General features: G+C 62.4%; 45 protein-coding genes (1 of these 45 cut by a window edge). 23 read left to right on the plus strand and 22 right to left on the minus strand.

Going from position 1 to position 54,482, the window contains the following annotated elements; genetic code table 11:
- A protein-coding gene (locus tag NTD88_RS28415) for a bifunctional 4-hydroxy-2-oxoglutarate aldolase/2-dehydro-3-deoxy-phosphogluconate aldolase (protein ID WP_095154252.1) crosses the window boundary here: on the plus strand, window positions 1–75 show its 3' portion. It extends 603 nt beyond the left edge of the window; the window shows 75 of its 678 coding nt (coding positions 604–678); its start codon lies beyond the left edge, outside the window; its stop codon occupies window positions 73–75.
- A gap of 83 nt (window positions 76–158) precedes the next feature.
- Here NTD88_RS28415 and NTD88_RS28420 read toward each other — a convergent pair whose 3' ends face one another.
- From NTD88_RS28420 to xseA, 8 genes are all read right to left on the minus strand, one after another.
- Complete coding sequence (locus NTD88_RS28420; RefSeq protein WP_095154251.1) at window positions 159–518, minus strand: DUF6384 family protein; 360 nt, start codon at window positions 516–518, stop codon at window positions 159–161.
- A gap of 93 nt (window positions 519–611) precedes the next feature.
- Window positions 612–1,943 carry a hypothetical protein gene (locus tag NTD88_RS28425; protein ID WP_262191783.1) on the minus strand — a complete coding sequence of 444 codons (1,332 nt, stop codon included), beginning with the start codon at window positions 1,941–1,943 and terminating at the stop codon, window positions 612–614.
- 153 nt (window positions 1,944–2,096) lie between these two features.
- Complete coding sequence (locus tag NTD88_RS28430) at window positions 2,097–2,501, minus strand: DUF6384 family protein (RefSeq protein WP_095154249.1); 405 nt, start codon at window positions 2,499–2,501, stop codon at window positions 2,097–2,099.
- On the minus strand, window positions 2,498–3,640 hold the full coding sequence (locus tag NTD88_RS28435; protein ID WP_262155055.1) for a merozoite surface protein 3b: 1,143 nt from the start codon (window positions 3,638–3,640) through the stop codon (window positions 2,498–2,500). The genes NTD88_RS28430 and NTD88_RS28435 overlap by 4 nt, the downstream gene beginning before the upstream one ends.
- A 9-nt stretch (window positions 3,641–3,649) precedes the next feature.
- Entirely contained in the window at window positions 3,650–4,990 is a 1,341-nt protein-coding gene (locus tag NTD88_RS28440) for a hypothetical protein (protein ID WP_262155056.1), read from the minus strand.
- A gap of 226 nt (window positions 4,991–5,216) precedes the next feature.
- On the minus strand, window positions 5,217–6,890 hold the full coding sequence (leuA, locus tag NTD88_RS28445) for a 2-isopropylmalate synthase (protein ID WP_095154246.1): 1,674 nt from the start codon (window positions 6,888–6,890) through the stop codon (window positions 5,217–5,219).
- A 324-nt stretch (window positions 6,891–7,214) separates the two neighbouring features.
- Window positions 7,215–8,039, minus strand: coding sequence for a peptidoglycan DD-metalloendopeptidase family protein (locus NTD88_RS28450; RefSeq protein WP_262155057.1), 825 nt, complete (start codon window positions 8,037–8,039; stop codon window positions 7,215–7,217).
- A 4-nt stretch (window positions 8,040–8,043) separates the two neighbouring features.
- A complete protein-coding gene (gene xseA / locus NTD88_RS28455) occupies window positions 8,044–9,423 on the minus strand; it encodes an exodeoxyribonuclease VII large subunit (protein ID WP_262155058.1) in 1,380 nt (459 codons plus the stop codon).
- A gap of 429 nt (window positions 9,424–9,852) precedes the next feature.
- Between xseA and NTD88_RS28460 the strand changes: the two genes are divergently transcribed.
- The 8 genes from NTD88_RS28460 to NTD88_RS28495 are packed head-to-tail and all read left to right on the plus strand — an operon-like array spanning window position 9,853 to window position 20,175.
- Window positions 9,853–11,028, plus strand: a complete 1,176-nt coding sequence (locus tag NTD88_RS28460) for a hypothetical protein (RefSeq protein ID WP_262155059.1) — start codon at window positions 9,853–9,855, stop codon at window positions 11,026–11,028.
- A 28-nt stretch (window positions 11,029–11,056) separates the two neighbouring features.
- Window positions 11,057–11,416, plus strand: a complete 360-nt coding sequence (locus NTD88_RS28465) for an iron-sulfur cluster assembly scaffold protein (protein WP_095154242.1) — start codon at window positions 11,057–11,059, stop codon at window positions 11,414–11,416.
- 11 nt (window positions 11,417–11,427) lie between these two features.
- Entirely contained in the window at window positions 11,428–12,618 is a 1,191-nt protein-coding gene (locus NTD88_RS28470; RefSeq protein WP_262155060.1) for a cysteine desulfurase family protein, read from the plus strand.
- Complete coding sequence (locus NTD88_RS28475; RefSeq protein WP_262155061.1) at window positions 12,615–14,390, plus strand: fatty acyl-AMP ligase; 1,776 nt, start codon at window positions 12,615–12,617, stop codon at window positions 14,388–14,390. Before NTD88_RS28470 ends, NTD88_RS28475 begins: the two co-directional genes overlap by 4 nt.
- Complete coding sequence (locus NTD88_RS28480; protein WP_095154239.1) at window positions 14,387–14,731, plus strand: acyl carrier protein; 345 nt, start codon at window positions 14,387–14,389, stop codon at window positions 14,729–14,731. Before NTD88_RS28475 ends, NTD88_RS28480 begins: the two co-directional genes overlap by 4 nt.
- Complete coding sequence (locus tag NTD88_RS28485) at window positions 14,732–15,781, plus strand: flavin-containing monooxygenase (RefSeq protein ID WP_262191784.1); 1,050 nt, start codon at window positions 14,732–14,734, stop codon at window positions 15,779–15,781.
- Window positions 15,782–15,810: 29 nt separating this feature from the next.
- Complete coding sequence (locus NTD88_RS28490; RefSeq protein WP_262153470.1) at window positions 15,811–18,957, plus strand: outer membrane lipoprotein-sorting protein; 3,147 nt, start codon at window positions 15,811–15,813, stop codon at window positions 18,955–18,957.
- 3 nt (window positions 18,958–18,960) lie between these two features.
- Entirely contained in the window at window positions 18,961–20,175 is a 1,215-nt protein-coding gene (locus NTD88_RS28495) for a DUF1302 family protein (protein ID WP_262153469.1), read from the plus strand.
- Window positions 20,176–20,654: 479 nt separating this feature from the next.
- Here NTD88_RS28495 and NTD88_RS28505 read toward each other — a convergent pair whose 3' ends face one another.
- The 3 genes from NTD88_RS28505 to NTD88_RS28515 all read right to left on the minus strand — a co-directional run bounded on the left by NTD88_RS28505 (window position 20,655) and on the right by NTD88_RS28515 (window position 22,728).
- Entirely contained in the window at window positions 20,655–20,849 is a 195-nt protein-coding gene (locus NTD88_RS28505) for a PAAR domain-containing protein (RefSeq protein WP_095154231.1), read from the minus strand.
- Between the two features lie 162 nt (window positions 20,850–21,011).
- Entirely contained in the window at window positions 21,012–21,788 is a 777-nt protein-coding gene (locus NTD88_RS28510; RefSeq protein ID WP_262153467.1) for a transglutaminase-like domain-containing protein, read from the minus strand.
- Window positions 21,789–21,828: 40 nt separating this feature from the next.
- A complete protein-coding gene (locus NTD88_RS28515) occupies window positions 21,829–22,728 on the minus strand; it encodes a LysR family transcriptional regulator (RefSeq protein WP_262153466.1) in 900 nt (299 codons plus the stop codon).
- A gap of 102 nt (window positions 22,729–22,830) precedes the next feature.
- On the opposite strand from NTD88_RS28515, the gene NTD88_RS28520 reads away from it, so the two are divergent.
- From NTD88_RS28520 to guaA, 4 genes are all read left to right on the plus strand, one after another.
- Complete coding sequence (locus tag NTD88_RS28520) at window positions 22,831–23,613, plus strand: sulfite exporter TauE/SafE family protein (RefSeq protein ID WP_262153465.1); 783 nt, start codon at window positions 22,831–22,833, stop codon at window positions 23,611–23,613.
- An 18-nt stretch (window positions 23,614–23,631) separates the two neighbouring features.
- On the plus strand, window positions 23,632–24,189 hold the full coding sequence (locus NTD88_RS28525) for a sugar ABC transporter ATPase (RefSeq protein ID WP_095154227.1): 558 nt from the start codon (window positions 23,632–23,634) through the stop codon (window positions 24,187–24,189).
- 85 nt (window positions 24,190–24,274) lie between these two features.
- Window positions 24,275–25,744 (plus strand): IMP dehydrogenase, encoded by a 1,470-nt coding sequence (gene guaB / locus NTD88_RS28530; RefSeq protein WP_095154226.1) that lies wholly within the window; start codon window positions 24,275–24,277, stop codon window positions 25,742–25,744.
- An 80-nt stretch (window positions 25,745–25,824) separates the two neighbouring features.
- The gene (gene guaA / locus NTD88_RS28535; RefSeq protein WP_095154225.1) at window positions 25,825–27,402 is read left to right on the plus strand and encodes a glutamine-hydrolyzing GMP synthase; all 1,578 of its coding nucleotides are present in this window, start codon (window positions 25,825–25,827) and stop codon (window positions 27,400–27,402) included.
- A 136-nt stretch (window positions 27,403–27,538) separates the two neighbouring features.
- Here the strand turns inward: guaA and NTD88_RS28540 are convergent, their stop codons facing one another.
- A complete protein-coding gene (locus tag NTD88_RS28540; protein WP_262128724.1) occupies window positions 27,539–27,847 on the minus strand; it encodes a hypothetical protein in 309 nt (102 codons plus the stop codon).
- Between the two features lie 104 nt (window positions 27,848–27,951).
- Window positions 27,952–28,260 carry a hypothetical protein gene (locus NTD88_RS28545; protein WP_410017316.1) on the minus strand — a complete coding sequence of 103 codons (309 nt, stop codon included), beginning with the start codon at window positions 28,258–28,260 and terminating at the stop codon, window positions 27,952–27,954.
- A 388-nt stretch (window positions 28,261–28,648) separates the two neighbouring features.
- On the opposite strand from NTD88_RS28545, the gene NTD88_RS28550 reads away from it, so the two are divergent.
- Entirely contained in the window at window positions 28,649–28,828 is a 180-nt protein-coding gene (locus NTD88_RS28550; RefSeq protein WP_262153464.1) for a hypothetical protein, read from the plus strand.
- A 255-nt stretch (window positions 28,829–29,083) separates the two neighbouring features.
- Here NTD88_RS28550 and NTD88_RS28555 read toward each other — a convergent pair whose 3' ends face one another.
- Genes NTD88_RS28555 through NTD88_RS28570 form a run of 4 tightly spaced genes read right to left on the minus strand, consistent with a single transcriptional unit; the run spans window position 29,084 to window position 34,484 of the window.
- Window positions 29,084–30,565: a hypothetical protein gene (locus NTD88_RS28555; RefSeq protein WP_262153463.1), complete on the minus strand. Its 1,482-nt coding sequence runs from the start codon at window positions 30,563–30,565 to the stop codon at window positions 29,084–29,086.
- A gap of 59 nt (window positions 30,566–30,624) precedes the next feature.
- Complete coding sequence (locus NTD88_RS28560) at window positions 30,625–31,677, minus strand: peptidoglycan-binding protein (RefSeq protein ID WP_262153462.1); 1,053 nt, start codon at window positions 31,675–31,677, stop codon at window positions 30,625–30,627.
- Window positions 31,667–32,242, minus strand: a complete 576-nt coding sequence (locus NTD88_RS28565; RefSeq protein ID WP_262128728.1) for a hypothetical protein — start codon at window positions 32,240–32,242, stop codon at window positions 31,667–31,669. Before NTD88_RS28565 ends, NTD88_RS28560 begins: the two co-directional genes overlap by 11 nt.
- 1 nt (window position 32,243) lies before the next feature.
- Window positions 32,244–34,484 carry a GNAT family N-acetyltransferase gene (locus NTD88_RS28570; protein WP_262153461.1) on the minus strand — a complete coding sequence of 747 codons (2,241 nt, stop codon included), beginning with the start codon at window positions 34,482–34,484 and terminating at the stop codon, window positions 32,244–32,246.
- A gap of 383 nt (window positions 34,485–34,867) precedes the next feature.
- Here NTD88_RS28570 and NTD88_RS28575 point away from each other — a divergent pair, with 383 nt between their 5' ends.
- On the plus strand, window positions 34,868–36,718 hold the full coding sequence (locus NTD88_RS28575) for an amidohydrolase (RefSeq protein WP_262153460.1): 1,851 nt from the start codon (window positions 34,868–34,870) through the stop codon (window positions 36,716–36,718).
- A 102-nt stretch (window positions 36,719–36,820) separates the two neighbouring features.
- Here the strand turns inward: NTD88_RS28575 and NTD88_RS28580 are convergent, their stop codons facing one another.
- The 4 genes from NTD88_RS28580 to NTD88_RS28595 form a co-directional block, all read right to left on the minus strand.
- Window positions 36,821–37,723: a LysR family transcriptional regulator gene (locus tag NTD88_RS28580; protein WP_262128731.1), complete on the minus strand. Its 903-nt coding sequence runs from the start codon at window positions 37,721–37,723 to the stop codon at window positions 36,821–36,823.
- A 115-nt stretch (window positions 37,724–37,838) separates the two neighbouring features.
- Window positions 37,839–38,303 carry a DUF1348 family protein gene (locus tag NTD88_RS28585; protein ID WP_262153459.1) on the minus strand — a complete coding sequence of 155 codons (465 nt, stop codon included), beginning with the start codon at window positions 38,301–38,303 and terminating at the stop codon, window positions 37,839–37,841.
- A 27-nt stretch (window positions 38,304–38,330) separates the two neighbouring features.
- Entirely contained in the window at window positions 38,331–40,376 is a 2,046-nt protein-coding gene (locus tag NTD88_RS28590; protein ID WP_262153458.1) for a pyridoxamine 5'-phosphate oxidase family protein, read from the minus strand.
- A 34-nt stretch (window positions 40,377–40,410) separates the two neighbouring features.
- Window positions 40,411–41,022 carry a glutathione S-transferase family protein gene (locus NTD88_RS28595; protein ID WP_262153457.1) on the minus strand — a complete coding sequence of 204 codons (612 nt, stop codon included), beginning with the start codon at window positions 41,020–41,022 and terminating at the stop codon, window positions 40,411–40,413.
- 216 nt (window positions 41,023–41,238) lie between these two features.
- Here NTD88_RS28595 and NTD88_RS28600 point away from each other — a divergent pair, with 216 nt between their 5' ends.
- The 6 genes from NTD88_RS28600 (at window position 41,239) to tadA (ending at window position 48,560) form a co-directional block, all read left to right on the plus strand.
- Window positions 41,239–41,934: a response regulator transcription factor gene (locus NTD88_RS28600; RefSeq protein WP_262153456.1), complete on the plus strand. Its 696-nt coding sequence runs from the start codon at window positions 41,239–41,241 to the stop codon at window positions 41,932–41,934.
- Window positions 41,934–43,280: a sensor histidine kinase gene (locus NTD88_RS28605; protein ID WP_262153455.1), complete on the plus strand. Its 1,347-nt coding sequence runs from the start codon at window positions 41,934–41,936 to the stop codon at window positions 43,278–43,280. Before NTD88_RS28600 ends, NTD88_RS28605 begins: the two co-directional genes overlap by 1 nt.
- 76 nt (window positions 43,281–43,356) lie before the next feature.
- On the plus strand, window positions 43,357–45,585 hold the full coding sequence (locus tag NTD88_RS28610) for a TonB-dependent siderophore receptor (RefSeq protein WP_262153454.1): 2,229 nt from the start codon (window positions 43,357–43,359) through the stop codon (window positions 45,583–45,585).
- A 64-nt stretch (window positions 45,586–45,649) separates the two neighbouring features.
- A complete protein-coding gene (locus NTD88_RS28615; protein WP_262153453.1) occupies window positions 45,650–46,540 on the plus strand; it encodes an alpha/beta hydrolase in 891 nt (296 codons plus the stop codon).
- A 158-nt stretch (window positions 46,541–46,698) separates the two neighbouring features.
- Complete coding sequence (locus NTD88_RS28620) at window positions 46,699–48,081, plus strand: multicopper oxidase family protein (RefSeq protein WP_262153452.1); 1,383 nt, start codon at window positions 46,699–46,701, stop codon at window positions 48,079–48,081.
- Entirely contained in the window at window positions 48,081–48,560 is a 480-nt protein-coding gene (tadA, locus tag NTD88_RS28625; protein ID WP_262153451.1) for a tRNA adenosine(34) deaminase TadA, read from the plus strand. The genes NTD88_RS28620 and tadA overlap by 1 nt, the downstream gene beginning before the upstream one ends.
- Here tadA and mltF read toward each other — a convergent pair.
- Window positions 48,557–50,017: a membrane-bound lytic murein transglycosylase MltF gene (gene mltF, locus NTD88_RS28630; protein WP_095154210.1), complete on the minus strand. Its 1,461-nt coding sequence runs from the start codon at window positions 50,015–50,017 to the stop codon at window positions 48,557–48,559. The genes tadA and mltF overlap by 4 nt on opposite strands.
- Window positions 50,018–50,263: 246 nt before the next feature.
- On the opposite strand from mltF, the gene purL reads away from it, so the two are divergent.
- Window positions 50,264–54,163, plus strand: coding sequence for a phosphoribosylformylglycinamidine synthase (purL, locus tag NTD88_RS28635; RefSeq protein WP_262153450.1), 3,900 nt, complete (start codon window positions 50,264–50,266; stop codon window positions 54,161–54,163).
- A gap of 3 nt (window positions 54,164–54,166) precedes the next feature.
- Window positions 54,167–54,478, plus strand: a complete 312-nt coding sequence (locus tag NTD88_RS28640) for a YqfO family protein (protein ID WP_095154208.1) — start codon at window positions 54,167–54,169, stop codon at window positions 54,476–54,478.
- The last annotated feature ends 4 nt before the right edge of the window (window positions 54,479–54,482 follow it).

Genomic DNA, 54,482 nt, shown 5'->3' on the forward strand with positions numbered 1-54,482 from the left:
GGCTGGATCAAGAACGGCGACTGGGCCGCAGTGGAGAAGTGCAGCGCCGAGGCGATGGCGCTGCTGAACGAATAACCATTACGTTGTGTGTTTTTCGGCTTTTTGGGGCGCTTGGTCGGCGCCCCTTTTTTTTATGGGGCTGGAGCACAGCAATCGCCTTAGCGGAAAAAGCTCTTGAGCGAGTGGTACATCCACATTATGAAAAAGAGCAGGGCTAGCCAGTCCAGGCATCTGTGCAAGGTTGAGCTGGTGATCATGAAGGCCAGTTTCTTCGCGGGCGCAGTCAGCGTTGGCGACTCGAAGGTCAGTCGTTGCTTGAAGTATTCCGACACGCCCTGTTCGATCAACTCGTCATTGCATTCGACGCCTTGGCTCTTGTAATACGTCCGAATCCGCTCCGCGACTTCCGCCTCGCGCTTGGCCAGGTCGAGGTGCTCCTCGATTTCCATGCGGCGGTGGCGCAAGTCATCGACGAGCGCCATGGCCCCCATCTGTTCGGCAAGCCGCCCGCCGCTCATTGCCCGGCCTTGGTCAGCAGCGTCCGCACCGGCGCTTTCTGGACGGACTTGGGCATGTTGAGGCCGATGGTGTGCAAGCCGGTGACGGCATGTTCAAGGTATTGGCTCATGGCGTATCCCTGCTGAGGTTGATGTGTGGGCATCGTCGAAAGGCTGGCTTCGATTCTTGAACAGATCGATCAGGTCGTGCTGTTCCAGATTGCGTTTCATGTAGCTTGAGATCAGTTGTGGAATGTCCAGCGACGGCGGGTAGTCCTCGAAGCGTTCGTCGCTATACAGGCAGGCGCAGGGACCTGCGATCGGGGTCATCGTGTGGCAGGCACAATCGCACCGGGCAGGACACTGGAAGTCGCGCATCCGCAGCCCATGCAGCGCATATTGCAGTTCGCGGGCACGGGCATATTGCTCGCCGGCCTTGCGTGTACTGCGCCTCAGGTCCTCTAGTGCGCTGCTCAGCGCCTGCAGTTCTTGCGCGTGCTTGTTGAAGAGTTGCGCTTCGGCCGGGGCCCGGGGCACCAGGCCCTGGATGAATGTCCCCAGGTCGGAGCTCCCGGCCTGGTCGACTATCAGGCTGGCGGCCTTGTGCAGGGCTTCGTCCTGCAGGTCGAGAAGTGGGCGCAAGGTTTGATGGACAATGTTCGCCTTCGACTTGGCGGCGATGATCTGCTTGGCGAGCAGGGTGCGTTTGAACGCCGAAGGGTCGTCTGTCACCGGGCTCAATGCTTCTCTCCACCCCGCCTGCCGGCGTTGCTCAAGCGTGGCGATCCGTTGGGCTTGAACATCGCGGTCGGCCTCGACAGTGCGCGGCATTTCCCTGAGCAACAGTTCATTGCGTTGGTTCTGGGTGAAGTTGATCTTTTTCATCAGCCACGCCACGAGCTTTTGGTGTAGCCAACTGCCTTTGTACCGTTCGATATCGTGCGTGTACTCACGCAGGTAGCTGTAAAAACGGTCGGCCTCATACGCCGGCAGTTTGCTGTCGCGCTCCTCGATCAGGCGCGGAAGGGCCGCTTCCAGGCGCTTGTGGGTGGCGCGCGAGAGTTCCAGCTCTTTGAACAGCGTTATGTAATCAGGGCTGAAGCGATGTTCGCGCCACAATGCGCGCAGCTTGATTTCCCGTTCGGCGACCACGCTCCGGTAGTCCGTGAGCAACGGCAGGATGTCTTCCTCGGCGCGCTCCAGGCGCAGCCACTCGCGGGCCAGCAATTGTTCGCGGTCGCGCAGTAATTGACGAACCTGTTGCTCGCTGGAATTGCTGTGGTAGAAGCGGACCTGGGGCCGTCCGTTCAGCGCGCAGATGACGTCCTGCTTGAGCAGCAGGTCGTTCATGGTGAGCCTCGAAAGTGCTCGTCGCCGTTCGTTGAGAATCAGTTCGTGCTGGCGCGAATTATCTTCGACCAGCGCAAGGAGGGTGCCGGGTGTCATGCGAGAGGAGTGCTCATCAGTGTCCTTTCTTGATGGGGTGCTGCCGGTTCAGTCCCGGTGGGGCCGCGCAACAAGCATCGAACGCAGAATACTGAGATATTCCTCCGGCTGCACCCATAAAAAAGTCGCCTGCAAGGCGCTGTTGGCGGGTGTTTAGTGCTGAGTCGTCTGTGTTTGAGCTTCCTGATAAGCCTTGGAAAACCCGCGGCTGAAGCCGCTGCAGAACGACGTCCCAAACAGAATGGCGAACGCCAGCATGAAAATCAGCCACAGGCGGAACGCATTGCTGATGATGAGCCGGCCGAAAAACCTCTCCCTGACGTTCATGGGCTTCGCTTCGAACACCAGCCGATGCTGGAAGAATTCCCGCACGCCCTCGTTCACCAGTTCGTCATCGCACTCGATGCCCTGGCTCTTGTAATAGGCCCGGATACGCTCCGCGACTTCCGCCTCGCGCTTGGCCAGATCAAGGTGTTCCTCGATCTCCATGCGGCGGTGGCGCAGGTCGTCGACGAGGGCCATGGCCCCCATCTGTTCGGAAAGACGCCCGTTGCTCATTGCGCCGCCTTGGTCAGCAGTTCGGCAAAGGCGCGCTTGGCGTCTTCGACGGCGCTGGCGATGTCCTGCGCGGCCTTGGTGGACTCGGTGCGGTAGGTATCGGTCAGGGTTTTCATATCGTTCTGGAACGCCAGGGTGGCTTGGGCCAGGGCGCGCACGGAGTCTACGCGGATGGTCGAACCGTAACTGGCTTTCAGTGCATCGTTGAGTTGCTGCTGGGTGTTGCTGCCGAGGGCCTCCAGGCCTTTGCTGATGCCGTCGGTGGTGGCGTTGAGGGTGTGCGTCGCTTCCGCCATGCCCTGGTTGGCCGAGAACGACACCGCCAGGCTGGTGAGGACGATCTCGTTGGTGGAGAAGAACGACACCATGCGCTGGTATTGGCGCTCTTTCACCACATGCACCTGGCTGATGCGGGCGAAGACCATTTCCGCCGTGTTGTAGCCGACCCGCAGGTCGTCGGCGATGTCCTTGATGATCTGGTAGCGCTTGTCTTCGTTCTGCAGTTCACGCACGGCCAGGTCGCGTTTCAGTTCCAGCGCGGAGCGTTCCGCCCCGGCCAGTTCGCCGGCAGCTGTCACGGTGGTGTTTGCGTCGTCCAGTTCGCGGCTGCGTTGTGCCAGGGCCTCGGTGGCCACGGCCAGCACTTCCTGGGCGTTGACCTCGGCGGTCTTCATCGCCAGGCGGAAATCCATGTAGGACTCCAGAATCGCGTTTTCCCGCACGATCTGTTCATTGGCCAGTTTGCAGGCCTGTAGGTAATGCTTGCGGATGTCTTCGAAACGGCTGGGGATCGAGCCGCGACGCACGTTCATCCAGGTCAGCTTGAGGCGCTCCACGGTGTCGAGGCGGCCGTCTTCCATCCACAAGGCCATGGCGGCGGCGTCTTCGCGGATCGAGGTGAAGCTGTTGGTGATGTTCATGAAGCGGGTGGACACGTCCATGCCCTGGATCTGGTCGCGGACCATGCTGTTGAAGCTGGTGGACTGCTGCAGCACGGCGGCGATGGCGGTGACTTTCTCGTTGTCGTACTGCGCGACCTTGTCCAGCAACGCCAGCACCGGCGCTTCCTGAACAGGCTTGGGCATGTTGATGCCGATGGTGCGCAGGCCGGTGACGGCACGTTCGAGGTATTGGCTCATGGGGTGTCCTTACGAAGAAGAGAGTTCGGTGGCTGCGCCGGGCGCCGTTGTTGCCGGCTCCGGCACCTGATCGTTGAATAACAACCGTTGGTCGTTGAACAGGCTCATCAGGTCGTCCAGCGCCAGGTTTCGTTTCATGTAGCCAGTGATAAGACCGGTGCAGTCCAGCTCGGGCGGATAGGTGTAATAGCGTTCGTCGTCGTACACGCAGGGGCACTGGCCCTGGAAGTTCTCATCGCGGTGACAGGCGCAGGTGCACTGCTCGCCGCAGTCGGTTTCTTCCTCGCGCAAGGTGCGCAGGCCCCATTCCAGCTCCTTGGCGTGGTGATAGTCCTCCAGGGCCTTGTCGACGTTTTCCTCCAGGCCCTCGACCCGGTTGCTCGAATCAGCAAGCTTGCTCCAGTACTGGTTGAGCGTGTTGCTGTGTTCGGGGCACTCGTGCACCAGCATTTCGAGGATGTCATCGATGCTGTGGTTGCCCAGTTGGGCGTCGATCCAGCGCTCGATGTCCTGGGTGTAGCTGTCTTCGCAATCGATGAAGAGCACAAGCTGGTCGTAGGCCGCATTGGCCCGCGTCTTGGCGGCGATGATCTGCTTGGCCAGCAGTGTCCTGCGCAGCGTCGTGGCATCGGCACGCAGCCCGCCGCCAGCCTTCGCCCAGTTCGCCACATTCTGCTCATCGAGCGTCAGCAGCCTGGCGTTGTGCGCTTCCACCAACGTTGCGACGCTGTCGGGCATGGAGCGCAGAATCAGTTCGTTGCGGCGGTTTTCGCGGTAATTGACCTTGCTCGCCAGCCAGTCATCACACTGGCGGAACAGCCGCCCGCGGGAATAGTCGTCCGTGCCATAGCGCCGGGTGCGCAGGTACACGTAGAACGGGTTGGTTTCGTAGGCCGGCATCTTCTTGTCGCGCTCTTCGATGAGCTGCGCCAGCGAGTCTTGCAAGCGTTGCCGCGCCTGGATGATGTCTTGCCCCTGGCGCATCAGCGAGGTGTAGTCCGGGTGCAGGATGTGTGCCTGCCACAACTGCGGAAGTCGCTGCTCCCGCTGGTTGACCAGCGCGCGGAACTCGCTGACCAGTTGGGTGATGTCGTTCTCCACTTCTGCCAGTTGCGCGCGGTATTTCGACTCCTGCTGCTGGCGTTCCTGCAGCGCATGGCGCACCTGCTGATCGAGGGCCGGGTGCTCGATCGGCGCGGCTTCGATACGGCGCAGGTTGGCAATGGTGTCCTGGGTCAGCAGCATGTCTTGGGCGGTGGCTTTCGACAGTGTCGTCTGAAGTCCGGTCAGGATGTTTTCGTAGTGGCGAACGTTGTCTTCGACAAGCGCCATGAGGGAGCCGGGAGTCATGGGCGTGGGTGTCCGGAGTCTTGAGGCGGTAGGCCGTGAGCAGATCGGGAGGTGCTCGGAGGGAAACTCATTTCGTCCGTGATCTCGATGCGGTGAGGGGGTAACGCGGTCGTCGCAGTATATCCAGCAGCACAAGCAAAATAATGGCATTTCCCCGGGTGTTCAAACAAAAAAAGCCCGCCTCCAGAGAGGCGGGCTTTTCAGTGTGACGACAGCGCGGTCTGGCTTACGCCGCCTTCGCCGCCTGCTGGCTCAGGGAGCGGTTCAGCGCGCTGAACAGGGCCTTGAAGCTGGCGGTGGTGATGTTTTCATCGATGCCCACGCCGTGCACCGGACGACCACCGGCAACGCGCAGTTCGATGTACGCCGCGGCCTTGGCGTTGGTGCCGGCGCCGATGGCGTGTTCGTTGTAGTCCATGATTTCCACGGCGACCGGCAGGCCGGCAACCAGGGCTTCCAGGGCGCCATTGCCCTTGCCGCGCCAGTGCAGGGTGGTCTCGCCTTCGCCGGCGACTTCCACTTCCACGGCGCTGTGGCCGTTTTCTTCCTGCAGGCGATGGCTGACCAGCGCATACGGTGCGTTGGCCTGGAGGTATTCGCGGTGCAGCAGGTTGTAGATCTGCTGGGCGGTCATTTCCAGGCCCAGGCGGTCGGTTTCACCCTGGACAACCTGGCTGAACTCGATCTGCATGCGGCGCGGCAGGCTGATGCCGTATTCCTGTTCGAGCAGGTAGGTGATACCGCCTTTGCCCGACTGGCTGTTGACGCGGATCACCGCCTCGTAGCTGCGGCCGATGTCGGCCGGGTCGATCGGCAGGTATGGCACTTCCCACAGGGTGCCTTCTTTCTGCTGGGTGAAGCCCTTGCGGATGGCGTCCTGGTGCGAGCCGGAGAACGCGGTGTGAACCAGATCGCCGACATACGGGTGACGTGGGTGCACCGGCAACTGGTTGCATTCCTCGACGACCTTGCGAACGCCGTCGATGTCGGAGAAGTCCAGCTCAGGGTCGATGCCCTGGGTGTAGAGGTTCAACGCCAGGGTCACCAGGTCGACGTTGCCGGTACGCTCGCCGTTGCCGAACAGGCAGCCTTCAGCGCGGTCGGCACCAGCCATCAGGCCCAGTTCGGTGGCGGCGACGCCGGTGCCACGGTCGTTGTGGGTGTGCAGGCTGATCAGCACGCTGTCGCGGCGGTTGACGTTGCGGCAGAACCATTCGATCTGGTCGGCGTAGACGTTCGGCGTCGAGACTTCGACGGTGGCCGGCAGGTTGAGGATGATCTTGTGGTCCGGGGTCGGGTTCCACACTTCGATGACCGCGTCGCAGACTTCCTTGGCGAACTCCAGTTCGGTGGCGCTGAAGGTTTCTGGCGAGTACTCGAAGGTCCAGTGGGTTTCAGGCTGCTGGGCGGCATATTTGACGAACAGCTTGGCCGCGTTCACCGCGATGTCCTTCACGCCTTGCTTGTCCTGATTGAAGACGATGCGACGGAACGACGGGCAGGTGGCGTTGTACAGGTGGACGATGGCTTTTTTCGCGCCACGCAGGGACTCGAAGGTCCGCGCGATGAGGTCTTCGCGAGCCTGGGTCAGGACCTGGATGGTGGTGTCGTCAGGGATGTGGCCGTCTTCGATCAGGGTACGCACGAAGTCGAAGTCGGTTTGCGAGGCGGACGGGAACGACGCCTCGATCTCTTTCACGCCAACGCTGACCAGGGTCTTCCAGAAACGCAGCTTCTTCTCGGCATCCATCGGCTCGATCAGCGACTGGTTGCCGTCGCGCAGGTCGGAGCTGCACCAGATCGGCGCCTGGGTGATGGTCTTCGACGGCCAGGTACGGTCAGGCAAGTCGATGGTCGGGAAGGCGCGGTATTTCTTCGAAGGGTCTTTGAGCATGGACATCAGAGCAATCCTTTAAATGCGGCCTGGAACGGGCCTGCCGGATACGAATTTTTTTGGAAGGGGCGAGGCGACGCGATTCAGCTTGGTAGTCGTGCACTGACCAGGCAAAGGCTGCGGTGTTGGCGGAGCAGGATGAGGGTTTTGGCGGTTTTCATGCCCTCAACCCTAACCAGTGGGGTGAAAGATGGCAAGCACCTGGGAAAAATTGATAGAAATGTGCGGAAACAGCTTTTTATCGACATTTAATCGCGGGTTGTAACGAAAAAGACCGCGTCGGTTGCGCGGTCTTTTCGATTGGCGCAAGCGCGCCATTCGGGCGGTGGCTCAGGGCTGGAAAGCACCGATGAAAATTGCCGGATCGACCCGCGCATCGTTGAGGCTGATGTTCCAGTGCATGTGCGGCCCGGTGGCGCGGCCGGTGGAGCCGACCTTGCCGACCACCGCGCCGCGGCTCACGACCTGGCCGGTCTTCACGTCGATTTTCGACAGGTGGCAGAACATGCTGATGAAGCCTTGGCCGTGATCGACGAACACGGTGTTGCCGTTGAAGAAGTAGTTGCCGGTGAGGATCACCTTGCCGTTGGCCGGGGTCTTGATCGGCGTGCCGGCGGGTACGGCGAAGTCCAGGCCGGAATGCGGGTTGCGTTCTTCACCGTTGAAGAAGCGGCGCACGCCGAAGCGGCTCGACAGCGGTCCGCTGACCGGTTTGTCCAGCAGCAGGTTGCTCGGCGTGCCCGGGCTGAAGCTGCGGTAGGCCTTCAATTGCTCGGCCAGTTCGGCGTCGATGCGCTTGAGGTCGGCCGGGTCCGGGTTGACCTGGCGCTGGTTTTTCAGGGTGATGCGCTGTTCCTGATACTTCTTGCTGCCGACGTTGAAGCTCAGCGTGCGGGAGCCTTGGGTGATGCTGGCGGCGCCCGGCTTCTGGGTCAGCGGGATGCCGACGATGGCCAGCCAGTTGTCCTGTTCCTTGACCACCAGCACCGGCTTGCCGTCGAAACGGGCGGTCAGCGGCTGGGCGGACGGGCCGAGGTCGACCACGGCGACGCCGCCGGGCACCGGCTTGTTCAGTTGGCGGGTGATGTAGCTGGCCTGGGCACTGCTGGCGAAGGTCAGGCAGAGCAGGAGCAGCGAGGCAAACAGTCTTGGCATGGATTCAGTCCAGTAGGGAAAGCGTGACCGGCGTCTGGTGGTTGTCTTCGACCCGCACCAGCAGTTCGCCTTCGCCCAGGCGGGCTTTCAGGCGCTGGCCGTTGTGCGTCTGCGCGGCGCTGCGGATCGCCTGGCCGCGCTCGTCGAGGAGGATGCTGTAGCCGCGACCCAGCGTCGCCAGCGGGCTGACCACTTCGAGCATTTGCACCTGACTCTGGAGCTGCTGGCGACGGTCCTTGAGGGTGTCGCGCATGGCGCGCGGCAGGCGCTCGGCGAGGTTGTCGAGGCGTTGCTTGAGCAGCGCCAGGGTGCGTCCGGGATGTTGCGCGGCGAGGCGCGTGTCGAGTCGCGCCAGGCGCTCGCGGCGCTGGTTCAGGCGCTGCTCGAAGGCGCGGCGCAAACGCATGTCGAGGTCGTCCAGGCGCTGCGCTTGCTGGCGTAGCCGTTCGCCGGGATGACGCAGGCGGCGGGCCAGGCTGTCGAGGCGCAGGCGATCGTGGCTCAGGCGGCTTTGCATGCGCAGCAGCAGGCGCCGTTGCAGGCTTTCCAGGCGGCGTTGCAGGTCGCTGCTGTCCGGCGCCAGCAGCTCGGCGGCGGCCGAGGGCGTCGGGGCGCGGACGTCGGCGACGAAGTCACTGATGGACACGTCGGTTTCATGGCCGACGGCGCTGACGATGGGCGTCACACAGGCGGCGATGGCGCGGGCCACGGCTTCTTCGTTGAAGCACCAGAGGTCTTCCAGCGAGCCGCCGCCACGGGCCAGGATCAGCGCGTCGAAGCCCTGGGCATCGGCTTTTTGCAGGGCGCGGACAATCTGCCCGATGGCTTCGCGGCCCTGCACGGCGGTGGGGATCAGGTTCAGTTCGACTTGCGGCGCGCGGCGGCGGAATACGCTGATGATGTCGCGGATCACCGCGCCGGTGGGCGAGCTGATGATGCCGATGCGTTGCGGGTGAGCGGGCAGGGCGCGCTTGCGTTCGGTGGCGAACAGGCCTTCGGCGCTGAGCTTCTCTTTCAATGCTTCGAAGGCCAGGCGCAGCGCGCCGTCGCCGGCCGGCTCGACGGTGTCGAGGATCAGTTGGTAGTCGCCGCGGCCTTCGAAGAGCGAGACCTTGCCGCGCACCTTGACCGCCAGGCCGTCGCGCAACGCCTGGCGAACCCGCGCGGCGTTATTGCGAAACAGCGCGCAACGCACCTGGGCGCCGCTGTCCTTGAGGGTGAAGTAGATGTGGCCGGAAGCCGGGCGGGCGAGGTTGGATATCTCGCCCTCGACCCAGATGCTGCTGAAAACATCTTCCAGCAGCACGCGGGCGCGGCCGTTGAGTTGGCTGACGGTGAGGACTTCACGGTCGAGGCCGAGGCGTTCGAAAGGGTCTCTGATCATGGGGCGGCACTATAAAGGATCGCGGGGTGGGGTGTCCTGCCTATCCGGTACATAGGACAACACTCTGAAAGCCTGTAGAAATTACAGCGATCTTTGTAAGTCACTGCTTGACTCTGAAGTCACTAGAGGGTTTATCGTCCGCTCATCGAAGTATTCAATGGACCGCACAAACCGCCCTGGTTTGTGATCTTCAACAAGGATGTTGATGAAATGAACGATCCCTGATCCCCCTCCCTTAATACGCGAAGCGTAACTTTTCGCGTGCCCGTAAGTTCGCCCGTACAACCCGGCCTGATTGAAGGGCCGCTGTTGCGCTGTCGGCTGGGCGTTGAAAAACATCAATAACATTATCGAACGTTGTCCGTTCGGTTCGTGGCTACCTGCGCTTGTGTGTTTTTACAATAAACATCAATGGAAATGAGGAACTTCATGAACAGCAGCGATTTCTCCGTACGCCTGAAAGAAATGGGTATCGACCCCTTGAAAGCGGCGGCAGCATCGGTTTCGGAACTTTATCGGTTGCCGCAGAGCACACTCGATGACATCAAGACGTCGTTGATTGTCGACGCCTTCCGCTTTCACTACCGTAATAACGCTTATTATCGGCAGGCCTGTAACAGCAAGGGCATCACTGAAGACAGCATCGCGACCTTCGATGACCTGATCCGCATTCCGCTGGTGCCGATCGCCAAGTTCAAGTCCGCCAGCAGTCACGAGTTGCTGTCCAAGCCGCTTGCGCAGATCGAACACGAAATGCGCAGCACCGGCACCAGCGGTATTCCGAGTATTTCCCGGCGCTGCCATGAAACCGTCGATGTTGCGGTGGTGGCGATCTATGCGATGTACCGCGAGTTCCTCGGTATTTCCAAAGGCGCGGGCTTGTATATCTGCCCGTCCACCGAGGAAATCCCGGAGATGGGCATGATCAAGGCACTGAACATGCTCGCCGGCATGCTCGATACCCATCGGTTCATGGTCAAGCAGGAGCGCTTCGTTCCCGAGCAGGCCATCGAACAGCTCAAGGGCTGGGAAAACCAGTTCACCCGCCACATCATCGGCCCGCCGTTCCTGATCTATCGCCTGCTGCAGTTCCTCAAGCAGACCGGCCAGCGCCTGACCCTGGACCGCGGCAGCCGGGTGATCACCCTCGGCGGCTGGAAGCGCTTTACCGGGCAGATGATTTCGCGCCGCGAATTCAACCTGATGTGCCAGGAATACCTCGGCATCGATCCAGGTTCGGTGCGCGACATCTACGCGCTGGTGGAATCCAACGTCATGGCCATTGATGACGAACACCAGGTCAAGCACGTTTCGCCCTATGTGCACTTCACCGTGCGCGACATGAACGACCTGAGCCGTGAAGTCGCGCCGGGCGAGAAGGGCGTGTTGGGGATTCTCGATCCGCTGGCGCTGGCGACGCCGGGAATGATCCTGACCGAGGACGTCGTCATCCTGCTGCCGGGTGAAAGTCCGTCGGGACGCAGTGGCCAACGCATGGAATATGTAATGCGAGCGCCATCGTCGCTGGAGTTTGGTTGCTGTGCGGTGAACCTGGAAAAAACCATGGACGGACAAACCTCGAGCACCTGCCCGATCGCCAGTTGATAGTGTGGACCTCGCAAAAGGACTTTGTATGTTCAACGATATTATTGTCAGAAACTTTTCCGACCCTGTATACGCCGCCGAAGTTGATGAACAGGCCGCCGCCATCGAGCTGGGTAATCCGGTGTGTGGCGACCGTATTCGCGTGCAGTTCGAAGTGCTCGATCGCGCTATTCAGAATGTTCGTTATCAGGCCTGGGGCTGTGCAACTTCCCTGGCCACCGGAAATATATTCTGCGCGCAGATAGACGGTAAGTCCCTCGATACGCTCGAGGCTATTACCAGTACCGACATGCAACAGATGTTAGGCGAAATAGAACCTTCGCAACATCATTGCCTGGAAATGCTCAAGTCACTCTTTATCCAGCTACGGCAATACAACGCCGCCTGAGGAAGAACAGGATGTCGACCCACGGTTATTTCGATTACAACGCAACGACACCGATGTACAAGGAAGCTTCTCATGCACTGAGCGAGGCCTTGAACCACTTCGGTAACCCGTCGAGCGTCTACACGCTGGCCAAACAGAACCGCAACGCCCTGGCCATCGCACGGCAACAGGTCGCCGGTTTGATGAACTGCGCGCCGGCCGAGCTGACCTTCACCTCGGGAGGAACCGAGGCCAACAACTGGGCGATCAAGGGCTCGTTGCTCGCCTGCGGCGCAATCGGTCGTGTGGCCCAGCCCACCCACCTCATCATTTCGGCGATCGAGCACTCGTCGATCCTCGAGATCGCCGCTCACCTGGAGCGGGTCTTCGGCTTCGAGATCACCCGCCTGGCGCCGGACCGTGAAGGCCTGGTGAGCGCGGAGCGGGTACGCCAGGCCCTGCGAGAAAACACCCGGCTGGTCTCGATCATGCTGATGAACAATGAAGTTGGCACCTTGCAGCCGGTGGGCGAGATCGCCCGGGTGCTGCAGGGTCGCGGCATCCATTTCCATGTCGATGGCGTGCAGGCGGTGGGCAAGATACCCGTGGATGTCCAGGCGTTGGGCATCGACACCCTGTCGTTCGCCGGGCACAAGTTCTGCGGGCCCAAGGGCGTCGGCGGCCTGTATATGCGCAGCGGCGTGGTCCTTGAGCCGCTGCTGCATGGCGGTGGCCAGGAAGGTGGCCTGCGCGGCGGCACGGAGGCCTCGGCGCTGGTCACCGCCATGGGCGTGGCCGCCGAGGTGGCGGCAGCGGCCATGCCCGACACCATCGCGCGCATGGGCATTTACCGCGAGCACCTGATCGAGCAACTGCAACTGCGGATTCCCGGCGTGACCATCCATGGCTCGGCGGACCCGGCGAAGCAGGCGCCCAATACCCTCAGCGTGTGCATCGCGGGGATTCGCGCCGAGTCCCTGGCAGCGCTGCTGGACCAGATGCATGGCATTCAGGTCTCGCTTGGTTCCGCCTGTTCCAGCAACAACGCCAAGTCGCTGTCCCATGTGCTGGTGGCCATGGGACTTGGCGAGGCGGCGATCCAGTCGACCATGCGCGTCAGCCTCGGTCCGCTGACCACCGAGGACAGCCTCGAACGTTTCGTCGGCGCGGTCGAGGCGGGGATCCGCATGCTGCGGCGGATCAGCGGAGAGGTGCCAGCATGAGCCGGCTGATCCCGCTGGACCGCGCCGGCACCATCCTCGACTGCCTCGATCACTACGCGGCGTCCCAGCCCGACGCGCCGGCCTACACCTTCGTCGGCCACAAGGAGGAGGACCGGCAGGTGCTCAGCTACGGCGAGTTGCACCAGCGCGCCACGGGCTATGCGACGGTTCTGCGCGACGCCGGGCTGGCGCACAGGAATGTCCTGCTGCTGTTTCCCACCGGGCTGGATTTCATCGTGGCGTTCTTCGCCTGTGCTTATGCGCGAGCGGTTTCGATTCCGGCCAATCTGGCGCGCAACAGCCATCACTACACCCGCCTCGGACAGATCGTGGAAAACGCCGGCGCCGCTGCAGTATTGACCGTGCCCGAGCTGCAAACCTCGATCGCCGAAGGACTGGGCCGGCGTGAGGACCTGAAGTTTTACTGCGAGCCGCTTGCTGCAAACCCGGCCTGTGCGCAACTGACCCGCCCGGACCCTGAGCAACTGGCGTTCATCCAATACACCTCCGGCTCCACTGGTGTGCCCAAGGGCGTGATGGTCCGGCACTCGCAACTGATCGCCAACGAGCGCGCGATCCATTCCGTCCTGCAACTGGGCGAGGGTGTTGTCGGCGCTGGCTGGTTGCCGCAGTTTCACGACATGGGCCTGATCGGCGCGCTGCTGCAACCCATCTCCCTGGGCGGCCACTATGTGTTCATGTCGCCGCTGCATTTCCTGCAGCGGCCGCTGCGCTGGCTGACCTTGCTCAGCCAGTACGGCGCAGCGGCTACCGGAGCACCGAACTTCGCCCTGGCCTTGTGCGTGCAGGCCGAGGTCGACGAACGCACGGCGGCGCAACTGGACCTGTCGGCGCTGCGCGTGCTCTTCTGCGGTGCCGAACCGATCAGCGCCACGGTGCTGGACCGTTTCGAAGAAAAGTTCGCCCGCTACGGCCTGCGCACGGGAACGGTCACGCCGTGCTACGGCCTGGCGGAAGCGACCCTGATCGTGTCCGGTGGCGTGGCGGCGAATGGGCAAAGGGTGCTGAACGTCGCCCGCAAGGACCTGGAAAACGGCATCGCCATCATCGCCAGCGAGGTCGATCAGGACGCGCAGGCCCTGGTCAATTGCGGTCCTGTGGTGCGTGATCATCAGGTGGCAATCGTCGATCCCGACAGCCGTCGCCGCGTCGACGACGGCCAGACGGGCGAGGTCTGGTTTTCCGGCCCCAGCGTCGCCTCAGGTTACTGGGCCAACGCCCAGGCCAGCGCTGCCACCTTCGGCGCCACCACCGCTTGCGGCCAAGGCCCGTGGATGCGCACCGGCGACCTGGGTTTTGTCCACGATGGAAGCCTGTATATCGCCGGCCGGATCAAGGAATTGATCATTCTGCGCGGACGCAATGTTCACCCCCATGACCTGGAAACCAGCCTGCGCGATGTGCATCCAGCACTCGGCGAGGCCGCCATTGCGGTGTTCGCCGTCGAGGCCGGCCCGAGCCCGCAGGTGGTTGCCTGGATCGAGTTTCCCCGTCGCGACCGCAGCGCCGGCGACCTGGATTTCCCGAGTCTCACTCGCCAGTTGCGTGCGGTGCTGATGGCCGCCCACGAAGTGCGCCTGGAAGACATCGCCTACCTGTACCAGGGCGCGATTCCGCGCACCTCAAGCGGCAAGGTGCAGCGTCATCTGTGCGCCAGCCGCCACCTCGACGGCAGCATCGAACAGCACCGCCTGCTGATCCACTCCACCCGCCAACCGACCCCGTCCTGCCTGGAGGCCATCGCGCCATGACCGCCGATCTGAACCTGACCGTCCCGTTGCCCAATGCCGCCTGGTCCGCGGAGGAAGGCCTGGCCGCCGTCAAAGCGCTGATCAAGACACGCCTGCGGGATTACCTGCGGGTGCATCAGCCGGATTTCGTCGAGGAGATTCACGACAACTTGTCGTTCGACTACATCGGCCTCGACTCGGTGGCCCGGGTCGAACTGGTGGCAGCGCTGGAGCGGCACCTGGGTATCGCCCTCGACCCGACCGCCGCCTATGACTTCGTCACCGTCGGCGCCCTGGCCAGCTTTGTCTGGTCGGAGCTGTCCGGCGAATCCCTCGACCTGAAAGCCGCGCTGGGGGTCTGAATGCTCGACTGTCTCGTTATCGGCGGCGGGCAATCGGGCCTGCTGTGCGGGCATTTACTGGCGCGGGCCGGCATCGACTACCGGGTGCTCGATGCCGGCCCGCGCGCCGGCGAGGTCTGGCGGCAACGGCCTGCCAGCCTGCGGCTGTTCACCTCGCGGCAGTTCTGTCGTCTGGCGGATCTGCCGATGCCCGGCGACCCCGAGGGCTATGCCTCAGGCCATGAATTTGCCGATTACCTGGAAGCGTTCGCCCGGGCGAAGCAGGTGCGGGTGTCCTTCGCTACCCGCGTGGCGCGGTTGAGCGCGGTTGCAAACGGCTTCGAGGCACTGCTGGAAAATGGCGAAGTCATTCGCTGCCGCAGCGTGATCAACGCCACCGGCTCCAACCAGGCGCCGGTCGTGCCCGGTTTTGCCCAGAAGCTCGATCCGCGGGTCGTGCAATTGACCGCCGGCGAGTTTCGCGATGCCGGCTTTATGCCCGCCGGCTCTCGGATCGCCGTGGTCGGTGACGGCGCCAGCGGGCGGCAGATCGCCCTGGAACTGGCCGCGCAACACAGGGTGATTTTGGCCTGTGGGCGTCAGCGCAAGCTGGTGCCGAATCGGGTGCTGGGCAAGGACGTGTTCTGGTGGTTGAACAGCCTGGGAATCCTGTCGGCCCAGCACGATACCTGGGTCGCGGGAATCATCAGAAAGCGCGATCCGATTCCGGTGGCGAGTGCCAACAACAACGCACTGGCACAACGGGGTGTGGAGATCAGAGCACGCGCCATCGATGCCAATGAAACCGGGCTGATCTTCCAGGACCAGCGTCACGAGCCGGTCCAGGCGGTGATCTGGTGCAACGGTTATCGGGAAGACACCGGCTGGGTTCAACTGCCCGGCGCAGAAGCCTTTGGCGCAGGTATTGGGCATGAGGGCCGCACGTCGCACGCGGGCTTTTTCCTGATGGGCCGCAAGTGGCTGAGTTGTCGCGCGTCGGAACTTGTGGTCGGCGCCAATAACGACGCTGCCCGCGTCGTCGAATATGTCCGGGAGTATCTGGGCAACTAACCGCAGTTCATCTGAAGGATGAGTTGAACATGATAAGAAATACAGTTGCCTGGATCGTCAGATCCCGGTTGTGGGTTCTTATTGCCCTGAGTTTGGCCACGGTGCTGTTCGCCACCCAGGTCAGAAACCTGCAGATCGTCATCAACCCCAACACCATGTTGCCGCAGGCGCACCCGAGTGTGATCGGCACCAACCTGGCCGAATCGCTGTTCGGTTCCAAGCATGTGGTGGTCATCGGCATCAGTGCGGCGGAGGGCGGTAGCGCGCTGACCCCGCGCATTCTCACGACCCTCGGCGAGCTTTCCACGCAGATCAGTACGCTGCCCGGGGTCAAGGGCCATACGCTGATGAGCGTCACGGCGAACAAGGCCAAGTCGATTGCCGGGGCCGCCGACGAAATGCGCGTCGAACCGCTGCTGGACACACCGATCGACGCCGGCGCCATCACCCGCCTGCAGGAGCGCCTCGCCAATAATCCGGTGTATCGCGGCACGCTGGTGTCGGAGGATGGCAGCCTGGTGTCGCTGTCGTTTGCGATCCACGCCGACCAGGGCGGTTTCCGCAAGATCATGGACGGGGTGCAGAAGGTCATCGACGAACACCGCGCGCCGGACCTGAAAATCACCGCCAGTGGCTCGCCGGTGTTTTTCGCCGCGGTGGAACGCTTCGCCCAGCGCATGGCCATTCTGTTTCCCATCGCCCTGCTGATTATCGGCCTGATCCACCTGGAAGCCTTCCGCACTGTGCAGGGCCTGATCCTGCCGCTGCTCACCGCGGTGCTCGCGGTGATCTGGGGGCTGGGCATCATGGGCGCGGTCGGCGTGCCGATGGATGCGTTCAACGCCACCACGCCGATCCTGATCCTCGCCGTCGCTGCCGGGCATGCCGTGCAGATCCTCAAGCGCTATTACGAGGAGTACGACAAGCTCACCCTCGGCGGCGTGCCGGGCTCGCCGCAGCAGCTCAACGACCAGGCGATCATCCAGTCCCTCAGCCGGGCCGCGCCGGTGATGCTGACGGCGGGGGGCGTGGCGGTGCTGGGCTTCTTTTCCCTGGTCACCTTCGAGATCGCCACCATCCGCACCTTTGGCCTGTTCACCGGCCTTGGCATTCTCAGCGCGCTGTTCATCGAGCTGACGTTTATCCCGGCCCTGCGCAGCTACTTGCCGGCGCCCGCGGTCAAGCCCCCTGTCGACCAGGGCCCGAGGGTCTGGGATCGCCTGGCCGACCACCTGACCGGGCTGATCCTCAAGCGCCGCGGGCTGATCGTTTCGCTGTTCATGGCGGTCGCGTTGCTGTCCTCCATCGGCCTGCTGTTCCTCAACAAGGAAAACTCGACCAAGAGTTATTTCGGCCGCGGCCTGGCGGTGTATCAGGACGATGAATTCCTCAACCGCAAGCTGGCCGGAACCAACACCCTCTACGTGGTGTTCCAGGGCCAGCAGACCGACAGCCTGAAAGACCCGCGCACCCTGCGCCTGATCGAAGACACCCAGCGCTTTATCGAAACCCTGCCGGACGTCGGCAAGACCACCTCCATCGTCGATTTCATCAAGCAGATGAGCCAGTCGATGAACGAAGGCGACCCGCGCTACTTCCGCGTGCCGGACGCCCAGGACATGGTTTCCCAGTACCTGCTGCTGTACTCCATGTCCGGCGATCCCACCGACTTCGATGCCTATATCGACTACGAGTACCGCAACGCCAGCCTGATCGTCTGGACCCGCAACGACAGCAGCACCTACGCCGCCGGCCTGGTACAAGCGATTCGCGGCTTCGTGCAGGAGCGCCTGCCGCCGGGGGTGAAGGTGCAGATCGGCGGCAGCGTTCCGCAGTCGTCGGCCCTCAGCGAAACCCTGGTGCACGGCAAGATCATGAACATCCTGCAGATGATGGGCGTGATCCTGCTGGCCGGCGCCTTGGTGTTCCGCTCGCTGATGGGCGGCGTTTACCTGGTCGTGCCGCTGGCGGTGACCGTGCTGGTCAACCTCGGCGTAATGGGCGCCACCGGCATTCCGCTCAACACCCCCAACTCGGTGGCGTCGGCCATGGCCATCGGGATCGGCGCCGACTACGCCATCTACATCCTCTACCGCATGCGCGAGGAACTGCAGCGGGTCGAGGATTTCGACCTGGCCCTGCGGGAAACCATGCGCACCGCCGGCAAGGCGGTGGTCTATGTCGCCACGGCGATTGCCGGCGGCTACTCGGTGCTGATGCTGTCGTTCAACTTCTATATCCACATCTGGTTCGGCTTCCTCATCGTGCTGTCGATGATCGTCAGCGCGCTGTGCGCCCTGGTGCTGATCCCGGCGCTGATGAAGGCCTTCCCGCCAACTTTCCTGCGAGTCCGCGAAATGAAAAAACCACTGCCCGGTGCGGTTCTGCCGTTGCTGTTTGCCCTTGCCATCGGCGTGCTGCTGCGGCCGGACAGCGCCCTGGCCGTGGGCGCCGATGCCGACGACATCATGTCGCGCAGCTACCAGGCGACGCGCATGGACAGCTCCCTGTCGCAATCGACCTTCACCCTGACCAACGCCTCCGGCCAGGAGCGGGTGCGCAAGACCTTCGCCGCGACCCGCCTGCAGGATGACGCCACGCACAATCGCCGTGTCATACGCTTCCTGTCGCCGGGCGATGTGCGCAACACCACCACGCTGATCATTGAAAAGCCCGCGCAGGATGATGTCTGGGTGTACCTGCCGACCCTGAAAAAGGCCCGGCGCCTGGCCAGCAGCAACAACAACCGCAGCTTCGTCGGCACCGACCTGACCTACGGCGACCTGATCGGCCACAAGCCCCAGGACTGGACCCACCGCCTGCTGCGCGAGGAGACCTTGGAGGGCGTTCCCACCCAGGTCATCGAGTCGCTGCCGAAGTCTGCGGAAATCGCCAGCAATACCGGCTATTCGAAGCGCATCAGTTGGGTGGCCAACGACTCCTTCGTGGCGGTCCGCACGGAGCTTTACGACGCCAGCCAGGCACTACAGAAAACCGTGCTCAGCAGCGAATTGAAGGCGGTCGATACGGCGCGACAGAAGTACCAGCCGATGCTGGTCAAGGTCAGCAATCACCAGACCGGCCACTCGACCACCGTGCGGATGGACAGCTTCGAAGCCAACGTCGCGGTGAGCGACAACTACTTCACCAACGGCTACCTCGAACGGCAAGAGTGAACCATGCGCGCCCAACTGCTTATCCTGTTTGCCGCTGTCGGCGCCTTCAGCGAGTTTGCCCGCTCGCAGAGCCTGCCGTTCGGTGAGTGCCGCACCGGCTACTGGTCGTCCAACCGCAATCTGGACGACCACGGCGACATCGCCAAAGGCACCTGCCTGATCAATTGGAACCTCGATCTCGCCGAGCAGACACGCCTGGTGCTCGCGGCGCGGGCCGGGATCGACGACAGCGCGCAAGCGGACGGCTACAGCGGCCGCCTGCGCGAGGGCTATATCGAAACCGGCAACGATGCGTGGCGCTGGCGAGTGGGACGGCAGGTCATCGCCTGGGGCCGTTCGGACCGGATCAATCCCACCGATTACCTGTCGCCGCGGGACTTCACCCTGCTGGTGCCCGAGGACGACGAGCAGCGCATGGGCCTCAATGCGGTTCAGGTTCGCCATGGCTTCAATGACAGCCTGTCGCTGACCGCGGTGCTGGCGGATTTCGACGCCAACCGCATGCCTCAGGGAACCCTGCCGAGCAACCTGGACAAGCGCGACGAACCCGATGCCCTCGAAACGGCACTGAAACTCGACCATGCCGGCGACAGCCTGGACTGGTCGCTGTCGTGGTTCGATGGCTACGAACGGGCGCCGCGTTATCAGGCGGTGATGACCCCGGCGCTACGTTTCATCAGCGCCTACGAACGTAAGCGCGCCATCGGCGCGGACTTTGCCTGGGCAGCGGGTGAGTGGACGGTGCGCGGCGAGTTCGCTCATGAGCGTTTGTCGCTGGACTGTTCGGGGTGCCGTGACGAACGGCGCAAGAGCACGCGGATCGTGGTGGGCGCCGACCGTAATTTCGGCGAGTCGGCCAACGTCAATCTGCAACTGTTCGGGGTCTTTCGCGACTACCGGGAGCCGGCAGACAGCGGGATTTTGCGGCTGATCGAAGAGGGCGAGGATCGCCTGAATTCCGAGTTCGGCCGCCGCGACTGGGGACTGACCACACGGATTTCCGACATGTTCTTCAATGAGCGGCTGAAGCTGGAAATGTCCGCCGTAGCCGACCTCACCGGCAGCAGTTATGTGGTTCGGCCACGGGCCAGCTATTCGCTCACTGACTCGGTGAAGTTGGGGGCGGGCGTGGATCACTTCCACGGTGCCCGGCAGAGTTATTTCGGGGTGAGGAAGAAGAACAGCGTGACGTTCATGGAGTTGAGTCTGGTGTTCTGAGGCGGCGGGCTGGCTGCGCTGAGCAGCCGACCTCAGGCTTTAAGGTTCGGAATTGTTTAGTGCTCACTGTGGGGGAACAGGTTTGGCTCCGATGCAATCCCGGATGCTAGGGCCGATGTAGGTCATTCCGACCCATACGCCTCCGCCACGGTCCCAGCTCAATCTACCTCCGGAATATGCAAGGTCATAGATGACGGTTTCGCCGATCAGTTGGTTGTTGTAATTGTCATATAAGCGGTAGAAACCGGGTGATTCCCAAGTGGGAAACCATTGACCCTCGTCATCGTCGTTGGGTGCAAATTCACGGTGCAGTATGTCGGGCAACAACCAGAAAGGTTTGAAGGTCTGAAGGCTTGAGCATCCGTTTGGGCTTAGTCTTGGTTCTCTTTTAGCGGAGGCAAGGCCTTTTTCCCACCATTCGGAGGCGAGCCACAGCCCCAGCAGGCTAGCTACGAAAATCCCCAACTTTCCCATCGGCTTCAGGCCTTAAGGTGCGGGATGAGTATCCATGGCACACCTCCGACGATCTGGAAGAAGCCGCCGGTGACGCCACAGGTGACGGTGTCACCTAGGCGCGATTGGGGCAGTCCTCCCATTATGGTGCCGCTGCTGCCTTCGATGACCTTGCCACCACAGCTTGTCTTGTCGCCGATGCGGATGAAGTAGCCTTGCATAGGGTTGAGTTCCTCATGGCTGGGTACTCGAGTCGTATTCGAATACGGGGTATGGCCTGCGAGAGCCTTCAGGTTTTCTGAAGGTCTGCAGGCCGACCGGCCAGAGGATGGGCACTATGGTTGGAAGGTTATGTAGGACCGTTCTCTACGGTTGGTGGGAAATCACTTAATTCTCGCGGTGCTGTCCTGGTGAGCACAGGCCTGGCTGCCGGCACCCTCCAGCGCGCCTTCGCGGATACGCCGCACGTTGTCGTTGAGCACCTTGTAGAAGAAGTTGTGGTACAGCCAGCCTTTCACGCCGTTCAGGTTGGTCTTGTGCTCGCGGTAGAAATCGTCCGGCGATGCGTACAGCCCGAGTTCCCGGGCAATGCCTTCGCGCTGGATGTAGGTGTCGCGTCCGGTCCATTGCACCGCAGGTTCGGCCAGGGACGGGGTGGCCACGGCATAGCCGAGGAACGCGTGCTGGCAGTTGCTGAACCTGTTCTGTACCGCGCGCAGGTATTGCTCATCAAGGATCACGCCTTCGAGCACCACCCACTGGCCATGCAACTCGACCTCGACCCAGGTGTGGAGAATTTCCCGAGGCGCCATGAAGTAGACGAAGGCGGTCATGGCACCTTTCTGCAGGCGTTTGTCGATGGTGAAGGCGCGCAGTCGGCAGCGGATGTCGAGGGCGCGGAGCAAAGCCATTAGCAGGTTCGACTTGGTGTTGCAGTGGCCCAGGCCTTCCTTGAGGATCGCCGACGCCGGCAGGCTGTCGGCGCCGGCGTTGTAGCCGAACAGGATCTCGTCGCGGCAGAACTCGTAGACGGCGCGGGCCGCCTGTTCGGGCGGCAACTGGCGCCAGCCGCGGGTGTCGATGAGGTGAGTGATCGCTGGCGCGTCGAAATCGAGTATCCCGGTGCGTTGCAGATAGTCCTGATCCTTTTGTGTACTCATGGCAAAGCCTCCGTGTTTTTGCCTAGGCTGGGCCCTGTAGCTACTTCAGGGTCAAGGTCGCGTCGTGGATATGACTGAGGAATTGCCTTACAAGCGGTCCGGCGTCTCGTCTGTAGGCGATGGCGACGGTGCTGACGCAGCCCGGGTCGGCCATCGGCAGAAAACGTACCGACGTCGGGGCGATGTCCTGCATGCAGCGCGGCAGCAAGGCGACGCCGAAGCCGGCCTGGATCAATTGCAACTGGGTGGTCTTGCGTGATACCACCCGCGCCGGCCGCGGGAAAAAGCCGGCGCTCATGCACAGTTCCGCCGACAGGTAACTCAGACCGCCGCGCTGACGATGGGGGATGGAGATGAACGGTTGTTCCCGCAGGTCTTGCAGGTGCACGCTGTTGTGCGTCGCCAGCGGGTGGGTATCGGCTACCGCCAGCAACAGCGGCTCTTCGAACAGCGGCTCCACGCACAGGCCTTCATGCTGGCGCAGCACCGGCAGACGCAGCAGGCCGATATCCAGACGACCATCGGCCAGTTCCTCCAGTTGGCCTTCGGACGAAAGCTGGGCTATTTCCATGGAGACCCCGGTGTTCTCGCGCAGATACCCGCCCAGCCGTTGCAGCAGCGTGCCGGTGAGCGGCACCGTGCTCGAATGGCTCAGGCGCAGGCTGCCGCGCAAGCCCTGGCCGACCTCGCGGGCGAGGGTACTGGCCTTGTCCAGGTCCTGCAGCAGATGGCGGGCCCGTGGCAGGAAGGCCAAACCAGCAGCGGTCAGGCGCGGTTGTCGGGCGGTGCGTTCGAACAGGGCTGTGTCCAGTTGCTGCTCCAGTTCGCGGACCTGCCGGCTCAGGGCCGACTGGGCGATGAAGAGGCGTTCGGCGGCAGCACTGAAGCTGCCGCTTTCGGCGATTTCAACGAAGTAGCGCAGTTGGCGGGTAGAAATCATGAGCTATGCCGTTTCGAGATGGCTGATGGCGATATTGCATATTAGTCGGCATAGGTGCCGACTGGTTAAGGTGATCTGAAACTTCTGCAAGGTGCCTCCCGAATGCTGTCGGATCTATTCACTCAATTGCCGTTTTCGACCCTCGATTGGCTGCCGATCCTGCTCGGTGTGGCCGCCGCCTATGTGGTGTTCGGCATCGCCGGCTTCGGCACCGCGCTGGTGGCCGGGCCGGTGCTGATCAACTTCATGCCGCTGTCGCAGATCATTCCGTTGCTGGTGCTGCTTGATTTCGTCGCCGCGTTCGGTAACTGGCTGCCGGCGCGCAAGGCGGTGGTCAGAAGCGAACTGCTGCGCCTGCTGCCGTTCATGGCGTTGGGCTGCACCCTCGGGGTGATCTTTCTGCTCAAGCTCAAGGCCGATGTGCTGATGTTGCTGATGGGCCTGTTCGTCACTGCCTACGCACTCTATAGCCTGGCGGTGAAGGTCAAACCGGCCAACCTGGCACCGGCCTGGGCGGTGCCGACGGGGACAGTGGGCGGCCTGTTCGGCGCGTTGTTCGGCAGCGGCGGTTTTCTATATGCGCTGTACCTCAATGCCCGCCTGACTTCCACCGAGCAGGCGCGGGCGACCCAGAGTGCGCTGATCAGTTGCAGCACCGTGGTGCGGCTGAGCCTGTTCCTGATCGCCGGGGTCTACGCCGACGGGCCGTTGCTGCTGCTCGCGGTGTGCCTGCTGCCGATGATGTTCCTCGGCCTGCGCGTCGGCCGCCGGCTGACCCTGAACATGTCCCGCGAAGCCTTCGTGCGCCTGGTGACCTGGCTGGTGCTGGGCAGCGGCATCGCGCTGATCGGTCGTTACCTGAGTGAGGTAAACTGGCAGCTTTGAGCACGTCTGGCCGCTGTCATGATTACCCAGAGCATCATCGTTCCCCGCATGTCCACCATCCCCGTGCACGAAGCCCGCGCGCGGGCCATCCTGCGCTGGCTGGTGCGCGAGAAGATCGTCGAAGAAGGCCTCAGCACCTGCGGCCTCACCGGCAGCCGCATGGGCCACGCCATCGGCGAAGGTGCGCGCAAGGTGGTGGAGCGGCCGGAATTGCTGCCGTATGGCAAGCGCATCAATGGTCTGGAAGTCATCACCAAGCGCTGCATCTATACGCCGCTGGATGATTTCCTCGAAGAAGCGGGCTGCCCGGAATGTCGCCGGGAGGTCGGCGAGGCGCTGTTCGACAGCCTGGAAGACTGGATGCCGGCGCAGACCGATAACTTCACCTGCCCTGAATGCGGCCATGAAGACGACATCAACGGCTTTTTGTTTCTGCAGCCGTGTGCCTTTTCCAACCTGGGCTTCATCTTCAACGGGTGGGCCGACGCCGGTTTCAAACAGACCTTCCTCGACGCCTTCGCCGACTGGCTGGATCAGCCGGTGGCGGTGGTGCGGGTGAAGCGGCCAGTCAACTGACCGAAGGCCCATCTTTGCATTGAGTGAACAGGCGCGCATGAGTATAATGGCGCGCTTCCATTTTTCCCGCCCGGGAGCCCCCGCGATGCTGCGTATCAGCCAAGAAGCCCTGACCTTCGACGACATTCTCCTTGTACCTGGCTACTCCGAGGTACTTCCTAACGAAGTCAGTCTCAAGACCCGTTTGACCCGTGGCATCGAGCTGAACATTCCGTTGGTTTCCGCCGCCATGGATACCGTGACCGAAGCCCGCCTGGCCATCGCCATGGCGCAGGAAGGCGGCATCGGCATCATCCACAAGAACATGACCGTCGAGCAGCAGGCTGCCGAAGTCCGCAAGGTCAAGAAGTTCGAGGCCGGTGTAGTCACCGACCCGATCACCATTGACGCCGACGCCACCGTTCGCGATCTGTTCGAACTGACCCGCCTGAACAACATCTCCGGCGTACCGGTGCTGAACAACGGCGACCTGGTCGGCATCGTCACCTCCCGTGACGTGCGCTTCGAAACCCGCCTGGACATCGCCGTCCGCGACGTGATGACCCCGAAAGAGCGTCTGGTCACTGTCCGCGAAGGCGCCGACAAGAACGAAGTCCGCGAGCTGCTGCACAAGCACCGCCTGGAAAAAGTCCTGATCGTCGATGGCAACTTCAGCCTCAAGGGCATGATGACCGTCAAGGACATCGAAAAAGCCAAGGCCTACCCGCTGGCCAGCAAGGACGACCAGGGTCGTCTGCGTGTCGGCGCTGCTGTCGGTACCGGCAAGGACACCGCCGAGCGCGTTGCCGCACTGGTTTCCGCTGGTGTTGACGTAGTGGTGGTGGACACCGCCCACGGCCACTCCAAAGGCGTGATCGACCGCGTTCGCTGGGTCAAGGAAACCTTCCCGCAAGTGCAGGTGATCGGCGGCAACATCGCCACCGGCGCTGCCGCCAAGGCCCTGGCTGAAGCCGGCGCTGACGCGGTCAAGGTCGGTATCGGCCCTGGCTCGATCTGCACCACCCGTATCGTTGCGGGTGTCGGCGTGCCGCAGATCAGCGCCATCGCCAACGTCGCCGCCGCCCTCGAAGGCACCGGCGTTCCACTGATCGCCGACGGCGGCATCCGCTTCTCCGGTGACCTGTCCAAGGCCATCGTTGCGGGCGCTTCGTGCGTGATGATGGGTTCGATGTTCGCCGGTACCGAAGAAGCGCCGGGTGAAGTCGAACTGTTCCAAGGCCGTTCCTACAAGGCTTACCGTGGCATGGGCTCGCTGGGCGCCATGGCTCAGGCACAAGGTTCCTCGGACCGTTACTTCCAGGATTCCTCGGCCGGCGCCGAGAAGCTGGTTCCGGAAGGCATCGAAGGCCGCGTTCCTTACAAAGGCGCACTGGCCGCGATCATCCACCAGTTGATGGGCGGTCTGCGTTCCTCGATGGGCTACACCGGCAGCGCCGACATCGAAGAAATGCGCACCAAGCCTGAGTTCGTGCGCATCACCGGTGCCGGCATGGCCGAGTCCCATGTGCATGACGTACAGATCACCAAAGAAGCGCCAAACTACCGCGTAGGTTGATGCTCCTGGCAACACCGTTAAGCGGGGCTGTTATCGAACAGCCCCGCGTCGTTTCCGATTACCACTGACGAGATTGAGTCATGGCCCTCGACATTCACGCTCACCGCATCCTGATTCTCGACTTCGGTTCCCAGTACACCCAGCTGATCGCCCGCCGCGTGCGCGAAATCGGCGTGTACTGCGAACTGCACCCGTTCGACATGGACGATGAAGCCATTCGTGCATTCAACCCGCGCGGCATCATCCTCGCCGGCGGTCCAGAGTCCGTCCACGAAGCCAACAGCCCGCGCGCGCCGCAGGCCGTTTTCGACCTGAACGTACCGGTACTGGGCATTTGCTACGGCATGCAGACCATGGCCGAGCAGATGGGCGGCAAGGTCGAAGGTTCGGACCTTCGCGAATTCGGTTATGCCCGCGTTGACGTGGTCGGCAAGAGCCGCCTGCTTGACGGCATCGAAGACCACGTCGACGACGACGGCGTCTTCGGCCTGGACGTGTGGATGAGCCACGGTGACAAGGTCACCCAGATGCCGAAGGACTTCCACGTCCTGGCCAGCACCCCGAGCTGCCCGATCGCCGGCATGTTCGACGATGCCCGCGGCTACTACGGCGTGCAGTTCCACCCGGAAGTGACCCACACCAAGCAGGGCGGTCGCATCCTGTCGCGCTTCATACTCGACATCTGTGGCTGCGAAGCCCTGTGGAACGCCTCGAACATCGTCGAGGACGCCATTGCCCAGGTTCGCGAGCAAGTCGGTTCGGCCAACGTGCTGCTGGGCCTGTCCGGCGGTGTCGACTCCTCCGTGGTTGCCGCGCTGCTGCACCGCGCCATCGGCGACCAACTGACCTGCGTCTTCGTCGACAACGGCCTGCTGCGTCTGCACGAAGGCGAGCAAGTGATGGCCATGTTCGCCGAGAACATGGGCGTCAAGGTGATCCGCGCCAACGCCGAAGAGCAGTTCCTTGGCAACCTGGCCGGTGAGTCCGACCCGGAGAAGAAGCGCAAGATCATCGGTCGCACCTTCATCGACGTGTTCGATGCCGAGGCCAGCAAGCTGGACAACATCCAGTTCCTCGCCCAGGGCACCATCTACCCGGACGTGATCGAGTCGGCTGGCGCCAAGAGCGGCAAGGCCCACGTGATCAAGTCGCACCACAACGTTGGTGGCCTGCCGGAGGAAATGAACCTCAAGCTGGTCGAGCCGTTGCGCGAACTGTTCAAGGACGAAGTGCGCAAGATCGGCCTGGAACTGGGCCTGCCGTACGACATGGTCTACCGTCACCCGTTCCCGGGTCCGGGCCTGGGCGTGCGTATCCTTGGCGAAGTGAAGAAGGAATACGCCGACCTGCTACGTCGTGCCGACCACATCTTCATCGAAGAACTGCGCAAAGCCGACTGGTACCACAAGACCAGCCAGGCCTTCGTCGTGTTCCAGCCGGTGAAATCGGTTGGCGTCGTTGGTGATGGCCGTCGCTACGCTTGGGTCGTCGCCCTGCGTGCCGTCGAGACCGTGGACTTCATGACCGCGCGTTGGGCACACCTGCCGTACGAGCTGCTGGAAACTGTCAGCGGCCGGATCATCAACGAGATCGAAGGGATTTCGCGGGTGACCTACGACGTGTCGAGCAAGCCGCCGGCGACGATTGAGTGGGAATGATGGGGTGTCCGGCACTGACCGGCACCCACTAGCAAGAAAAAACCTGAAGCCCGCGTAACTGCGGGCTTTTGGCTTTTTGGGGCAGGCAAGGCCCCATAGCGTAGAGCGCTGATTCCCTGTTTCTTCTAGTGATGGATTACCGGCGGCCGTCGCACACCGGTGATTCGCCAACGCGGCCTTGCTTGCACAGATCCATATTGTCCTTACGCTTGAAGCCAGCATCTTTCATGCAATAGAAGTGCTTCAATTCCGCATCGATTGAGCCGTTGCCTATGCCCGCGACATTGGGGTACCCGCACGCGAGCATGGCACTCTTGACCCCCTCGACCGAGACGCCGCTCTTTTGCCAATTGGTGAAGTCCGGCGGTGGCGGTTGAAAGCCCCTTCCCGTACAGCCCACCAGTAACACAGCGAAAAAGCTCAACAGCAGGCTCCTGGTAAACATGGCGTTCTCCCTCACGCTATGACTCGGACAACACGTGACACGCCGTTGTCTGAGTTTTTCTAGAAAGGCCTGCGGCATTTCCGCGTGGAGTGTGTGAAGGATCATTACCGGCGTCCGTCGCACACCGGGGACTCGCCGATGCGGCCTTGCTTGCACAGGTCGAGCTTATCCCGGCGCGAGAACCCTGCGTCTTTCATGCAGTAGAACCGGGTCAGCACAACATCAATCGGCGATTTGTCTCCCACGCCATCAAGATTGGTGTACCCGCAAGCACGCATGGCGTTGTCGACGCCGGATTGGGATTCCCCCTTTTTGTACCATTGCGTGTAGTCCCCTGGCGGCGGTTGGAAAGGGGTACAGCCTCCAACTACCAGAAGGCTCAGGCCCAGCAACGGATTGCGCGTCAGCAGCATCACATTCTCCATGTCCATAAGTGGCCCGGACTTCGCCCGGTTATCTCCGTTCAGCACCTTCAGACACTCTCTACGGCGCGTGTGTTCAAGCCTGTGAAGCATTAACCCATTCAGCGCCGGTAGTTCCATTGGCCATGAATGACCATCAAGCCAGCGTGATTTTCCGGACCATCGGCGGCGAGGGTGATCGTCCTGTCAGTTACATGTACGGGTATGCCAATACTGGATTTGAGAGCGCGGGTGATCGGGTTTATGAAAGCGCATACCGGCTTATCTGAAGAAAATGGCCGGTGGTACTGACAGCATCAGTACGTTGGTCGAGGCCGACAAAACGGTGCTTGTGAAAGGGCAGGGCTAGGACAAACCGTTCACCTTCAACGGCATTCCCATGCCGACGCCGTTCGACAAGGAACAGCCTGTTGCGCAGCAATTCACGACACAAGCCAAGAAGAATTATCTGGTTGAAACGGTGATTGCGGACACGTGGGTCATGAATGTGTATGAGGTCTCTGCAACCGGTGACCGCAAGACCATTGGCGTGCCCAAAAAAGATGCCGGCGCAGACTGACCGCGCAGGGGGCTTGGAGGGGCAAAGGTTGAGTTTGATGGGGTTTCTCGACGCACTCCAAGACTTTGCTCACATCACGGCTGACAAATACCGTCGATGACCACACCACGCGAGTGGTTTATTTTCGTTATTGAAAGAATCGCATTGCTGGGTCGGTATTGAGCGAGAGGCTGGTGCCTGTAGTGCGTTCGTCGGGAAGGCGAAAGTCTGGGCGCAGTTGAGCCATTGACTCTGATCGACGGTGAAATATTTGCGTTATTTCGTTTTTATTTTTTTATGTACTTTACTCTCTTGGGCTAGTTCGTCATCGTCTTCTTCGTAATTATCTTCGTCATCTTCTTCAAAATCCTCGTCCTCGTCCTCATGCTTTTTCAGGGTGCGTTCTCGTTTTAGCTCGGCCTGTTCTTCTCTTGTTCGTTTTGCAAAGTAGGCGGTTTGTTGCCGCTCCAGTTCCTCGGCCCCATGTTCCTCGCAAGCGATGAATGTAGTGGATTCCGGATTAAGACTCATCTCAGTTGCTTCGTTGTTGCACCCTGCGTGCAGACATTGTAATGGTGGAGGTTCTGGGACGGTGTCTCTGTCGCAAGGTTTCTCGGCGGGGCAGTTGAGGATGTTTCTGGTGACATCGAGGAAAAATTCCATATCCTCATCCAGATTTGCGCAGTATTCATTGTCAATCTCTGTGTGCTTCCCGCCTATCGTCAGCAGACCTCTGGAGTTGTCGATATTGACCAGTATTTTATCACCGGCAAAAATGGAAAAACCGTTGTCTCCCCAGTGTGGGGGGGTGCGACTTACAAATACCAGTTTATGTTTATGGTATACATCAATGAAATGATGTTGCGTCATGACTATGTTTGATGAAGCCTTATTGGCATGTGGCAGCAGGTTTTGCCCGGGGTGCTTGTGGCCGCGTCCAGCGCCCATGATGACCCAATACAATGTGCTTTTGAGCTTACTGGCTTTTGAATTGGTATGGCCCACCGTCGAGCCGTGATGGTCGAGTTTTACAATGGTGGCATCGAGCGGGCCTGCTTCCGCGTCGCCGCCTGTGTAGTAAGTGGTTTTGGTTCTTCCTTTACTATCTACAAGTATCCACTGCAGGCTTGAACCATTATTTCCGTTACATAGGCTCGGGTTTAAAGGGGCAGGGTTGTTTTGTAGTACAAGGGAAAAGCCATTATCGAATGTCAGGGTGTTTGCATTGTTATAATTGATTCTTGTTTTTCGCACAGCCTCCACAGCGTTCTTCAATTGCCGGCATGCAACGGCAACACTGCTGGCTTCTTCCCTGTTTGTCGGCTTGCCATACATATCCTTGTTCAAGACTTTTGCTCGAGCAGGTGTGATGATTTCTATTGTTTCAAACGGATCCTCATGCTCGTCTTCGTCTTCGTCGTCCTCCTCGACTCCGGTACAGTCCATGCAGATTGTTTTTATTGCATGGAATAGGCCGAGGTAGTGATCGGTATCGAAGTGACTGACTATGAATGCCAGCGGCATTATTTCTTGCTCCATCAATTCCGTCAGCAATGTTGACAAGCGCGTTCCGGTTTCAACCTTCCCGCCATCGATCACGATAAATTGGCTATCGGTGAAAAGCACAGTACAGTCGCCGCCCGCCCCACAGTCCAGATGGATGATGCGGATTAAAGGTCGACCCTTACTTTTAACGGTGGACTTGCTTCCCAGTGATGCGGAAAAAGCGCTAGTTGCTGAGGTGCTCGATGGCTTCATGGGGAGGCTCTATCTCGGGTGCTGCCCGGTTGGTCAAAAGTTTTCACTTCCCGGAACGATCATGATAATGCGGCGCTCAAAAGTGCTTGTCGGGTCGCTTCATCCATGCTGCCGGTCTCTTCAAGTTGCCTGGCCCGCTGAAATTCGCGAATGGCCATCTCTGTTTTTCCGTCAGGACCGTTGCCTTCCTCTCCGCAGTCGTAACCAAGGCACTTCAGGCGTCCCTGCCAGCCCGAGACTGTGTCGATAGGGTCTGTGTAACCAATATTGAAAGCGTAGGTTTCGGCCTGCGGACCCGGGTTCAACACGATCGTGGCTTGGGTGATGTCCGGGCTGACAGCCTGGTTTACGAAGCCCTGAGCATCTGTTTTGCCCGATATCTCGGCCTCGGCATCCCCTCGCCCTGTCGTCAGGCTGAGCAGATAGGGCACCCCTTCTCTGGGGCTCTCATCATCGTTGAGGAAACGGATGTGCAAAAATTCCGGCACCCCTTTGCGTTCAATCGTCAGGTGCTTGCCGGCTTCAGCCGCTTCTGTCTTTTGGCGTTTTTCAGGGATTACAACCTCGTCGTTTGCCAGAAGGATGTACATGTTGTCGTGGCGCAACTCTTTCAGTGCTGCGTTCGCGTCATGCTCCCAAATAGTGGCTGGGAAGAATCCATAGCGCTCGGCGATTTTCCCGATGCATTCGCCTTGCTTGATGACATGAGTCTGCTCACTGGCAGGCGATGCCTCAGGTGCGGGTTGCCAGGTTGCGAGCAGGGTGCAGTTGGCGTCCGCTTCGGATAAGTCCACGGTGGTTTTTACCTGCCACGCCTCTTCATCCAGTTCAGGCAGGCTCAGTTGATAAGTGCCCAGCGGCAGGCCTTTGAAAAGGAAGCGTCCGTCCGGGCTGGTCTTGCCAATGAGTGCCTGACCGTCATCCCGGGTAATCACCAACTCGATACCATCGAGTCCTTTCCCGTCTTCACCAACCACTGTTACTTCAATGACCTTGTTCGGGTCCTGTGGAGGCGGTGGGCAAGTGATAGTCGTTGCGTCTACCGCCTGAGTATCACTCTGGGCTTGGGCGGCCTGGTCTGCCTGTGCCAGAGACGAGGTGTCAGTCGCCAATGAAAAACTCCTCGTCGCTGAACAGGGACTCGCTGAGGCGGTAGTCCGATGGATTGCTTTTGATCTGCCTCTGTCTATCCAGGCGCTCAGGCTGGGCGTTTTGATAGCTGTCGGGGCCTGAGTGATCTGCTGCTACCTGGGGTTCGAATACAACTGGTTTGTCGCTCGGCAGCAATCCGAGTTCTCGACGCTGCCTCAGATTGCGGTCTTCGACCTTTTGCCGGTGCAGGCAACTTTCCACCAACCGGTTCAGGCGCTCGCCGGGGTGGGGCAGGGCGGTGTCGGTGAGGATGTTGCGCATCCACAGCAAATTCGGGTCGCTGTCGAATGCCCAGCCGTAGGTCGCGGCCAGATTGATGAATCGACAGACCTGCTGCCGGCTGGTCAGTTGGTAGCTGGCGGCACGGTCGATCAGTGAGTTGACCTGGCTGCGCAGATCGTCGCGGGTCAGGCGCCAGGCTTGCGTGGGGAAGTGGCTATACAGGTGGTTCATCATTTCATCGATGAACTGCTGACGGGGCGGCTGGGCCAGAGCCTGAAGTTGCGTGTTCTGAATGATCAGCATGCTAGCCGGACTCTTGTTCGGTCAGAAAACGGCTGAGGGTGTTGCTCAGTTCCGGCCCGCTGGTGGCTTGTCCAAAGTAGTAATAGTGACAGCCGTCCGGGATGCCAGCCGGCTGGACTGGCAGACGCCGGTAGCCAAGCCTGGTCAGGACCCGTTGAGAACGGGTGTTGGCCTGGTCGACCGTGGCGAACAGATGATGGATGCCTCTGACGCGAGCCAATTGGTGCAGGAGCGTCATGGCCTGAAGACCGTAGCCCTGATTCTGGTAGCTCTGCCCAATCCAGTAGTAGAAGCGGGCGCTTCGACTACCGTCGGGTGCTGTGGCCTGAGGCAGGTATTGCAGTGCGGCAACACCAATCAGGCCAAGGTCCGGATGCAGGATCCCCAGTACAGGGTTGTGCTCTGACTGTTGCTTGCGCAGCCAGTCACGTGTCTGGTCAATACTCCGCATGCGCTCCACCCCGGCCAGTCGGCAAAGTTCCGCATTGCGCTGCATGCGGTAGAGCGCCCGAGCCTGATGAGGGCCGAGCAGGCTGGCGTACACGGCCTTGGTGTCAGGCGCCGGAGGATCGGGCAGTTGCAGGGTCGGAGCGCCCAACAGCCTTTCACAGCGGGCTTGCCAATTGCTCAGGTCGGCGAGTTGGCGATGGATATCGAACGCCTCTTCCTCATCTCCCGCCTGATCGTCGCCCACCCGTTCCAGCGCCTTGAGCAGGCAGATTTCGGCCTGGCTGTAGCTCGCCAATTGCCAATGCGCGATGCCCAGATTGAACCAGGTACTGCTGTGATCTTGCTCTTTCTCCTGCGTCGGAGCAGGGCGTTCGAGCGATTGGCCAAACCAGCCGATAGCCGCGGTCCAGCGATTGAGCTCGACGGCCAGGCTGCCCAGGTCGAAGGCTAGGTCGTAGTCCTCGCCGATAGGCAGGTGAAAACGCCAGACTTCGCCAAGTGCCTGATACCACCGCTGTTGCGCCGCACCCGATAACCGGGCGAGCACGGCGTCGATCTGCGGCAGCAACAGGTAGAACACCTTGGTATCCCAGTGCGCGAGACGCAGGAAGGCGAGCATCTGCTCCTGGCTCAGGGATTCTGCCCCGGTCTCCAGGGCCTGTTTGATGCGGTAGAAATCGTTGGGGTTGAACCCGTGCAAAGCCTGTTGTGCGGCGGCGGTGGTTTCGCGCCAGGTGCCAACGGGAGCCGCGCGCCAGCAGGCAGCCAGAAGGGCCAGGCCATTTCCGGGCGGGCTGGACCAGCAAGCGCCGCCATTGCTCTGGATGATGTCCGCCAAGGCCGGGTAGTTGACCGGCAGGGTGAAGCTGCCGTGGCAGGCAAAGTCAGGTGTTTGTTGTCTGGCGAGGTCTTTCAGTTCATGGCTGCCACGGTCGGCGCTGAGCAGCAGCAGGTTGCCGTCGTACAGTTGGCTGAGGCGTTCCAGCGCATTCAATGCCTGCGCAGGAAAGAGCAGGGCGCAAGGCGACAGGTGCTGGGCGTAGCGCTCGATCAACCGGTTCCAGTTCTGGTCAGGATAATCGGGGGCAACGATCCGGCGCTTTTGATAGTCCGGGGCCAGGCCGGAAAACGGCTGGTCGGCATCGCTTTCGGGGCCTCTTTCGACCTTCAGCCAGCCTTCATAGAGGTGTTCTTTATCGAGGAAGAACAAGTCCTGGCGCAGGCTGCCGAACACGTAGTTGGCGATGACCACCGGAGGCAGCTTGAGGCTGCCGGGCGTCAGGGTTATCTGCTGATGTTGCAGTTCCACCTGGCTGTCGGTTTCCACATCGAACAAGGCAAAGTCGAGGCGGCCCTGCTGGATGAAGGGATCGAGCCTGCCATGCAGCCGCTCGCGCCAGTGCTCTAGGGTCCTGGCGTTGAAGTCGGTCATCACGTAGCAGACCCGGTCATCCGGCCCGCGAATGGCATCGAAGGCCTCGAAGAATTGCAGCAGGAAGTGCCAGGCAAAACGCCCGCAACCACTGCCCAGTTCGATGATGTACAGCGGCTGTTCGCTGACCAGGCCTTGGGCCTTGAGGTCACGCCAGAAGCCCAAAACCATCTGCGCATAGGCCATCGCCATGACAGGATGGCTGGTCACGTAGTGCGGTACGTGCGCCCCGGCCCAGGCATCCAGCCCTTTTTCGCTGTAGTACTGACGCTGCAGATCCCACAACGGGGATTTGGCGAAGGCGGTGTAATCGGGCGTTCGCAGCGCTTCGCTGTGGGGGGTAATGCCGGTATCAGACATCAATGAGATTCCCGCTGCATCGTTATGCCAAGACCGGGCCAGTCTAGCCGGAGCGTTGCTTTGAGCAAGAAAAATATGGCTATTTGATATTGGTGGTTTTTCGGTGCTGCAGTGAGCTGCGACGGGCATCTGACACCGTAAATCCGGGCTGATCGCGAATTTTCTGGCCTTTGGAGTACTCGGGGAAATTGCTAAGTTCACATACCAAATTGTGAGTACACGCACAACTTGTGGTGCTAAGTTGAGCCCGCTATCGAGTACGGACCAGGACGGCCTCTCGACCTCTTCGCATTGCCGGACGCGAGGATAACCGGACTGAAATCGTGCCATGCGATGTTCATCGTCATTCCACAGACCCTCTCTGAAACTGAAAGGAATCACTCATGTCGCAACAACCTCAATTCGGCTGTGCCTGCTGTACCCCCAACATGCTGCCGCGCTTCGAGCACGCAGCCGAAGCCTGGCAGGCCCTGCACGCCGAGGCCGAGACACTGGCCCCCCATGGCGGTCAGCAAGCCGTGATTTTCTTTGGCGGCAATATCTACCCTGATCCCGAGCGGGCGGGGCAGCAGGTCGAGGCCATCGGTATCGCCGAGGGCGAGGTGAAGGCGAGCGGCGCACTGGACGATGTCCGCAAGGCGATGCAGCAGTACACGCCGGTCGATCGCCCGCTGAAGCCGGAAGAAACCTTGCTGCCCGGCTTGATCGATGCCCATGCGCACCTGATGTCTACCGCACTGATCACCGGATGGACCGATCTGTCGCCCATTCAGGGTCAGAGCCTGAACAGGGAATACAGCATCGCCCACGTCGAGGCCGAGATCGTGAAGGCCGCCAAGGCGGTGAAAGACAAGCCCAAGGATCAGCAATGGGTGACCGGGTTCGGTGTCGACCCCTCGTTGATGAAGGATTGGCAGGACATCCAGGCGTCCACGCTTGATAGCCTTTACCCCGAGCTGCCTGAGCTGAAGATCTTCCTGCTCAACGCGTCCGGTCATATCAGCTATGCGAACACCAAGGCCCTGAAGCTGGCCGGTCTCGACAAGGAATACAAAGATGGCGTCCTGACCGAAACCCAATCGGCCCTGATGATCCCGCATCTGCCTAAACCGGGACCGTTGCAGTTTTTCCGCAACTTGTTACAGGTCTTCAGTGACGCGAACAAGCGTGGAATCACCACGGTATTCGATGCGAGCGTCGGGTTGGTCGGCAAGCAGTATGAAATCGGCCTGATGAGGCTGCTGGCCAAGACTCATGTACTGACGCTGCGGGTAGGCGGGGCCTTGTATGGCAGCGATGACGCCGATCTGAAGATGTGGCTGAAGTCCTACCATCCCGAACTGGACAGCGAGGGCAACGAGCTGTTCACGCTGCGCGCGATGAAACTGATCGCCGACGGCTCGAACCAGGGGCTCACCGGGCTGCAGAGCGAGCCCTACAAGTGTTGCCATGAGCATCAGGTACCAGGCGTCGGCGCCTACGGCCTGTTCAACTACAACCCGGTGCGCGAACTGGCCAATGTCATGGCCGATGTCACCGCCAAGGGCTGGCCGATCCTGACCCACGCCAACGGCGACGAAGCGATCGACAACGTGCTGTCCGCCTACCAACTGGCCCTGTGCAATCCGCCGACCGACAAGGCCCCGCTGCCCGAGCCGCCGTTCAACAGCGTGCCGGCCTGGGCCAACCAGCGCCACCGTATCGAACACTGCTCGCTGCTGCACGACGACGCCATTGCCCTGATGAAGCGCATGGCGATCTCACCGAGCTTCCTGATCGGTCATGTCGGCTACTGGGGCCAGGCATTCCAGCAAACCATCCTCGGCGAGGAACGCGCCGACATGCTCGACCGTTGCGCCTCGGCGTTGAAAGGTGGCCTGCGCATCAGCCTGCACAGCGACCGTTTCGTCACCCCGTTCGGTCCGCTGCGCTACATGGAGCAGGCGATTGGCCGGGTGATGGAAGCCGTGGTGGATGAGCAGGATGACAACAAGCGGATTCTCAACAAGGAAGAGCGCCTCGATGTGCACCAGGCCCTGCGCGCGGTGACCATCGATGCGGCCTGGCAATGCCATCTTGACCATCAGGTCGGTTCGCTGCTGCCGGGCAAGCAGGCCGACCTGGTGATCCTGGCCAAGGATCCGCTGCAATGGAAGGCCGCCGATGCGGCTGGCATGCGCGATATCCCGGTGCAGGAAACCTGGGTCAGTGGGCGCAAGGTGCATTCGGCGTAATGAGCTGATGGGGCCCCGGCCATTGGCCGGGGCTTGCTCGATTCATTGCAGGCAAGCACCAGCCTGGAACCTGTGGGAGCCGGTCTTGCCGGCAAAGCCCTGTTACTGACGAACACCCCCAAACAGCGGATTGCCCCGCAACCGCTCCACCGCAATATCCACGAACGCTCGCACCTTCGCCGGCGCCTGTCGTCCTTGTGGATATACCAGGTGAATCGGCAATGGCGGCTCTTCGAATTCCTCCAGCACCACCTGCAATTCACCGGCGAGCAAGGCCGGCCCGACCTGGTAATGCAGCACCCGGGTCAATCCCCAACCCGAACGCGCCGCATCGATCACCGCCTGGTTGGTATTGCACATCAGCACCGGGTCGATGCCGATTCGCTGACCACCGGCGAAGCGCCATTCCGGCGAAGCCCATGAGCTGTTGGACGCGACGATGCGGTGGTCTTTGAGGTCTGTCGGGGCGGTCGGGGTACCGCGCTTTCCAAGGTAGTCCGGCGCCGCGCAGATCACGTGACGTACCGCGCCGACCCGCACCGCAGTCAGGCCGGAGTCCGCCAGATGGCCGATGCGCACGGCAACATCGAGCCCTTCCTCGACGATATTCACCTGACGATCGATGAACAGGGTCCGCGCATGCATGCCGGGGTAGGCGTCGAGGTAGTCGGTGACGATCGGCAGTACGTACAACTGGCCGAACAGGATCGGCGCGGTGATTGCCAATGTCCCGGACGGCTCGCTGTAGTGACCGGCCGCAGCGGCTTCGGCTTCGGCGATATCGCCGAGAATGCGCCGGCAGTCGGCAAGATAGTGTGCGCCGGCCTCAGTGGTCTTCACCGAGCGGGTTGTGCGCACCAGCAGGCGGGCGCCGACCAGATCTTCCAGTGCCGCCACGATGCGCGTCACCGCCGGTGCGCTCATGTGCATCTGCCGCGCGGTTTTGGCGAAGCTCTCGGTTTGCGCAACGTTCACGAAGACGCGCATCGCCAGCCAACGGTCCATTGCGGTGGGTTTCCTTCGGGTCAGGGACTTGTCATGAGCGTCTCCGGTGAGTCCCGGGGCGCCGTCGGGGTGCCCGGGATTATGTGCCATTTTGCGCATCCTTCCAGTGTCGGCTTCAGAAGCCGAAGTGGCTGAGGCCCGGGTGATCGTCCGGGCGCCGGCCCAGCGGCCAGTGGAACTGGCGGTCTGCTTCGCGGATCGGCTGTTCGTTGATGCTGGCGTGGCGCGCGCGCATCAGGCCGTCTTCGGCGAACTCCCAGTTCTCGTTGCCGTAGGCGCGGAACCACTGGCCGCTGTCGTCGCGGTACTCGTAGGCGTAGCGCACGGCGATGCGGTTGCCGGTGAAGGCCCACAGTTCCTTGATCAGCCGGTAGTCCAGTTCGCGGTTCCATTTGCGGGTGAGGAAGGCTTCGGCTTCGGCGCGGTTGTGGACGAACTCGGCGCGGTTTCTCCAGCGGGTGTCCGTGGTGTAGGCCAGCGCGACTTTGGCAGCGTCGCGGCTGTTCCAGCCGTCTTCGGCCAGGCGGACTTTTTCGATGGCGCTCTGTTCGGTGAAGGGTGGCAGCGGTGGACGGGACATGGTCAGTCTCCTGAGTGATGAGTGAAGTCAAAGGGCGAGCTGGATCGGGTCCTCACCGGCCGCGACCGCGCAGCAGATGAGCACTTCATCGTCGCCGACCTTGGCGGTCGGCTCCTTGATATAGGTGACCGCGCCCTTGAGCAGGCGGGTGCGGCAGGTGCCGCAATGGCCTTCGCGACAACTGTATTCCGGTGACAGGCCACGGGCTTCCGCCAGTTCCAGCAAGGTGCCGGACTCCGGCGTCCAGCGGGCTTCTTTCAGCGAGTCCATGAAGGTGACCGCCACCGATTCTGTCGCGGGCGGCAGGCGCACGGGCGCGGCGCCAGCGCCAGTGCGGGTCAGTGAGCCGGGCCCGAAGGCTTCGGCGTGAATGCGCTCGTCGGCGACGCCGTACCCGCGCAAGCCGTCGTAGATCGCCTGGGTAAACGCGGGCGGGCCGCACAGGTAGAACGCGTAATCGCCGAAGGGCAGATACCGCCCGAGCAGCGGCATGTCGATGCGGCCTGCGGCGTCGTAGTCGATGCCGTGCGCAACGCCGTGGATGTCGCTCAGCACGCGGACCACGTTGACGGCGCCGTTCGCCGTGGCGACGAGCGCCGCCAGTTCCTGATCGAAAGCACGTTCCGGCTTCGAGCGGGCGGCGTAGAACAGCGTGGCCGGGCGGATGCGCTGGGTGCGCGCGCCTTCGAAGACGAGGTGGCGCAGCATCGCCAGCATCGGCGTGATACCGACGCCGCCGGCGATCAGCACCGCGGGGCGAGGGTCCGCGGCGTCCAGGGTGAAATCGCCCGCCGGCGCCCGCGCCTCCAGCGTGTCGCCTTCGCGCAGTTCGTCGTGAAGATGCCCGGACACCCGACCGTCGCGTTTCACGCTGATGCGGTAATGGCTGTCGGACGGCGCGACCGACAAGGTGTAGGTGCGAATGACCGGTTTGTTCACGCCGGGAAGTCGCACACGGATGGGCAGGTGCTGGCCCGCCAGGTGCGGCAGCAGTCCCGCACCGTCGGTGGGTTCGAGGTGAAAGGAACGGATCGACGCACTTTCCTGCACCACGCGGGAGACTTTTAGCACCCGCCAGCGGGTGGCGAGTTCGACCGCGCGCAGGCGCTCGTCGGCCTGCTGCCAGTCGCCGGTCATCAGCGAGCTGTCGGCCTCGCCGTCTTTGCGGGATGCCCAGCGCAGGGCGAGGCCGCCGGGTCTGCGGACGATCTTCCGGGGTTTGAACGTCCAGAGCCGCTCGGCGCCCTGGAATACCGCGATTTCCGGCGAATCGAAAATGACCTCGGCATCGCCGGTCATCTGCAATACATCGCCGCTTTGGTAATCGACGAACAACAGCCCGGCCTTGCCGTTGAGATGGATATTGCCCAGGGTCGAGAAAAACAGGTTGCCGTTGAAGTCGGGGATGGTCAGCAGGCCATCCTCGCCGACGCGAACGAAGCCCGGCTTGCCACCGCGATGGGACACGTCGACCTGACGGCGTTCCTCGCGGTCGGCGTAGGTGGCGACGAAAAAGGCATCGGCCCCCTCGATCAGCGATCGTGCCCGGGCATCGAGGGTGGGGAGTGCTTCGATCTGTCCGGCGAACGCAGCCTGCGGATCCCGGGCAAAGGAAAAGTCCCGCAACTGGATGTACCGCGGGCAGTTACCGAAGCTCTGGTCGACCTCGACCCGAAAGCCTTGGGCGAGACCCGACAGCACCCCGTTCATACGGTTGCGCCGCCGGCTGTGCATCTCGATCCCGAGCAGGCCGACCGGGGCGCCATCGAACATCCCCAGGCCAGCCGGATCCAGTGGGTCCGGCCGGGCGGCGATATCGAGGGCAGTGGCTGAAGGCGAACTCATGAAACCAGGCCGGCCTTCGAGAAAGGTCGCCCAGGCATCGCCCTCGGCGTCCACGCTGCCGAGCACGATGAACGGCAGTTGGCGGTAGAAGTCGCGATGCTGGTCGGGCATGAAATCCCGTATGACCCGCTGGCCGACACCTTCCATACGCTCGGCGACGCCGACTTTCTCCTGGATGAATTTCTCGCCTTCATGCCAGGTGGACAGCGTGTTCAGGTGTTCGGCCATGTCCGTTGCTCCCGTGGGAATTGGACCAGGTGGGTCAGGCGCTCAGCCCGGCGCGGCTCTGGGCGAAGGGCACGAAGCCCGGCAGCGCCTCGACCCGACGCAGGAAAGCATTGACGGCGGGATAGCCGGACAGGTCGACATTGCCCTCCGGGGCGCGAGCGACGTAACTGTAGATGGCCACGTCGGCGATGGTCGGATGGGCGGCAGCGAGCCACTCGCGGTCGGCCAGGTGCTGTTCCAGTCGGCCCAGCAGGACATGGGCGCGGGCAATGACTTCGTCAGCGTCGAAACTGGCGTTGAACACGGTGATCAGCCGCGCTGCGCAGGCGCCATAGGCCAGTTCGCCAGCGGCCACGGACAGCCAGCGCTGGACCCGCGCCGCGCCCAGCGCGTCCTCGGGCAGCCAGTCAGTGCGTCCGGCCTTCTTCGCGACGTAGACGAGGATGGCATTGGAGTCGGCGATCACGATCTCGCCATCTTCCAGCACTGGAATCTGGCCGAACGGATTCAGGGCGAGAAACGCCGGCGACTTGTGCGCAGCCGCGGCCAGATCGACTTCGATCAGCTCATGGGGCACGCCCAGCAGCGAGGCGAACAGAACTGCGCGGTGGGCATGGCCCGAGAGAGGGTGGTGATGGATCTTCATGTTCCGGCTCCTGGCTTGAGTGAGCGGGGCGGGGTGAGTCCCGATCCGTGAGGCCAGTGTGGAACCGAACGCTTTTTGGCGGAATAGGCGTTGTTGGCAGTTCTTTATTGCGTTAGTTGGAATAATCGCGCCGGGCTGACCGATGTCATTGCTCCCGTCCGTGGTGAAATGGGATGATTCGCAATTGCAATCACTGCCCACCCAGAGCCACTGTCCGTGTCCCACAGACTTCTCCTTACCGAAGACGACCTCAACCTGCGTCAGGACCTCGAGCAGCATTTCCAGCGCCGTGGTTTTCACGTTCATGCCTGCGAAAACGGCACCCAGGCCCTGGCGGCGATGGCGCAGGGCGGTTTCGATCTGGTGCTGCTGGACATCATGCTTCCGGGAATCGATGGCCTGAGCCTGCTGGACAATCTGCGTCGGCATCAGTCGGTTCCTGTGATGCTGATGTCGGCCCTCGGCGCCGAGCAGGATCGCATCAGTGGCTTCACCCGCGGCGCCGATGACTACCTGCCCAAGCCGTTCAGCCTTGCGGAGCTGGATGCGCGGGTGGATGCGCTGTTGCGGCGGGTGGCGCTGGATCGGCGGCGCGGCGAGCAGGGCAGCGACAGCGGTTCGCTGACCTTCGATCAGGAGCGTCAGGACGTCGTTCACCAGGGCCGCAACGCGGGGCTCACCGGTTCCGAGTTCCGCCTGCTGTCGACGCTGCGCGCCCACCCCGGCGAGGCGTTGAGCAAGGCGTTTCTCTATCAGACGGTGCTGCACCGCGCCTACACCCGGCTGGACCGCGGCCTCGACGTCCACGTCTGCAACCTGCGGCGCAAGCTGACCGCCATCGGCGCGGCCCATGTGCAGATCCAGTCGGTGCGCAGTCAGGGCTACATCCTGGTGGAAGCGGAACCGTCCTGATGCGCCGTCATCCGTTGTTGTGGAAGCTGGCGCTGATATTGGTGAGTTTCTGCCTGTTGCTGACGTGGCTGATCTGGACCTGGGGCCTGTCGGTGGAGCGCAGCACCTACTTTCTCAGCGCCGCCGATCAAACCTATCTGGCGCGCTATGCCGAGCAGGCCGAACAGGCGTGGCGCGACGGCGGAGCCGAGGGCGCCGAGGCTTACCGCCAGCAACTCGCACAGCAGGAAGACACCTGGGTGGTGCTGGTCGGGCCCTATCTGCAGAGCCTCGGCACCACGCCGCTGAGCGCTGAAGATGCCAGCCACCTGACCTTCATGCGCAAGCTCGACTGGCCCATGAGCCGGCGGCTTCAAGATGAATTGCCGTATGTCAGCATCGAATTCCCCGAGCATCCCGAAGACGGCCGGCTGGTCATTCAGTTGCCGGAGCGCCTGCTGCCCACCGGCCTGACGCCCTGGACCCATCTGGTCACCCACGGTATAGCGCCGGCGGTTTTGGCGTTGCTGCTCGGGCTGGCGCTCTATCGCCATCTGGTGGTGCCGCTCAATCGCCTGCGCGACCGCGCCGACGCCTTGCGCGCGGATGATCTGAACAGCCCCGGCCTGCCGCTTCAGGAGCGCCGCGATGAACTGGGCGAACTGGCCCAGGCCTTCGAACACATGGCCGGGCGCTTGCGGCGCAGCCTCGACCAGCAACGGTTGTTGCTGCGTACCTTGTCCCACGAATTGCGCACGCCGCTGGCGCGGTTGCGCATCGCGCATGACAGCGGCGTACCGCCGGAGCAACTGCGCGAGCGGCTGGACCGGGAAGTCGACGGCATGCAGCGGCTGCTGGAAGACACCCTCGACCTGGCCTGGATGGACACCGAACAACCGGAGCTGCCCACCGAGCCGGTGCAGATGCTCTCGGTGTGGGAGGCGCTGTGCGAAGACGCCTGTTTCGAAAGCGGCTGGGCGCGCTCGCGCTTGCTTTCGACGCTGTCCGCCGACTGCCGGATTCAGGGCCATCTGGACAGCGTTGCCCAAGCCCTGGAAAACCTGCTGCGCAACGCCATTCGCCACTCGCCGGAAGGTGGGACGATCCGCTTCGATGGCGTGCGCGAGGGCGACTGTTGGCATTTCCAATTGACGGACCAGGGGCCGGGCGTCGCCGAGGCCGACCTTGAACGCATCTTCGAGCCTTACCAGCGTCTGGCCGGCAGCGGCGCGGGTTTCGGCCTTGGCTTGGCGATCGCCCGTCGCGGCATCGCGTTGCAGGGCGGAACGCTGTGGGCCAGCAATGGCCATCCGGGTCTGGTGCTTCATCTGGTACTGCCCGTCGCGGAGGAATGTTTAGAAAGTTAATGAGCTTTACTCTCAATTGGCAGTCATTATCATTCGTGACCTCTTGCATTCAGCGCGACGCTCCGGAGATCGAAAGATGTTGCCCCGCCCAGTCCCCCGCATTCCCTTCCTGTTGCTGACCAGTTGCCTGTTGTCCACCGCCGTGCAGGCTGCGTCCGAACCGCAGGTCGTCGAGCTGGAAAGCCAGAACGTCGTTGCCACCGCGCTGGAAGAGACCAAGCAGGCGCCGGGCGTGTCGATCATCACCGCCGAGGACATCAAGAAGCGCCCGCCGGCCACCGACCTGTCGCAGATCATCCGCACCATGCCCGGGGTCAACCTGACCGGCAACTCCACCAGCGGCCAGCGCGGCAACAACCGCCAGATCGATATTCGTGGCATGGGCCCGGAAAACACCCTGATCCTGGTCGATGGCAAGCCGGTCGGCAGCCGCAGCTCGGTGCGTTACGGCTGGCGCGGCGAGCGCGATTCGCGCGGTGACACCAACTGGGTGCCGGCCGATCAGGTCGAGCGCATCGAGGTCATCCGTGGCCCGGCGGCAGCCCGTTATGGCTCCGGCGCGATGGGCGGGGTGGTGAACATCATCACCAAGCAGGCCGGCGCCGAAACCCACGGCAACATGACCGTCTACCAGAACTTCCCGCAGCACGGCGAAGAAGGCACCAGCAAGCGGGTGACCTTCGGGCTCAACGGCCCGCTGACCGACAGCCTCAGCTACCGGGTCTACGGCAACGTGGCGAAAACCGATTCGGATGACTGGGACATCAACGCCGGGCACGAATCCGCCCGCACCGGTAACCAGGTCGGCACGCTGCCGGCGGGCCGCGAAGGCGTGCGCAACAAAGACCTCAACGGCCAGTTGAGCTGGCGCCTGAGCCCCGAGCAGACCCTGGAACTGGAGGCCGGCTTCAGCCGCCAGGGCAACATCTATACCGGCGATACCCAGAACACCAACTCCAACGCCAACGTGAAAAGCATGCTGGGCCACGAGACCAACATTCTTTACCGCGAGAACTACGCGCTGACCCATCGCGGCGACTGGGACTTCGGCAGCACCATGGCCTACCTGCAATACGAGAAGACCCGCAACCAGCGGATCAACGAAGGCCTGGCCGGCGGCACCGAAGGCATTTTCAGCAACACCGATTTCTACACCTCGACCCTGCGCGACCTGACCGCCCACGGCGAAGTGAACCTGCCGCTGCACGCCCTGCGTGACCAGACCCTGACCCTCGGCGCCGAGTGGAGCCAGCAAAAGCTCGATGACCCGAGCGCCAACACCCAGACCACCAGCGAAGGCGGCGCGGTCAGCGGCCTGACCAGCGCCGGTCGCGACACCAGCTCGCAAGCGCAGATCGTCTCGTTCTTCGCCGAAGACAACATTGAACTGCTGCCCGGCACCATGCTCACGCCGGCCCTGCGTTTCGATCACCACAGCATCGTCGGCGACAACTGGAGCCCGTCGCTCAACCTGTCCCACGCGCTGACCGACACCCTCACCCTGAAAGCCGGCATCGCCCGCGCCTACAAGGCGCCGAACCTGTATCAGCTCAACCCTGACTACCTGCTCTACAGCCGCGGCCAGGGGTGCTATGGCCAGAGCACCAGTTGCTACCTGCAAGGCAACGACAAGCTCGAAGCCGAGACCAGCGTCAACAAGGAATTGGGGATCGAGTACCAGAACGACGGCTGGGTCGCCGGCCTGACCTACTTCCGCAACGACTACAAGAACAAGATCGAATCGGGGATGAGCCCGGTCGGTCGTGCCACCGGTGGCACCGGCACCTACGTCAACTCCGCGGTCTACCAGTGGGAAAACGTGCCGAAGGCGCTGGTCGAGGGCCTCGAAGGCACCCTGACCATCCCGCTGACCGAGCAGTTGAAGTGGAACAACAACTTCACCTACATGCTGCAATCGAAGAACAAGACCACCGGCGAGACCCTGTCGGTGACCCCGAAGTACACCCTCAACTCGATGCTTGACTGGCAGGCCACCGACGCGTTGTCGCTGCAGGCCAGCGTGGCCTGGTATGGCAAGCAGACGCCGAAGAAGTACGACTATCACGGTGATCGCGTGACCGGTAACGGCAATAACCAGTTGTCGCCGTACGCGCTGGTGGGCTTGAGCGGCACCTACGCCTTCACCAAGAACCTGAGCCTGACCACCGGGGTTGAAAACCTCTTCGACAAACGCCTGTTCCGCGAAGGCAACGCCCAGGGCGTGAACGGTATCGATGGTGCGGGTGCCGCCACCTACAACGAGCCGGGCCGCACGCTCTACACCAGCCTGACCGCGTCCTTCTAAAAGGCCCTGGCCGCCGCTTCCGCGTGGAAGCGGCGGCTGATTGCGCACATAACGAGAATGCCTGATGAACCTCACCCCGTTGTTCCTGAGCCTGGCGCTGATGGCGTCGGGCTCTGTTGCGTTGGCGCAGCCGGAGTCCGAGCAGAAAATGGATGCCGCCGTGCTGCAGCAGAAGGACTCCGCTTACCGTTTCACCACCCTCACGCTCGACTCCGCTGACGGCAAGCGCCATTACCAGTTGTGGGTCGGCAAACCGGACCGCCCGGCACCCGCTGCCGGTTACCCGGTGCTGTGGATGCTCGACGGCAACGCCGCCCTCGGCACCCTGCAAGCGCCGCAGTTGCGCGAGCTGGCTGCCGGCCAGGCGCCGCTGCTGGTCGCCGTCGGTTACCAGACCGAACAGCGCATCGAACGCAACGCCCGCACCTATGACTACACCCCGCCGATTGCGGGCGCGGTCGAGCAGGTCGATCCGCTGAGCGGGCAACCCAGCGGTGGCGTGGACGCATTTTTTGACCTGTTGAGCCAGCGCATGCGGCCGATGGTCGCCGCCGTCGCGCCGATCGATGGCAGTCGCCAGACGCTGTGGGGCCATTCCTATGGTGGCCTGGCCGTGCTCCATGCGTTGTTCACACGGCCTGGCGAGTTCAGCGATTACGCCGCCGCCAGCCCTTCGTTGTGGTGGCGGGACGGGGCGATCGTGCGCGAGGCCGCGGGGTTGCAGGCGCGACTGGGCGACAGCCATCCGCGCCTGCTGCTGATGCGCGGAAGCGCCGAACCGTCCCAGCCACGCGGACCGAGCACGGGTGATGTGGAAGCGCCGGCGCGGGCGTTGGTTGCCGATCTGGAGAAGGTTCCGGGGTTGCAGGTCAGCTACCAGCGCTTCGAAGGGCTGAACCATGGGCCGATGTTGCCGGCGTCGTTGGGGGTGGTGATCGAGCGGATGTCGCGTTGACAGGTTTGTGTTGTTGCTGATGGCCTCATCGCTGGCAACCCACCCTGCGACAAGACTTCACTTAATCTTTGATAAATGCGGGTGTATCGTATTCGCCCTTCACGCTGGCCAGATAAAGGCCAACTGTTGTTTTCCGCGAGTACGAGGTGCCTGTTCCGATGTCCTTTTCCCGTCGACAAATGCTCAAGGGGCTGACCGGCCTGGTGGTGGTTGGCCTGGGCGCCGGTGGCGCGGCCCGTTACTGGCTGGGCAAGGTCGAGGACGAGAACGCCGGGCACGACTACGAACTGATCGCCGCGCCGCTGGACGTCGAGCTGGTGCCAGGCTTCAAGACCGAGGCCTGGGCCTTCGGCCCGTCGGCGCCGGGCACCGAGTTGCGGGTGCGCCAGGGCACCTGGCTGCGGGTGCGCTTCATCAACCACCTGCCGGTGGAAACCACCATTCACTGGCACGGCATCCGCCTGCCGCTGGAAATGGACGGCGTGCCCTATGTGTCGCAACTGCCGGTCAAGCCGGGCGAGTTCTTCGACTACAAGTTCCGCGTGCCGGATGCCGGCAGCTACTGGTATCACCCCCATGTCAGCAGCAGCGAAGAACTCGGCCGCGGCCTGGTCGGGCCGCTGATTGTCGAAGAGCGGGAGCCGACCGGCTTCAAGCACGAACGCACCTTGAGCCTGAAAACCTGGCATGTAGACGAGCAGGGCGCCTTCCTGCCCTTCAGCATCCCCCGCGAGGCCGCGCGCAACGGCACCGCCGGGCGCCTGATCACCATCAACGGCCAGGCCAATGCGGTGAGCGAACTGCCGGCCGGGCAGGTGGTGCGGGTGCGTTTGCTCAATCTCGACAACACCTGGACCTACCGTCTCAACCTCAAGGGCAACTGCGAGGCGATGATCTATGCCCTCGACGGTAACCCGATCACCCCGCGTCCGCTGGAAGACGAGTATTGGCTCGGCCCGGGCATGCGCATCTGCCTGGCGATCCGCATTCCCGAGGCGGGCGAGGAAGTGTCCCTGCGCGACGGCTTCGTGCGCCTCGGCACCCTGCGTTCGGTCGCCAGCGCCGACACGCCGGGCGACTGGCCGCCGGCGCTGCCGCCGAATCCGGTCGCCGAGCCGGACCTGGATAACGCCGAGAAACTCAACTTCAATTTCGAATGGGCCGGCAAGGTCTCGGTGGACACCGAGAACGGCAGGCCGCCGAGCCTCTGGCAGATCAACGGCCAGGCCTGGGACATTACCGACAAGACCTGCGCCGACCGCCCGATTGCCACGTTGCAGAAGGGCAAGAGCTACATCTTCGAGTTGAAGAACATGACCCAGTACCAGCACCCGATCCACCTGCACGGCATGAGCTTCAAGGTCATCGCGTCGAATCGCCACAACATCGTCGAGCCGTGGTTCACCGACACCTACCTGCTGGGCAAGAACGAACGCGCCCAGGTGGCGCTGGTGGCGGATAACCCGGGAACCTGGATGTTCCACTGCCACGTCATCGACCACATGGAAACCGGCCTGATGGCCGCGATCGCGGTGGTCTGATGCGACCGCAGATCATCGATCGCAGCCGCGATCAGGAGTTCATGCGCCTGGCCCTGGAACTGGCCGCCCAAGGCGCGGCCCTCGGCGAGGTGCCGGTGGGCGCGGTGCTGGTGCAGCACGGCGAAGTGATCGGGCAGGGCTTCAACCGGCCGATCATCGACAGCGATCCCAGCGCCCACGCCGAGATGGTCGCCATCCGCGCCGCCGCCAAGGCCGCCAGCAATTACCGCCTGCCAGGCAGCACCCTGTATGTGACGCTGGAACCGTGCAGCATGTGCGCCGGGCTGATCGTGCATTCGCGGGTCAACCGCGTGGTTTATGGCGCGCTGGAGCCGAAGGCCGGGATTGTGCAGAGCCAGGGACAGTTCTTTACCCAGGGCTTTCTCAATCACCGGGTGATCTACGAGGGCGGGGTGCTGGCGGAGGAGTGCGGGACGATGCTCAGCGCGTTCTTCAAGGCCCGAAGAGCCAAGGCTTAAAGCGGCGGGGTCTGCTCCGCCGGCTTGTCCTTGTTCACGCCGGGCACGTGCAGGTTGCCTTCGGCGACCTGGCTGCCCTCGAGCTGCGGCTGGGTCACCCAAGTGAGGATGTCGTAGTAGCGACGGATGTTGGCGACGAAATGCACCGGTTCGCCACCGCGGGCGTAACCGTACTTGGTCTTGCTGTACCACTTCTTCTGCGACAGCCGCGGCAGCATCTTTTTCACGTCCAGCCACTTGTTCGGGTTCAGGCCCTCGCGCTCGGCCAGCTTGCGCGCGTCGTCCAGGTGACCGCCGCCAACGTTGTAGGCGGCCAGGGCGAACCAGGTGCGGTCCGGCTCCTTGATCGAGTCGTCAAGCTGTTCCTTGACGTGCATGAAGTACTTGGCGCCGCCGCGGATGCTCTGCACCGGATCCAGGCGGTTGGACACGCCCATGGCCTGGGCGGTGCGCTGGGTCAGCATCATCAGGCCGCGCACGCCGGTCTTGGAGGTCACCTCCGGCTGCCACATGGATTCCTGATAACCGATCGCCGCCAGCAGGCGCCAGTCCACCTGTTCTTGCTTGGCGTAGGTGCGGAAGTGCTTTTCGAAGCGCGGCAGGCGCTGCTGCAGGTGCTGGGCGAAGGTATAGGCGCCGACATAACCGAGCACGTCGACGTGCCCGTAATAGCGGTCTTTCAAGCGTTGGAGGGTGCCGTTCTTCTGCACCTTGTCGAGGAATTCGTTGATTTCGTTGAGCAGGCTGTTGTCTTCGCCGGCGGCCACGGCCCAGCGCTGGTCACGGGCATCGCCGAGGTCGAAGGCCACCCGTACGTTGGAGAAATACACCTGGTTCATCGCCAGTTCGTTGGAATCCACCAGGGTCAGGTCGATCTGCCCTTCATCCACCATGCGCAGCAGGTCGACCACTTCGACCTGGTCGGACTCTTCATATTCCAGGCCCGGGTACTGTTTCTTCAGTTCGGCGAGCTGTTCGGCGTGGCTGCTGCCCTTGAGCACCAGGATGCGCTTGCCCACCAGACCGGCGGCATTGGTGGGGCGGGTCTTGCCGTTGCGGTAGATGACTTGCGGGGTGACTTCGAGATAAGGGTGGGAAAAACGCGCCTGGCCCTTGCGCTGCTCGCTGCTGACCAGGCCGGCGGCGGCCAGCACCGGGCCTGATGGCTTGCCGAGCTGGCTGAACAGGTCGTCGAGGTTGTCGGCGGTTTCGATCTGCAGTTCGACCCCAAGATCGTCGGCGAAGCGTTTCACCAGCTCGTATTCGAAGCCGGTCTCGCCGTTACGATCCTGGAAATAGGTGGCCGGGCTGTTGCGGGTCACCACGCGCAATACACCATCCTCCTTGATGCGTTCGAGGGTGCTGGGTTTTTCAACGCAGGCACCGAGCATCAGGAAGAGTCCGGTTGCGATGAGCCATTTGGCGCAACGCTGGCGCAAAGCAGTCTGGGCAAACATAACGTGCAGTATACGCAAAGGGCCTGCCGCGCCATATCTCGACAACTGATAGCTTGTCTGCTATCGCCGCCTGTGCTTGCGACTTTTCAGCGCAGTTGTAGGTTGCTTGCGGACGGACGGCCGCCCTGGAACGCACTTGCCGACATTCGGATGGCCGCCAATGCAGCGTTTCGGGTGCCTGACGCGGAGGTTTAGGCTAGAATGCACGGCCTCTAAGCACACCCCCTTCCTGAGGCTGTCCCGACGATGTTGATCCTGCGCGGCGCTCCTGCCCTTTCTGCCTTTCGCCACGGTAAATTACTCGAGCAATTGAGCCAGAAAGTCCCCGCTGTTAGTGGTTTGTACGCTGAATTCGCTCATTTCGCCGAGGTTGACGGCGATCTGACCGCCGACCAACAGCAAGTGCTCGCGCGCCTGCTCAAGTACGGCCCGAGCGTACCGGTACAGGAACCTGCCGGTCGCCTGTTCCTGGTCATGCCGCGTTTCGGCACCATCTCGCCCTGGTCGAGCAAGGCCAGCGATATCGCCCACAACTGCGGCCTGGAAAACGTCCGTCGCCTGGAGCGGGGCATTGCCTTCTATATCAGTGGTGAACTGAGCGAAGCCGACGCCGCTGGCGTCGCCGAGCTGCTGCACGACCGCATGACCCAGGTCGTGCTGGCCCGGCTGGAAGAGGCCGCGGGCCTGTTCAGCCACGCCGAACCCAAGCCGCTGACCGCCGTCGACATCCTTGGCGGTGGCCGCGAAGCCCTGGCCAAGGCCAACGTCGAGCTGGGCCTGGCCCTGGCCGAAGACGAGATCGATTACCTGGTCAGCGCCTTCCAGGGCCTCAAGCGCAACCCGCACGACATCGAACTGATGATGTTCGCCCAGGCCAACTCCGAGCACTGCCGTCACAAGATCTTCAACGCCAGTTGGGATATCGACGGCGAAAGCCAGGAAAAAAGCCTGTTCGGCATGATCAAGAACACCTACCAGATGCACAGCGAAGGCGTCCTGTCCGCGTACAAGGACAACGCCTCGGTGATCGTCGGTTCGGTTGCCGGCCGCTTCTTCCCGAATCCTGAGACCCGCCAGTACGGCGCGGTGAAGGAGCCGGTGCACATCCTGATGAAGGTCGAGACCCACAACCACCCGACCGCCATCGCGCCGTTCCCGGGCGCGTCCACCGGCTCCGGCGGCGAAATCCGCGACGAAGGCGCCACCGGTCGCGGCGCCAAGCCGAAAGCCGGCCTGACCGGCTTCACCGTTTCCAACCTGCGCATCCCGGGCTTCGAACAGCCGTGGGAGCAGGCGTACGGCAAGCCGGAGCGCATCGTCAACGCGCTGGACATCATGATCGAAGGCCCGCTGGGCGGCGCCGCGTTCAACAACGAGTTCGGCCGTCCGGCCCTGACCGGCTACTTCCGTACCTTCGAACAGTCGATCAACACCCCGCACGGCGAAGAAGTGCGCGGTTACCACAAGCCGATCATGCTGGCCGGCGGTATGGGCAACATCCGTGAAGACCACGTGCAGAAGGGCGAAATCACCGTCGGCGCCAAGCTGATCGTGCTCGGCGGCCCGGCCATGCTGATCGGCCTGGGCGGCGGCGCTGCCTCGTCGATGGCCACCGGTGCCAGCTCCGCCGACCTCGACTTCGCGTCCGTTCAGCGGGAAAACCCGGAAATGGAACGCCGCTGCCAGGAGGTCATCGACCGCTGCTGGCAACTGGGCGACAACAACCCGATCGCCTTCATCCATGACGTCGGCGCCGGCGGTATCTCCAACGCCTTCCCGGAGCTGGTCAACGACGGTGGCCGCGGCGGCCGCTTCGAACTGCGCAACGTGCCCAACGACGAGCCGGGCATGGCCCCGCACGAAATCTGGAGCAACGAATCCCAGGAGCGTTACGTGCTGGCCGTCAGCTCGGTCGACTTCGAGCGCTTCCAGGCCATCTGCGAACGCGAGCGTTGCCCGTTCGCGGTGGTCGGCGAAGCCACCGAAGAAGCGCACCTGACCGTCACCGACAGCCACTTCGGCAACACCCCGGTGGACATGCCGCTGGAAGTCCTGCTGGGCAAACCGCCGCGCATGCACCGTTCGGTGACCCGCGAAGCCGAGCTGGGCGATGACTTCGACCCGGCCGCGCTGGAACTGACCGACTCGATCGAGCGCGTGCTGCGTCACCCGGCCGTGGCCAGCAAGAGCTTCCTGATCACCATCGGCGACCGCACCATCACTGGCCTGGTTGCCCGCGACCAGATGGTCGGCCCGTGGCAGGTTCCGGTAGCCGACGTTGCCGTGACCGCCACCAGCTTCGACGTCTACAGCGGTGAAGCCATGGCGATGGGCGAGCGTACTCCGCTGGCGCTGCTCGATGCTCCGGCATCCGGTCGCATGGCGATCGGCGAGACGCTGACCAACATGGCCGCCTCGCGCATCGAAAAACTCTCCGACATCAAACTGTCGGCCAACTGGATGTCCGCCGCCGGCCATCCGGGTGAAGACGCCCGTCTGTACGACACCGTCAAGGCCGTGGGCATGGAACTGTGCCCTGAGCTGGGCATTACCATTCCCGTGGGCAAGGACTCCATGTCCATGAAAACCCGCTGGAGCGACGAGGGCGCGGAGAAGAGCGTTACCTCGCCGATGTCGCTGATCGTCACCGGCTTCGCGCCAGTCACGGACATCCGCAAGACCCTGACCCCAGAACTGCGCATGGACAAGGGCGAGACGGACCTGATCCTGATCGACCTGGGCCGCGGGCAGAACCGCATGGGCGCCTCGATCCTGGCGCAGACCCACGGCAAGCTGGGCAGCCAGGCGCCGGACGTCGATGACGCCGAAGACCTCAAGGCCTTCTTCGCGGTGATCCAGGGCCTGAACGCCGACGGTCACCTGTTGGCCTACCACGACCGTTCCGACGGTGGCCTGCTGACCACCGTGCTGGAAATGGCCTTCGCCGGTCACTGCGGCCTGGACCTGGAACTGGACACCCTGACCAGCAAGCGCGAGAAAGTCTCGGCCATCCTCTTCAACGAAGAGCTGGGCGCGGTAATCCAGGTTCGCCAGGACGCTACCCCGGACGTGCTGGCCCAGTTCAGCGCCGCCGGCCTCGGCGAAGACTGCGTCGCGGTGATCGGCAAGCCGGTCAACAGCGATAGCGTCTCCATCAGCCTCAATGGCGAGGTGTTGTTCGACGGTAATCGCCGTCTGCTGCAACGTCAGTGGGCCGAGACCAGCTACCAGATCCAGCGCCTGCGCGACAACGCCCAGTGCGCCGACCAGGAATTCGACCTGCTGCTGGAAGAAGACAACCCGGGCCTGAGCGCCAAGCTGGGCTTCGACGTCAACCAGGACATCGCCGCGCCGTTCATCAAGAAAGGTGTGCGTCCACAGGTGGCGGTACTGCGTGAGCAGGGCGTCAACGGTCAGGTCGAAATGGCCGCAGCCTTCGACCGCGCCGGCTTCAACGCCATCGACGTGCACATGAGCGATATCCTCGCCGGTCGCGTCGACCTGGACGCATTCAAGGGCCTGGTGGCCTGCGGTGGCTTCTCTTACGGCGACGTCCTCGGTGCCGGTGAAGGCTGGGCCAAGTCGGCGCTGTTCAACAGCCGTGCCCGCGACGCTTTCCAGGGCTTCTTCGAACGTACCGACAGCTTCACCCTCGGCGTGTGCAACGGTTGCCAGATGATGTCCAACCTGCACGAGCTGGTACCGGGCAGCGAGTTCTGGCCGCACTTCGTGCGTAACCGTTCCGAGCAGTTCGAAGCCCGTGTCGCCATGGTTGAAGTGCAGAAGTCGAACTCGATCTTCCTGCAGGGCATGGCCGGTTCGCGCATGCCGATCGCCATCGCCCACGGCGAAGGCCATGCCGAGTTCGCCAGCGAAGAAGCCCTGCTCGAAGCAGACCTGTCCGGCTGCGTGGCACTGCGCTTCGTCGATAACCACGGCAAGGTCACCGAAACCTACCCGGCCAACCCGAACGGCTCGCCGCGCGGGATCACCGGCCTGACCAGCCGCGACGGTCGCGTCACCATCATGATGCCGCACCCTGAGCGGGTCTTCCGTGCCGTGCAGAACTCCTGGCGTCCGGACGACTGGAACGAAGACGGCGCCTGGATGCGCATGTTCCGCAACGCGCGGGTGTGGGTGAACTAAAGGGTGTACAAGCTCGCCTTCTTCGTTCCGCCGAGCCACGTCGACACGGTCAAGCAGGCCGTGTTCGCCGCGGGCGGCGGGCGCATCGGCGACTACGACTGCTGCGCCTGGCAAGTGCTGGGCCAGGGTCAGTTCCGCCCGCTGGACGGCAGCCAGCCGTTTATCGGGCAGAGCGGGGTGGTCGAGCAGGTCGAGGAATGGCGAGTGGAATTGGTGGTGGCCGACGAGCTGATTCATCAGGTCGTCGGTGCGCTGAAGCAGAGTCATCCGTATGAAACGCCGGCGTATGAGGCGTGGAAATTGGCGGATATCTGAGGCT

The organism is Pseudomonas sp. 20P_3.2_Bac5, assembly GCF_025466035.1.
In the GTDB taxonomy this organism is placed as follows: Bacteria; Pseudomonadota; Gammaproteobacteria; order Pseudomonadales; family Pseudomonadaceae; genus Aquipseudomonas.

What these genes read in the sequence shown, in the direction of transcription:
- NTD88_RS28420 (WP_095154251.1), bottom strand. Translation starts at nt 518, where the DNA reads ATGAGCGGCGGGCGGCTTGCCGAACAGATGGGGGCCATGGCGCTCGTC.
- NTD88_RS28425 (WP_262191783.1), bottom strand. Translation starts at nt 1,943, where the DNA reads ATGACACCCGGCACCCTCCTTGCGCTGGTCGAAGATAATTCGCGCCAG.
- NTD88_RS28430 (WP_095154249.1), bottom strand. Translation starts at nt 2,501, where the DNA reads ATGAGCAACGGGCGTCTTTCCGAACAGATGGGGGCCATGGCCCTCGTC.
- NTD88_RS28435 (WP_262155055.1), bottom strand. Translation starts at nt 3,640, where the DNA reads ATGAGCCAATACCTCGAACGTGCCGTCACCGGCCTGCGCACCATCGGC.
- NTD88_RS28440 (WP_262155056.1), bottom strand. Translation starts at nt 4,990, where the DNA reads ATGACTCCCGGCTCCCTCATGGCGCTTGTCGAAGACAACGTTCGCCAC.
- leuA (WP_095154246.1), bottom strand. Translation starts at nt 6,890, where the DNA reads ATGTCCATGCTCAAAGACCCTTCGAAGAAATACCGCGCCTTCCCGACC.
- NTD88_RS28450 (WP_262155057.1), bottom strand. Translation starts at nt 8,039, where the DNA reads ATGCCAAGACTGTTTGCCTCGCTGCTCCTGCTCTGCCTGACCTTCGCC.
- xseA (WP_262155058.1), bottom strand. Translation starts at nt 9,423, where the DNA reads ATGATCAGAGACCCTTTCGAACGCCTCGGCCTCGACCGTGAAGTCCTC.
- NTD88_RS28460 (WP_262155059.1), top strand. Translation starts at nt 9,853, where the DNA reads ATGAACAGCAGCGATTTCTCCGTACGCCTGAAAGAAATGGGTATCGAC.
- NTD88_RS28465 (WP_095154242.1), top strand. Translation starts at nt 11,057, where the DNA reads ATGTTCAACGATATTATTGTCAGAAACTTTTCCGACCCTGTATACGCC.
- NTD88_RS28470 (WP_262155060.1), top strand. Translation starts at nt 11,428, where the DNA reads ATGTCGACCCACGGTTATTTCGATTACAACGCAACGACACCGATGTAC.
- NTD88_RS28475 (WP_262155061.1), top strand. Translation starts at nt 12,615, where the DNA reads ATGAGCCGGCTGATCCCGCTGGACCGCGCCGGCACCATCCTCGACTGC.
- NTD88_RS28480 (WP_095154239.1), top strand. Translation starts at nt 14,387, where the DNA reads ATGACCGCCGATCTGAACCTGACCGTCCCGTTGCCCAATGCCGCCTGG.
- NTD88_RS28485 (WP_262191784.1), top strand. Translation starts at nt 14,732, where the DNA reads ATGCTCGACTGTCTCGTTATCGGCGGCGGGCAATCGGGCCTGCTGTGC.
- NTD88_RS28490 (WP_262153470.1), top strand. Translation starts at nt 15,811, where the DNA reads ATGATAAGAAATACAGTTGCCTGGATCGTCAGATCCCGGTTGTGGGTT.
- NTD88_RS28495 (WP_262153469.1), top strand. Translation starts at nt 18,961, where the DNA reads ATGCGCGCCCAACTGCTTATCCTGTTTGCCGCTGTCGGCGCCTTCAGC.
- NTD88_RS28505 (WP_095154231.1), bottom strand. Translation starts at nt 20,849, where the DNA reads ATGCAAGGCTACTTCATCCGCATCGGCGACAAGACAAGCTGTGGTGGC.
- NTD88_RS28510 (WP_262153467.1), bottom strand. Translation starts at nt 21,788, where the DNA reads ATGAGTACACAAAAGGATCAGGACTATCTGCAACGCACCGGGATACTC.
- NTD88_RS28515 (WP_262153466.1), bottom strand. Translation starts at nt 22,728, where the DNA reads ATGATTTCTACCCGCCAACTGCGCTACTTCGTTGAAATCGCCGAAAGC.
- NTD88_RS28520 (WP_262153465.1), top strand. Translation starts at nt 22,831, where the DNA reads ATGCTGTCGGATCTATTCACTCAATTGCCGTTTTCGACCCTCGATTGG.
- NTD88_RS28525 (WP_095154227.1), top strand. Translation starts at nt 23,632, where the DNA reads ATGATTACCCAGAGCATCATCGTTCCCCGCATGTCCACCATCCCCGTG.
- guaB (WP_095154226.1), top strand. Translation starts at nt 24,275, where the DNA reads ATGCTGCGTATCAGCCAAGAAGCCCTGACCTTCGACGACATTCTCCTT.
- guaA (WP_095154225.1), top strand. Translation starts at nt 25,825, where the DNA reads ATGGCCCTCGACATTCACGCTCACCGCATCCTGATTCTCGACTTCGGT.
- NTD88_RS28540 (WP_262128724.1), bottom strand. Translation starts at nt 27,847, where the DNA reads ATGTTTACCAGGAGCCTGCTGTTGAGCTTTTTCGCTGTGTTACTGGTG.
- NTD88_RS28545 (WP_410017316.1), bottom strand. Translation starts at nt 28,260, where the DNA reads ATGCTGCTGACGCGCAATCCGTTGCTGGGCCTGAGCCTTCTGGTAGTT.
- NTD88_RS28550 (WP_262153464.1), top strand. Translation starts at nt 28,649, where the DNA reads ATGCCGACGCCGTTCGACAAGGAACAGCCTGTTGCGCAGCAATTCACG.
- NTD88_RS28555 (WP_262153463.1), bottom strand. Translation starts at nt 30,565, where the DNA reads ATGAAGCCATCGAGCACCTCAGCAACTAGCGCTTTTTCCGCATCACTG.
- NTD88_RS28565 (WP_262128728.1), bottom strand. Translation starts at nt 32,242, where the DNA reads ATGCTGATCATTCAGAACACGCAACTTCAGGCTCTGGCCCAGCCGCCC.
- NTD88_RS28570 (WP_262153461.1), bottom strand. Translation starts at nt 34,484, where the DNA reads ATGTCTGATACCGGCATTACCCCCCACAGCGAAGCGCTGCGAACGCCC.
- NTD88_RS28575 (WP_262153460.1), top strand. Translation starts at nt 34,868, where the DNA reads ATGTCGCAACAACCTCAATTCGGCTGTGCCTGCTGTACCCCCAACATG.
- NTD88_RS28580 (WP_262128731.1), bottom strand. Translation starts at nt 37,723, where the DNA reads ATGGACCGTTGGCTGGCGATGCGCGTCTTCGTGAACGTTGCGCAAACC.
- NTD88_RS28585 (WP_262153459.1), bottom strand. Translation starts at nt 38,303, where the DNA reads ATGTCCCGTCCACCGCTGCCACCCTTCACCGAACAGAGCGCCATCGAA.
- NTD88_RS28590 (WP_262153458.1), bottom strand. Translation starts at nt 40,376, where the DNA reads ATGGCCGAACACCTGAACACGCTGTCCACCTGGCATGAAGGCGAGAAA.
- NTD88_RS28595 (WP_262153457.1), bottom strand. Translation starts at nt 41,022, where the DNA reads ATGAAGATCCATCACCACCCTCTCTCGGGCCATGCCCACCGCGCAGTT.
- NTD88_RS28605 (WP_262153455.1), top strand. Translation starts at nt 41,934, where the DNA reads ATGCGCCGTCATCCGTTGTTGTGGAAGCTGGCGCTGATATTGGTGAGT.
- NTD88_RS28610 (WP_262153454.1), top strand. Translation starts at nt 43,357, where the DNA reads ATGTTGCCCCGCCCAGTCCCCCGCATTCCCTTCCTGTTGCTGACCAGT.
- NTD88_RS28615 (WP_262153453.1), top strand. Translation starts at nt 45,650, where the DNA reads ATGAACCTCACCCCGTTGTTCCTGAGCCTGGCGCTGATGGCGTCGGGC.
- NTD88_RS28620 (WP_262153452.1), top strand. Translation starts at nt 46,699, where the DNA reads ATGTCCTTTTCCCGTCGACAAATGCTCAAGGGGCTGACCGGCCTGGTG.
- tadA (WP_262153451.1), top strand. Translation starts at nt 48,081, where the DNA reads ATGCGACCGCAGATCATCGATCGCAGCCGCGATCAGGAGTTCATGCGC.
- mltF (WP_095154210.1), bottom strand. Translation starts at nt 50,017, where the DNA reads ATGTTTGCCCAGACTGCTTTGCGCCAGCGTTGCGCCAAATGGCTCATC.
- purL (WP_262153450.1), top strand. Translation starts at nt 50,264, where the DNA reads ATGTTGATCCTGCGCGGCGCTCCTGCCCTTTCTGCCTTTCGCCACGGT.